This is a genomic window from Pseudarthrobacter sp. NS4 (assembly GCF_024758005.1).
GTDB lineage: Bacteria > Actinomycetota > Actinomycetes > Actinomycetales > Micrococcaceae > Arthrobacter.
The window spans coordinates 2909783-2965503 of sequence record NZ_CP103288.1; the positions used below are offsets into that span (position 1 = coordinate 2909783).

At 63.8% G+C, this 55721-nt stretch carries 58 protein-coding genes (2 of these 58 running past the window's edge); 21 read left to right on the forward strand and 37 right to left on the reverse strand.

Going from position 1 to position 55721, the window contains the following annotated elements; genetic code table 11:
• From NXY83_RS13665 to NXY83_RS13680, 4 genes are all read left to right on the forward strand, one after another.
• Window positions 1–25: the 3' end of an amino acid ABC transporter ATP-binding protein gene (locus NXY83_RS13665; protein ID WP_258802750.1), read on the forward strand. It extends 731 nt beyond the left edge of the window; the window shows 25 of its 756 coding nt (coding positions 732–756); the start codon falls outside the window, past its left edge; it ends in the stop codon at window positions 23–25.
• Between the two features lie 70 nt (window positions 26–95).
• Window positions 96–983 carry a glutamate ABC transporter substrate-binding protein gene (locus tag NXY83_RS13670; protein WP_258802751.1) on the forward strand — a complete coding sequence of 296 codons (888 nt, stop codon included), beginning with the start codon at window positions 96–98 and terminating at the stop codon, window positions 981–983.
• 79 nt (window positions 984–1062) lie between these two features.
• Window positions 1063–1713 (forward strand): amino acid ABC transporter permease, encoded by a 651-nt coding sequence (locus NXY83_RS13675; protein ID WP_258802752.1) that lies wholly within the window; start codon window positions 1063–1065, stop codon window positions 1711–1713.
• Window positions 1710–2549, forward strand: coding sequence for an amino acid ABC transporter permease (locus NXY83_RS13680; protein ID WP_258802753.1), 840 nt, complete (start codon window positions 1710–1712; stop codon window positions 2547–2549). Before NXY83_RS13675 ends, NXY83_RS13680 begins: the two co-directional genes overlap by 4 nt.
• Window positions 2550–2622: 73 nt before the next feature.
• On the opposite strand, the gene dapE is transcribed toward NXY83_RS13680, so the two are convergent.
• Window positions 2623–3798, reverse strand: a complete 1176-nt coding sequence (gene dapE / locus NXY83_RS13685) for a succinyl-diaminopimelate desuccinylase (RefSeq protein WP_397427253.1) — start codon at window positions 3796–3798, stop codon at window positions 2623–2625.
• Between the two features lie 51 nt (window positions 3799–3849).
• Between dapE and dapD the strand changes: the two genes are divergently transcribed.
• Together dapD and NXY83_RS13695 are read left to right on the forward strand one after the other, a co-directional pair.
• Window positions 3850–4890, forward strand: coding sequence for a 2,3,4,5-tetrahydropyridine-2,6-dicarboxylate N-succinyltransferase (gene dapD, locus NXY83_RS13690; RefSeq protein WP_258802754.1), 1041 nt, complete (start codon window positions 3850–3852; stop codon window positions 4888–4890).
• 4 nt (window positions 4891–4894) lie between these two features.
• On the forward strand, window positions 4895–5746 hold the full coding sequence (locus NXY83_RS13695; protein WP_258802755.1) for a hypothetical protein: 852 nt from the start codon (window positions 4895–4897) through the stop codon (window positions 5744–5746).
• A 2-nt stretch (window positions 5747–5748) separates the two neighbouring features.
• On the opposite strand, the gene NXY83_RS13700 is transcribed toward NXY83_RS13695, so the two are convergent.
• Both NXY83_RS13700 and NXY83_RS13705 read right to left on the reverse strand, forming a co-directional pair.
• Window positions 5749–6360: a hypothetical protein gene (locus NXY83_RS13700; protein ID WP_258802756.1), complete on the reverse strand. Its 612-nt coding sequence runs from the start codon at window positions 6358–6360 to the stop codon at window positions 5749–5751.
• A 98-nt stretch (window positions 6361–6458) separates the two neighbouring features.
• Window positions 6459–7067, reverse strand: coding sequence for a TetR/AcrR family transcriptional regulator (locus NXY83_RS13705; protein ID WP_258802757.1), 609 nt, complete (start codon window positions 7065–7067; stop codon window positions 6459–6461).
• 107 nt (window positions 7068–7174) lie between these two features.
• Between NXY83_RS13705 and galE the strand changes: the two genes are divergently transcribed.
• Window positions 7175–8188, forward strand: coding sequence for a UDP-glucose 4-epimerase GalE (gene galE, locus NXY83_RS13710; RefSeq protein ID WP_258802758.1), 1014 nt, complete (start codon window positions 7175–7177; stop codon window positions 8186–8188).
• 173 nt (window positions 8189–8361) lie between these two features.
• Here galE and NXY83_RS13715 read toward each other — a convergent pair whose 3' ends face one another.
• From NXY83_RS13715 to fdxA, 3 genes are all read right to left on the reverse strand, one after another.
• Entirely contained in the window at window positions 8362–9648 is a 1287-nt protein-coding gene (locus NXY83_RS13715) for a citrate synthase (protein ID WP_258802759.1), read from the reverse strand.
• Window positions 9649–9890: 242 nt separating this feature from the next.
• Window positions 9891–11039: a succinyldiaminopimelate transaminase gene (gene dapC, locus NXY83_RS13720; protein WP_309484080.1), complete on the reverse strand. Its 1149-nt coding sequence runs from the start codon at window positions 11037–11039 to the stop codon at window positions 9891–9893.
• Between the two features lie 14 nt (window positions 11040–11053).
• On the reverse strand, window positions 11054–11380 hold the full coding sequence (fdxA, locus tag NXY83_RS13725; protein WP_009356972.1) for a ferredoxin: 327 nt from the start codon (window positions 11378–11380) through the stop codon (window positions 11054–11056).
• Window positions 11381–11515: 135 nt separating this feature from the next.
• Here fdxA and NXY83_RS13730 point away from each other — a divergent pair, with 135 nt between their 5' ends.
• Window positions 11516–11752: a hypothetical protein gene (locus tag NXY83_RS13730; protein ID WP_258802760.1), complete on the forward strand. Its 237-nt coding sequence runs from the start codon at window positions 11516–11518 to the stop codon at window positions 11750–11752.
• A gap of 113 nt (window positions 11753–11865) precedes the next feature.
• Here the strand turns inward: NXY83_RS13730 and typA are convergent, their stop codons facing one another.
• On the reverse strand, window positions 11866–13794 hold the full coding sequence (gene typA / locus NXY83_RS13735) for a translational GTPase TypA (RefSeq protein WP_258802761.1): 1929 nt from the start codon (window positions 13792–13794) through the stop codon (window positions 11866–11868).
• Window positions 13795–13908: 114 nt separating this feature from the next.
• On the opposite strand from typA, the gene NXY83_RS13740 reads away from it, so the two are divergent.
• Window positions 13909–15000: an SGNH/GDSL hydrolase family protein gene (locus tag NXY83_RS13740; protein ID WP_258802762.1), complete on the forward strand. Its 1092-nt coding sequence runs from the start codon at window positions 13909–13911 to the stop codon at window positions 14998–15000.
• A 47-nt stretch (window positions 15001–15047) separates the two neighbouring features.
• Here NXY83_RS13740 and NXY83_RS13745 read toward each other — a convergent pair whose 3' ends face one another.
• From NXY83_RS13745 to NXY83_RS13765, 5 genes are all read right to left on the reverse strand, one after another.
• Window positions 15048–16754: a dipeptide ABC transporter ATP-binding protein gene (locus NXY83_RS13745; protein WP_258802763.1), complete on the reverse strand. Its 1707-nt coding sequence runs from the start codon at window positions 16752–16754 to the stop codon at window positions 15048–15050.
• A gap of 11 nt (window positions 16755–16765) precedes the next feature.
• Window positions 16766–17713 carry an ABC transporter permease gene (locus tag NXY83_RS13750; RefSeq protein ID WP_258802764.1) on the reverse strand — a complete coding sequence of 316 codons (948 nt, stop codon included), beginning with the start codon at window positions 17711–17713 and terminating at the stop codon, window positions 16766–16768.
• Window positions 17703–18632: an ABC transporter permease gene (locus NXY83_RS13755; protein WP_258802765.1), complete on the reverse strand. Its 930-nt coding sequence runs from the start codon at window positions 18630–18632 to the stop codon at window positions 17703–17705. Before NXY83_RS13755 ends, NXY83_RS13750 begins: the two co-directional genes overlap by 11 nt.
• 121 nt (window positions 18633–18753) lie before the next feature.
• The gene (locus tag NXY83_RS13760; protein WP_258802766.1) at window positions 18754–20439 is read right to left on the reverse strand and encodes a peptide ABC transporter substrate-binding protein; all 1686 of its coding nucleotides are present in this window, start codon (window positions 20437–20439) and stop codon (window positions 18754–18756) included.
• A gap of 287 nt (window positions 20440–20726) precedes the next feature.
• Window positions 20727–22487 carry an ABC transporter family substrate-binding protein gene (locus NXY83_RS13765; protein ID WP_258802767.1) on the reverse strand — a complete coding sequence of 587 codons (1761 nt, stop codon included), beginning with the start codon at window positions 22485–22487 and terminating at the stop codon, window positions 20727–20729.
• Between the two features lie 251 nt (window positions 22488–22738).
• Between NXY83_RS13765 and NXY83_RS13770 the strand changes: the two genes are divergently transcribed.
• Window positions 22739–22975, forward strand: a complete 237-nt coding sequence (locus NXY83_RS13770) for a helix-turn-helix domain-containing protein (protein WP_258802768.1) — start codon at window positions 22739–22741, stop codon at window positions 22973–22975.
• A gap of 127 nt (window positions 22976–23102) precedes the next feature.
• Here the strand turns inward: NXY83_RS13770 and NXY83_RS13775 are convergent, their stop codons facing one another.
• The 12 genes from NXY83_RS13775 to NXY83_RS13830 form a co-directional block, all read right to left on the reverse strand.
• Window positions 23103–24758 carry a WD40/YVTN/BNR-like repeat-containing protein gene (locus tag NXY83_RS13775; RefSeq protein WP_258802769.1) on the reverse strand — a complete coding sequence of 552 codons (1656 nt, stop codon included), beginning with the start codon at window positions 24756–24758 and terminating at the stop codon, window positions 23103–23105.
• Window positions 24759–24810: 52 nt separating this feature from the next.
• The gene (locus NXY83_RS13780) at window positions 24811–26607 is read right to left on the reverse strand and encodes a phage tail protein (RefSeq protein WP_258802770.1); all 1797 of its coding nucleotides are present in this window, start codon (window positions 26605–26607) and stop codon (window positions 24811–24813) included.
• A 2-nt stretch (window positions 26608–26609) separates the two neighbouring features.
• Window positions 26610–26903 carry a hypothetical protein gene (locus NXY83_RS13785; protein ID WP_258802771.1) on the reverse strand — a complete coding sequence of 98 codons (294 nt, stop codon included), beginning with the start codon at window positions 26901–26903 and terminating at the stop codon, window positions 26610–26612.
• 555 nt (window positions 26904–27458) lie between these two features.
• On the reverse strand, window positions 27459–27671 hold the full coding sequence (locus NXY83_RS13790) for a hypothetical protein (RefSeq protein ID WP_258802772.1): 213 nt from the start codon (window positions 27669–27671) through the stop codon (window positions 27459–27461).
• Between the two features lie 16 nt (window positions 27672–27687).
• On the reverse strand, window positions 27688–27999 hold the full coding sequence (locus tag NXY83_RS13795; RefSeq protein ID WP_258802773.1) for a P27 family phage terminase small subunit: 312 nt from the start codon (window positions 27997–27999) through the stop codon (window positions 27688–27690).
• 206 nt (window positions 28000–28205) lie between these two features.
• A complete protein-coding gene (locus NXY83_RS13800) occupies window positions 28206–29075 on the reverse strand; it encodes a hypothetical protein (protein ID WP_258802774.1) in 870 nt (289 codons plus the stop codon).
• Window positions 29076–29077: 2 nt separating this feature from the next.
• Entirely contained in the window at window positions 29078–29227 is a 150-nt protein-coding gene (locus NXY83_RS13805) for a hypothetical protein (RefSeq protein ID WP_258802775.1), read from the reverse strand.
• Between the two features lie 11 nt (window positions 29228–29238).
• Window positions 29239–29445, reverse strand: a complete 207-nt coding sequence (locus tag NXY83_RS13810; RefSeq protein WP_258802776.1) for a hypothetical protein — start codon at window positions 29443–29445, stop codon at window positions 29239–29241.
• A gap of 3 nt (window positions 29446–29448) precedes the next feature.
• Window positions 29449–29619 carry a hypothetical protein gene (locus tag NXY83_RS13815; protein WP_258802777.1) on the reverse strand — a complete coding sequence of 57 codons (171 nt, stop codon included), beginning with the start codon at window positions 29617–29619 and terminating at the stop codon, window positions 29449–29451.
• A 614-nt stretch (window positions 29620–30233) separates the two neighbouring features.
• Window positions 30234–30590, reverse strand: a complete 357-nt coding sequence (locus NXY83_RS13820) for a hypothetical protein (RefSeq protein WP_258802778.1) — start codon at window positions 30588–30590, stop codon at window positions 30234–30236.
• A gap of 10 nt (window positions 30591–30600) precedes the next feature.
• Window positions 30601–30843, reverse strand: a complete 243-nt coding sequence (locus tag NXY83_RS13825) for a hypothetical protein (RefSeq protein ID WP_258802779.1) — start codon at window positions 30841–30843, stop codon at window positions 30601–30603.
• Window positions 30843–31034 (reverse strand): helix-turn-helix transcriptional regulator, encoded by a 192-nt coding sequence (locus NXY83_RS13830; RefSeq protein ID WP_258802780.1) that lies wholly within the window; start codon window positions 31032–31034, stop codon window positions 30843–30845. Before NXY83_RS13830 ends, NXY83_RS13825 begins: the two co-directional genes overlap by 1 nt.
• A 104-nt stretch (window positions 31035–31138) precedes the next feature.
• Here NXY83_RS13830 and NXY83_RS13835 point away from each other — a divergent pair, with 104 nt between their 5' ends.
• On the forward strand, window positions 31139–31648 hold the full coding sequence (locus NXY83_RS13835) for a helix-turn-helix transcriptional regulator (protein WP_258802781.1): 510 nt from the start codon (window positions 31139–31141) through the stop codon (window positions 31646–31648).
• On the forward strand, window positions 31623–32723 hold the full coding sequence (locus NXY83_RS13840) for a tyrosine-type recombinase/integrase (protein WP_258802782.1): 1101 nt from the start codon (window positions 31623–31625) through the stop codon (window positions 32721–32723). The genes NXY83_RS13835 and NXY83_RS13840 overlap by 26 nt, the downstream gene beginning before the upstream one ends.
• A 37-nt stretch (window positions 32724–32760) precedes the next feature.
• Here NXY83_RS13840 and ychF read toward each other — a convergent pair whose 3' ends face one another.
• Window positions 32761–33846, reverse strand: coding sequence for a redox-regulated ATPase YchF (gene ychF, locus NXY83_RS13845; RefSeq protein ID WP_258802783.1), 1086 nt, complete (start codon window positions 33844–33846; stop codon window positions 32761–32763).
• 90 nt (window positions 33847–33936) lie between these two features.
• Between ychF and NXY83_RS13850 the strand changes: the two genes are divergently transcribed.
• Window positions 33937–35163: a DNA recombination protein RmuC gene (locus NXY83_RS13850; RefSeq protein ID WP_258802784.1), complete on the forward strand. Its 1227-nt coding sequence runs from the start codon at window positions 33937–33939 to the stop codon at window positions 35161–35163.
• 31 nt (window positions 35164–35194) lie between these two features.
• On the opposite strand, the gene NXY83_RS13855 is transcribed toward NXY83_RS13850, so the two are convergent.
• Together NXY83_RS13855 and NXY83_RS13860 are read right to left on the reverse strand one after the other, a co-directional pair.
• The gene (locus tag NXY83_RS13855; protein WP_258802785.1) at window positions 35195–36274 is read right to left on the reverse strand and encodes a 4-hydroxy-3-methylbut-2-enyl diphosphate reductase; all 1080 of its coding nucleotides are present in this window, start codon (window positions 36272–36274) and stop codon (window positions 35195–35197) included.
• 9 nt (window positions 36275–36283) lie between these two features.
• Window positions 36284–37135 carry a hypothetical protein gene (locus NXY83_RS13860; protein ID WP_258802786.1) on the reverse strand — a complete coding sequence of 284 codons (852 nt, stop codon included), beginning with the start codon at window positions 37133–37135 and terminating at the stop codon, window positions 36284–36286.
• Between the two features lie 162 nt (window positions 37136–37297).
• On the opposite strand from NXY83_RS13860, the gene xseA reads away from it, so the two are divergent.
• Together xseA and NXY83_RS13870 are read left to right on the forward strand one after the other, a co-directional pair.
• On the forward strand, window positions 37298–38638 hold the full coding sequence (gene xseA / locus NXY83_RS13865) for an exodeoxyribonuclease VII large subunit (RefSeq protein ID WP_258802788.1): 1341 nt from the start codon (window positions 37298–37300) through the stop codon (window positions 38636–38638).
• Window positions 38631–38849, forward strand: coding sequence for an exodeoxyribonuclease VII small subunit (locus NXY83_RS13870; protein WP_258802790.1), 219 nt, complete (start codon window positions 38631–38633; stop codon window positions 38847–38849). Before xseA ends, NXY83_RS13870 begins: the two co-directional genes overlap by 8 nt.
• 9 nt (window positions 38850–38858) lie before the next feature.
• On the opposite strand, the gene NXY83_RS13875 is transcribed toward NXY83_RS13870, so the two are convergent.
• From NXY83_RS13875 to NXY83_RS13900, 6 genes are all read right to left on the reverse strand, one after another.
• On the reverse strand, window positions 38859–39713 hold the full coding sequence (locus NXY83_RS13875; protein ID WP_258802791.1) for a polyphosphate kinase 2 family protein: 855 nt from the start codon (window positions 39711–39713) through the stop codon (window positions 38859–38861).
• A 52-nt stretch (window positions 39714–39765) separates the two neighbouring features.
• Window positions 39766–40986, reverse strand: coding sequence for a pyridoxal phosphate-dependent aminotransferase (locus NXY83_RS13880; RefSeq protein ID WP_258802792.1), 1221 nt, complete (start codon window positions 40984–40986; stop codon window positions 39766–39768).
• Between the two features lie 138 nt (window positions 40987–41124).
• Window positions 41125–42087, reverse strand: a complete 963-nt coding sequence (locus NXY83_RS13885; protein WP_258802793.1) for an ABC transporter substrate-binding protein — start codon at window positions 42085–42087, stop codon at window positions 41125–41127.
• Window positions 42084–42830, reverse strand: coding sequence for an ABC transporter permease (locus NXY83_RS13890; RefSeq protein ID WP_258802794.1), 747 nt, complete (start codon window positions 42828–42830; stop codon window positions 42084–42086). Before NXY83_RS13890 ends, NXY83_RS13885 begins: the two co-directional genes overlap by 4 nt.
• Entirely contained in the window at window positions 42827–43558 is a 732-nt protein-coding gene (locus tag NXY83_RS13895; RefSeq protein WP_258802795.1) for an ABC transporter permease, read from the reverse strand. The genes NXY83_RS13890 and NXY83_RS13895 overlap by 4 nt, the downstream gene beginning before the upstream one ends.
• Complete coding sequence (locus NXY83_RS13900; RefSeq protein WP_309484081.1) at window positions 43558–44658, reverse strand: ABC transporter ATP-binding protein; 1101 nt, start codon at window positions 44656–44658, stop codon at window positions 43558–43560. The genes NXY83_RS13895 and NXY83_RS13900 overlap by 1 nt, the downstream gene beginning before the upstream one ends.
• Window positions 44659–44910: 252 nt before the next feature.
• Between NXY83_RS13900 and NXY83_RS13905 the strand changes: the two genes are divergently transcribed.
• Window positions 44911–45927, forward strand: a complete 1017-nt coding sequence (locus NXY83_RS13905; RefSeq protein ID WP_258802797.1) for a pirin family protein — start codon at window positions 44911–44913, stop codon at window positions 45925–45927.
• Between the two features lie 18 nt (window positions 45928–45945).
• Here the strand turns inward: NXY83_RS13905 and NXY83_RS13910 are convergent, their stop codons facing one another.
• Window positions 45946–46896, reverse strand: coding sequence for an N-acetylglucosamine kinase (locus NXY83_RS13910; protein ID WP_258802799.1), 951 nt, complete (start codon window positions 46894–46896; stop codon window positions 45946–45948).
• Window positions 46897–46978: 82 nt separating this feature from the next.
• Entirely contained in the window at window positions 46979–47953 is a 975-nt protein-coding gene (locus tag NXY83_RS13915) for a LysR family transcriptional regulator (RefSeq protein ID WP_258802800.1), read from the reverse strand.
• Window positions 47954–48049: 96 nt separating this feature from the next.
• Here NXY83_RS13915 and NXY83_RS13920 point away from each other — a divergent pair, with 96 nt between their 5' ends.
• On the forward strand, window positions 48050–49291 hold the full coding sequence (locus NXY83_RS13920) for an MFS transporter (protein WP_258802801.1): 1242 nt from the start codon (window positions 48050–48052) through the stop codon (window positions 49289–49291).
• A gap of 128 nt (window positions 49292–49419) precedes the next feature.
• Window positions 49420–49953, forward strand: a complete 534-nt coding sequence (locus tag NXY83_RS13925) for an Lrp/AsnC family transcriptional regulator (protein ID WP_397427270.1) — start codon at window positions 49420–49422, stop codon at window positions 49951–49953.
• Window positions 49954–49972: 19 nt separating this feature from the next.
• Here NXY83_RS13925 and NXY83_RS13930 read toward each other — a convergent pair whose 3' ends face one another.
• Window positions 49973–51220 (reverse strand): MFS transporter, encoded by a 1248-nt coding sequence (locus NXY83_RS13930; RefSeq protein ID WP_258802803.1) that lies wholly within the window; start codon window positions 51218–51220, stop codon window positions 49973–49975.
• A 170-nt stretch (window positions 51221–51390) separates the two neighbouring features.
• Between NXY83_RS13930 and NXY83_RS13935 the strand changes: the two genes are divergently transcribed.
• Together NXY83_RS13935 and corA are read left to right on the forward strand one after the other, a co-directional pair.
• On the forward strand, window positions 51391–51870 hold the full coding sequence (locus tag NXY83_RS13935; protein WP_397427273.1) for an Lrp/AsnC family transcriptional regulator: 480 nt from the start codon (window positions 51391–51393) through the stop codon (window positions 51868–51870).
• A gap of 122 nt (window positions 51871–51992) precedes the next feature.
• On the forward strand, window positions 51993–52988 hold the full coding sequence (gene corA / locus NXY83_RS13940) for a magnesium/cobalt transporter CorA (protein WP_258802805.1): 996 nt from the start codon (window positions 51993–51995) through the stop codon (window positions 52986–52988).
• 30 nt (window positions 52989–53018) lie between these two features.
• Here corA and NXY83_RS13945 read toward each other — a convergent pair whose 3' ends face one another.
• Window positions 53019–53768 carry an HNH endonuclease family protein gene (locus NXY83_RS13945; RefSeq protein WP_258802806.1) on the reverse strand — a complete coding sequence of 250 codons (750 nt, stop codon included), beginning with the start codon at window positions 53766–53768 and terminating at the stop codon, window positions 53019–53021.
• 969 nt (window positions 53769–54737) lie between these two features.
• On the opposite strand from NXY83_RS13945, the gene NXY83_RS13955 reads away from it, so the two are divergent.
• On the forward strand, window positions 54738–55721 hold the 5' portion of the coding sequence (locus tag NXY83_RS13955) for an IS110 family transposase (RefSeq protein ID WP_258802807.1). 285 nt of this gene lie beyond the right edge of the window; the window shows 984 of its 1269 coding nt (coding positions 1–984); its start codon is at window positions 54738–54740; its stop codon lies beyond the right edge, outside the window.

Genomic DNA, 55721 nt, shown 5'->3' on the forward strand with positions numbered 1-55721 from the left:
CCTCTCCAAGCTCCTCACCCACTGAGTTATCCCGAACAAACACACTCCAGTTCGCACCCAGGCCGTGACCCGCGGCCATCAATGAAAGGAATGTCATGAAGGCATTTATGACCCGGCGGAAGTCATTCTTCGTGGCGGCTACCGCTGCCCTCGCCCTGTCCCTGAGCGCCTGCGGCGGCGGCGGAACCGACGCCGGCAGCGATCCCACGGTTGCTGCCGAGCCCACGTTCGCCGCCGGCACCACCATGGAACAGCTCGCCTCGGCCGGCACCATCAGGATCGGCACGAAGTTTGACCAGCCGCTGTTCGGCCAGGTGGGCCTTGACGGCAAGCCCGTTGGCTTCGACGTGGAGATCGGCAAGCTTATTGCTGCTGAGCTGGGCATCCCTGCTGACAAGATCGAATGGTCCGAAACGGTCTCCGCCAACCGCGAACCGTTCATCGAACAGGGCAAGGTTGACCTGGTCATCGCCACGTACACCATTAACGACAAGCGCAAGCAGGTTGTTGATTTTGCTGGCCCTTACTACGAGGCCGGCCAGGCGCTGATGGTCAACAAGGACAATGACACCATCAAGGGCCCGGAGGACGTCAGGGGCAAGAAGGTGTGCTCGGTCACCGGTTCAACTCCTGCCGCCACCATCGTGGAAGAGTACGGAGCGGAGCTCGTTCCTGCGGCAACCTACTCGGCATGCCTGGAGCCGCTGCGCAACAAGCAGGTCGAAGCCGTTACCACTGACAACGTGATCCTCGCCGGCTTTGTGGACAAGGAGCCGGATGCCTTCAAGCTCGCTTCCGACGAAACCTTCACGAAGGAGCCGTACGGCATCGGCCTGAAGAAGGGTGACACCGAGTTCCGCAACTGGATCAACGACCAGCTGGAGAAGTTCGAAGAGAACGGGTCCTACGAGAAGGCCTGGGAAGCTACTGCAGGTTCAGTCATCAAGACTGCACCTGAGCTGCCCGAGCTTGACCGTTACTAAGTAAACAGAGTTGCCGGGGCCGGTCCGCCGGCCCCGGCATATTCTGTCTTCACAGCCGCGCCCACATCCAAAGGATCCTATGGACGTCATTCTTGAGAACCTCCCACTTTATTGGGATGGCTTTCTCCGCACACTTTTCCTCTCCGTCGTTTCCGGGATCATCGCCCTCGTTCTGGGCACCCTGCTTGCGGCAGCCAGGGTTTCCCCGGTCGCAGCCCTTCGGGGCTTCAGCATGGTCTACGTGGAAATTCTCCGGAACACTCCGCTCACCATTGCCTTCTTCTTCGCCGCAATTGTCCTCCCCCGGCTCGGCGTAACATTCGAGCAGTTTGAGGTCGCGGCAATTATCGCCCTCAGTACTTACACCGCAGCGTTCATCGCAGAAGCTGTCCGCTCAGGTGTCAACAGCGTCCCGGTGGGCCAGGCCGAAGCCGCCCGCAGTATCGGCATGAACTTCGGGCAGGTCCTGAACCTCATCATCCTGCCCCAGGCCCTGCGGACGGTGGTTCCGCCACTGATCAACATCCTGATCGCACTGGTGAAGAACTCGTCTGTTGCCGGTGCCTTCTTTGTCCTCGAACTGTTCGGCCACGGCCGTCAGCTGGCCAATGCCAACGGTGACGCCGTCATGGCTGTCCTGCTGGGCGTTGCGTTCTTCTATCTGCTCCTCACCGTTCCGCTGGGCATCCTGGCCAGCACGGTGGAACGAAAGGTGGCGATTGCCCGATGACTTCAGTCCTTTACGACGTTCCCGGCCCAAAGGCCCGCCGCATCTCCTTGATAGGTTCGATTGCAGGTTCCCTGCTGATCCTGGGCCTGCTCGCCTGGATCGTCATGACACTCGCCCAGCAGGGCATATTCGAAGGCCGCCGCTGGCAGATCTTCACCCGCGCCGACGTGTGGACCCTCCTGGGCAACGGACTGGGCGCAACGCTCAGCGCCGCCGCACTGGCTGCTGTCATCGCATTCCCGCTGGGACTGTTGCTTTCTCTGCTGCGCATTTCGGATGTTGCGTTCATTCGGGTCCCCACCCGGGTGTTGCTGGAATTCCTTCGCGGCATGCCCGTGGTCCTGATGATGCTGTTCATCCTCCTGGGCTTCGGCACCTCGCCGTTCATCGCCGTCGTCACCGGCCTGGTGCTCTATAACTCAGCGGTGTTCGCGGAGATCATCCGCGCAGGCATCCAGTCGCTTCCGAAGGGCCAGCGTGAAGCTGGCCTGGCCATCGGCCTGACCAGCTTCAAGTCGCGCATGCTCATCGAACTTCCCCAGGCAGTCCGCCGCATGATGCCATCCCTGGTGGCCCAGATGGTGGTGCTCCTCAAGGACACCTCGCTCGGCTACATCGTGGCGTACGGCGAGCTGCTGCGTGCGGTCCAGGTGATGGCAGACTTCCTGGGTACCCAGTTCCTGTTCCCCATCTTCTTCGTTGCCGCCGCAATCTACATCGCCATCAACATTCTGGTTTCCAGGCTTGCGGTGTGGATCGAGCGCCGCGGATCCAAAAAGGCTGCCGGAGGGGTGGCCAAGGCCGAACCCGAAAAAGCCGAAGCCCCGGTTCCCTAACAGTTCCAAACGCTATGGCCCGGACCATCAGGTCCGGGCCATTGCCGTTTAACCAGGAGGTTTCTTGCTTGGCTCAGCCCGCCAGCCAATTCTGCAGCGCGGCCAGGCACTTTCTGATGGCATCGGCGTGAACGTGCTCATTGTCCTTGTGCGCCAGCAGGGCATCACCCGGTCCGAAATTAACTGCCGGAATCCCCAACTCGCTGAAACGCGCGACGTCGGTCCAACCGTATTTGGGCTTCGGCTCTGCTCCCACGGCAGCAACGAAGGAGGCGGCGGCCGGGTGTTGGAGTCCGGGGCGTGCACCGGCGGCAGCATCGGTGCGGACGACATGGAAACCTTCAAGGAGTTCCCGCACCACGGCTTCGGCCTGGTCCGGGCTCTTGTCCGGGGCAAAGCGGTAGTTGATCTCCACTACGCAGCGGTCCGGGATGACATTCCCGGCGGTCCCGCCGTTGATCTTCACAGCGTTCAGGCTTTCGCGGTATTCCAGGCCGTCCACCGTGACGGTGCGTGGCTCATAGGCTGCCAGCCTTGCCAGGATGGGGGCCGCTGCGTGAATTGCGTTGCTGCCCATCCATGCCCGTGCCGAGTGCGCGGCCTCACCCACAGTTGTTGCCTCAAACCGGCTGGTGCCGTTGCACCCGCCCTCCACGGTGCCGTCCGTCGGTTCCAGCAGGATGGCGAAATCACCGTGCAGGAGGTGGCCATGGTTGCGGACCAGGCGGCCCAGGCCGCTTTTTACCGCTTCCACTTCCTCGTGGTCATAAAAAACGAAGGTGACGTCCCGCTTGGGCTGCATGCCGCCGTCGAACAACGTCGCCGCCATCGCAAGCTGCACGGCCACGCCACTCTTCATGTCCGTGGCCCCGCGCCCGTACAGAACACCCTGCCCCGGAATGCCGGACTCCCAGCTGGAAGGCACGGTTCCCTTGGAGCCCTCGGTCAGCGGCAACGGGACAGTGTCCAGGTGCCCTGCCAGGATGACGCGTTCACGCCGCCCCAGTTCTGTGCGGGCAATGATGGAATCGCCGTCGCGGACCACGCTCAGCTGCGGGATCGCCAGCAGCGCCGTTTCCACGGCGTCCGCGAGTTCCTTTTCGTTGCCCGAGACGCTGTTGATATCCATCAGCGCCGCCGTCAGCAGCGCAACATCCTGCCGCAGGTCCAGGCGCACGGGGGCGGATTCCTGGCTGGACTCTTGGCTGGACAGGAGGGAAGCGGGATCCGGAGCGGTTTCGGCAGTCACGAAGCCAGTCTAGTTCGAACCCGACGCCCGGCCCTCGATAGACTGAAGCACATGACTGAGACCGCTTCTTCGGCCGTGCCCGAAACCTTGAACGCAACCACTGACGAACGCTCCGCCTACGGCTTCGGCGTGGCCACCATCGCCACGTCCGCCGGCAAGGAAACAGGCGAGGCCACCGTCCTGGACGTCTGGTTCCCCGCACCGTCCCTCGGTGTTGCCGCCGAGAACCTGCGTGCCGTGGAACACGCTGACGATTCCCTGACGCAGATCGCGGAAAATGGAGCCGATGAGGACCGCGGCACCGAGCAGAAGGTGGTGTTCGTCCAGATCAACCTGGACGAGGCCCCGGCTGACACCGCCGACGCCTACCTCCGGCTTCACCTGCTCTCGCACCGCCTGGTCAAGCCCAACAGCATCAACCTGGACGGCATCTTCGGGAAACTGCCCAACGTCGTCTGGACCAACTTCGGTCCCGCCGCCGTGGAGGGCTTCGAACTTACCCGCGCCAAGCTCCGCCGCCGCGGCGCCGTCACCGTGTACGGCATCGACAAGTTCCCGCGGATGGTGGACTACGTTGTACCCAGCGGCGTCCGGATTGCCGACGCCGACCGTGTGCGCCTCGGCGCACACCTCGCCGAAGGCACCACGGTCATGCACGAGGGCTTCGTCAACTTCAACGCAGGAACACTGGGCACCTCCATGGTTGAAGGCCGCATCTCTGCAGGCGTTGTGGCCGGTGACGGCAGCGACGTGGGCGGCGGCGCCTCGATCATGGGCACCCTCTCCGGCGGCGGCAAGGAAAAAATCACCATCGGAGAGCGTGTCCTGCTGGGCGCCAACTCAGGCGTAGGCATCAGCATCGGCGACGACTCCGTGGTGGAAGCGGGCCTGTACGTCACGGCCGGAACCCGCGTGCGGGTACCGGGACCCAAGGACGAGGTGGGCGAGGACACCACCAAGATCGTCAAGGCCGCGGAACTTTCCGGCGTCCCCAACCTGCTGTTCCGCCGCAACTCCACCACGGGCGTGGTGGAGGTCCTCCCCCGCGCGGGCCAGTCCGTGGAACTGAACGACGCCCTGCACGCCAACTGATTCCGTGGCGCGAAGACGCGGCCTGCGCCGCTTTCTGGTGCTGCTGCTCGCCCTCGCGCTGGTAGCGGGCGGAATCTACTCGGCCGTGTTTTTCGTGCAGCGTTCCGAGACCCTCGTTTCGGAACGCTGCACCGCTGTTGTCGGCGGCCGGACAGCCGAGCTGGCACCCGACCAGGCGGTGTTCGCCTCACTGATCACCGCCGTCGCGGTTCAGCGCGGACTGCCCCCGAGGGCCGCGAGCATCGCGCTGTCCACTGCCATGCAGGAGTCCAAGCTGCGGAACATCGCACACGGTGACCAGGCCGGCCCCGACTCGCGGGGGCTGTTCCAGCAACGGCCCTCGCAAGGCTGGGGAACCGAGGAGCAGGTCATGGACCCGTACTACGCCGCCAACGCCTTTTATGACGCGCTGGTGAAAGTTCCGGGCTATGAATCCCTTGAAATCACCGACGCCGCCCAGCGGGTCCAGCGGTCCGCTTTTCCCAGTGCCTATGCGCGGCACGAGGACATGGGTCGGTCCTTTGCCTCCGGGTTGTCCGGCCAGACGCCGGAGGCGGTGCAGTGCACACTTCGCTCCTCAGGCTCCGCCGGGGACGCCGGCGCCGTTTCAGCCGCCCTCGGCAGGGCCTATGGCCCCCTGGGGTCCGTGGTGGAGGGGCAGACCCTGGTGGTGGAAGCGAGCGGCAGCCAGGCCTGGTCCGTGGCGCAATGGGCGGTTGCCAACGCCAAAGATCTCAAGGTCACCAAGGTAGACGTGGCGGGGCGCAGCTGGGACCGCGCGGAACGGAACGGCTGGCGGGAATCGGCAGGTTTGGAAGGCCAGGTGCGGATCACGGTAGCGCCCGCCGGCACCTAGGCTTAAACGAGGATTTCCACCACGGGCTGCACGTAGCTGCGGAACAGCTCCGGCTGGCCCATCAGCTGGTGGCTCATGATGATCTTGTCCGGCTCCAGGTACCAGGCCCGCTGCTCATTCAGGGGCAGTTCGATGATGGTCAGCCTGAAGTCGCGGGAATCGCGCCCCACTTCCATCAGCCGGTCGTCCACCATCTCCTCCAGCAGCTGGTCCGTGCCGCTGGCGGCCCGTTCCGCTTCCAGCTCGGCGTACTCGCTCCGGCGCTCCCGCGCCCATGTAAGGGCAGAGCCGAAGTGGGCCTGCAGGACGCGCTGAAGGGCGGGTGAGTTGCCAAAAGCCGCGAATTCCGGTGGCGCCAGTTCCGGCGACGTTTGGGGGTGCGCTTTGAGCAGTTGTTCCCACCAGGCTTCCCACTCGGTCTTGAGCGCGCTCAGGCCACCGACGTCGGCCGTCAGGTGCGTGTGGTCCACAGGACGGATCTTGGGAATGGTGTGTGAGAGCGACGGGTGGCCTACGCCGTTCAGTCCGGCCGTATCGCGGACATAGAGTGCAATCATCATGGGTCCGGACGTGTCCGTGGTGATCTGCCACCTTGAACCGCTTGCCTGATGCATCCGAAATCCTTCCCTGGCGTGCTCCTGCCGGGTCTGCTGATCCGCTTTGGCGCCCCGGTTATCAGTCTATTCCCGCTCCCTGCCCACGGTAACGCCCATCACCGACTCAACCCGTCAAGATGCCGTTCCAGCACGTCAGTGCACATTTGCGCCGTCATCCATCCGGGTTGCAGCAAGGCGTGCATGCACAGCCCGTCCACCGTGGCCAGGAGGCGTTCCGCTTCCAGCACGAGGCTCTCCTGCGGTTCGTCCGGTGGCATCAGGGCGGCCACCACCTGACCGGCAACTGCTGCGACCTCCCGGTGGCTGCGGTCCGCAACGGCTGCCAGGAAGGGCCGGATCCTCGCCGAATTTTTGAACGCCAACCAGGCGCAGGCTTCAACTGCACGCGTCTCATCAAGCGGCAGCAGGCCACCCAGGAGGGTTAACACCGCCGCGCGCTGCTCGGGGCTGCGGGATCCGGCGGCCGTTACACCTGGCAACGAATCATTGAGCCGGCTGACAATCCGGTCCACCACGGTGGCAAAGGAATACTGGAGGAGTTCGTCGCTGCCGGCGAAGTAGTGGCGGACGGATCCGACGGCGAGGCCGGCCTCGTCCGCGACCTCACGGAGGGACGCCCGTTCCAACCCGTCAACGGCGATGATCCGAAGGACCGCTTCCACAACGTCCTGGCGGCGGGCTTGCGGATTCACGATTTTGGGCACTGCTCTTTTTAGCACAGTTGTGCTGCCACCATAGCTGTGGCCCGCCGTCCTGCCCGGTATCCGGAACGTGGCGACGCCAGCAGGCCTCCGTGGGATAGCGTTGAGGCATGAAAATCTTGGTTACAGGGGGCACCGGCTACATCGGTTCCCACACTGTTCTTTCCCTGCAGGAAGCCGGCCATGACGTGGTGGTCATCGATAACCTCGTCAACTCCAGCGAGGAATCGCTGCGGCGGGTAGCCGAACTCAGCGGCAAGACCGCAGAGTTCCACAAGGTGGACCTGGTGGACGAAGCCGCCGTCGAGGCGGTCTTCGCCGGCGGCGCGATCGACGCCGTCATCCACTTCGCCGGCCTGAAGGCAGTGGGCGAATCAGTGCAGGAACCGCTGAAGTACTACTACAACAACCTTGTGGGCACACTGAACCTTATCCGCGTGATGGACCGGTACAACGTCCGGTCCTTCGTGTTCAGCTCCTCGGCAACGGTTTATGGCGAGCACAACCCCATCCCCTACGTTGAAAAGATGGAAATCGGCGCCAACAACCCGTATGGCCGTACCAAGGAGCAGATCGAGGACATCCTCTCCGACCTCGGTGCAGCGGATCCCCGCTGGCATATAGCCCTGCTGCGCTATTTCAACCCGGTAGGCGCCCACCCCTCCGGCCGCATCGGCGAGGACCCGCAGGGCATCCCGAACAACCTCGTCCCGTTCATCGCCCAGGTGGCCGTGGGCCGGCGCGAAAAGCTGATGGTGTTCGGCGGCGACTACGACACTCCGGACGGCACCTGCCTGCGTGACTACATCCACGTGGTGGACCTCGCCGAAGGCCACGTGGCAGCCCTGGACCACGTCGCAGACCGTACCGGCGTGTTCCGCTGGAACCTCGGTTCAGGCAAGGGCTCCTCCGTACTGGAGGTCCTGCGCTCCTTTGAGAAGGCAGTGGGCAAACCGATCCCCTACGAGATCACCGGCCGCCGGGCAGGTGACCTGCCGGCTTTCTGGGCGGACGCCACCTCGGCGCTTGCAGACCTGAGCTGGTCCACCACCAAGACCGTGGACCAGATGTGCGAGGACCACTGGCGGTGGCAGAAAAACAACCCGCAGGGCTACGCCAGCTGATCTCGATGGGCCCACGCCCGCCGGGTTCCCTGGCCGAGCTTGGGAGGCAAGGGAGCGGGTGGGAGGCTCAATCAGCAGGCAACTGAAGCTCAATCACCGGATACGCAACGGCCGCCCACCTGGGAAGGTGGGCGGCCGTCGTCGTAGTGGCTCGAACAGGGAGCCGGAGGGGCCTAGCGGGCCGGGTAATCCCTGGCGGGCTCGCCAATGTACAGCTGGCGGGGGCGGCCGATCTTGGTGTTCGGGTCACTGATCATTTCACGCCACTGGGCGATCCAGCCGGGGAGGCGGCCGATGGCGAACAGGACTGTGAACATTTTCTCCGGGAAGCCCATGGCCTTGTAAATCAGGCCGGTGTAGAAGTCCACGTTCGGGTAGAGCTTGCGCTCGATGAAGTAGTCATCGTTGAGCGCCTTCTCTTCCAGGCGCAGGGCGATGTCCAGCAGTTCGTCGTTGCCGCCGAGCTTGGTAAGGATCTCGTGGGCAGTGGCCTTGACGATCTTGGCCCGCGGATCGTAGTTCTTGTAGACGCGGTGTCCGAAGCCCATGAGCCGGACGCCGTCCTCCTTGTTCTTGACCTTCTCCATGTAGTCCTCGGGCTTGGTGCCCTCGGCCTGGATCTGGCGCAGCATCTTCAGCACAGCTTCGTTGGCACCGCCGTGAGCGGGGCCAAAGAGCGCGTTGATGCCCGCGGAGACGGACGCGAACAGGTTGGCATTCGAGGAACCCACCAGGCGCACAGTGGAGGTGGAGCAGTTCTGCTCATGGTCCGCGTGCAGGATGAGGAGCAGGTCCAGTGCTTTGGCGACGATGGGGTCAACCTCGTACTGCTCGGCCGGCAGGCCAAAGCTAAGGCGCAGGAAGTTCTCCACAAGGTTGTGGGAGTTGTCCGGGTACAGCATGGGCTGGCCGATGGACTTCTTGTGCGCGTAGGCGGCAATGACCGGCAGCTTGGCCATAAGGCGGATGGTGGAGACTTCCACCTGTTCGGCGTTGAAGGGGTCCAGCGAGTCCTGGTAGAAGGTGGACAGCGCGGATACGGCCGAGGACAGGACGGGCATCGGGTGCGCGTCACGGGGGAAGCCGCCGAAGAAGCCCTTCAGCTCCTCGTGCAGCAGCGTGTGGCGCCGGATCTTCTGGTCAAACTCGTCCAGCTCGGTGGGCGAGGGCAGGTTGCCGTAGATCAGCAGGTAGGACACCTCGAGGAAGCTGGAGTGCTGCGCCAACTGCTCGATGGGGTATCCGCGGTAGCGCAGGATGCCGGCATCGCCGTCGATGTAGGTGATAGCGGAGGTGGTTGCTGCGGTGTTCATGAAGCCGGGGTCAAAGGTGACTGCGCCCGTCTGCTTGAGCAGCTTGGAAACGTCGTAGCCTTCGTTTCCTTCAATAACCTGGATGCGCGGGAGCTTGAGCTCGCCTCCTGCGTGAAGCAGGGTGGCCGCGTTGTTGGTCTCAGTCATGGAGTCCCCTTCATGAGGCTTCTGGGCCTCTGTCGAAAGCTTGATCCAACATCAGGTGAGCCGCGCACTGACCCTGAGAACACAGGTTCCAACACCCGGGCTGCCTTCTTGTAGAAAGCCACCATTGATAGTCACTTAAAAACTACCGCTCCTTGGCGGGTGTCACTAATCCGCGACGGCTCCAAGCCCCCTAAAATGCGGGCGGTGTGGCACGAGTCACACGATTGTTACGCGGTCTCTTGCTACCGGGTTTCCTGCAGCCGCGCCACCGCGGCGTCGATCCGCTCATCGGTTCCCGTCAGGGCTACCCGGACATAGCCGTTGCCGGCCTCACCGTAAAAGACCCCGGGCCCCACCACAATGCCCCGCTCAGCCAGTCGCGCCACCGTATCCCAGGTGCTCTCCCCCGCCGTGGACCACAGGTACAGGCCGGCGTCGGAATCCTTGATTTCCAGTCCGAAGTCCAGCAGCGCCGGCATTAGCCGTTCCCGCCGGCCCCGGTACAGGTCCTTCTGGTCCTCGACGTGGGCATCATCGCCAAGCGCCACGCGCATGGCCTCCTGCACGGGAAAGGGAACGATCATGCCGGCGTGCTTGCGGCTGTTGACCAGGTTGGGCATCAGGTCCGGGTCCCCGGCCACGAAGGCCGCCCGGTAGCCCGCCAGGTTTGACTGCTTGCTCAATGAGTAGACGGCCAGCAGTCCCTGGTGCGATCCACCGGCCACCCGCGGGTCCAGGATGCTGGGCACCGCCTGGCCGCCGCGCTGGATGTCCCAGGTTCCCCAGCCAAGTTCTGCATAGCATTCGTCTGAGGCCACCACTGCCCCCAGCTCCCGGGCCTGCTCCACGAGCGTCCTCAGGGAGTCGGTGTCGCGGACACTGCCGGTGGGATTGCCTGGTGAGTTGACCCAGATGAGCCGGACCCGTGAGCGGGTGGCGTCGTCGAGCTCGTCAAGGTTATCTGTGGCCACCGAGGTGACCCCGGCGAGGGTGGCGCCGATATCGTACGTGGGGTAGGCGACCTTGGGGCGTACGACGACGTCGCCGGGCTTTAGTCCGAGCAGCAGCGGCAGCCACGCCACGAGTTCCTTGGAACCCACGGTGGGCATGATGTTGCGGGGATCCAGCCCAGCAACTCCGCGGCGGCGCTCGAACCAGCCGGCGATGGCTTCCCGCAGCGCGGGCGTCCCATGGACGGTGGGGTACCCCGGAGCGTCGGCAGCAGCCTTCAACGCATCCTGTATCAGCGCCGGGGTGGGGTCCACCGGCGTCCCGATGGACAGGTTGACGGCTCCGTCGGGATGCTCCGTAGCCTTCGTGAGATACGGCGCCATGGCCTCCCACGGATAATCGGGCAGGTCAAGGCCGAACGAATTCACTGCTGCGGTCACCTTTTCTGAATGCGTCAGTGGTCTTGGTTCTGCGGCGGCAGTGCAGCGATCATCGGGTGGTCCTTGCCGGTATTACCGATCTTGGCGGCACCACCGGGCGAACCGAGGTCGTCGAAGAACTCCACGTTGGCCTTGTAGTAGTCGGCCCATTCGTCGGGAGTGTCGTCCTCGTAGTAAATCGCCTCGACCGGGCAGACCGGCTCGCAGGCACCGCAGTCGACACATTCGTCCGGATGGATGTACAGCGAACGCTCACCCTCATAGATGCAGTCGACGGGGCACTCCTCAATACATGCCTTGTCCTTGACATCTACACACGGCTGCGCGATTACGTACGTCACGTCCCTGGCCTCTCCACGTTGGTTCCGGCGACCGCCGGTTCTTGCATCCGGCAACTCTGGCCGGACCCTGACATCTGAGCCTATTATCTCCCAGCCCGTTCCCGCGAACCTAGCCGGGCCGCCTAGTATGAACTGGTGAGTCAGCCTCCCACGCCCGCCGCGTTTCTTTCCGCCGCCGCGCCCGGTACCCGTGTAGTGGTGCGCTACCGGCTCGAGGATGGACTGACGGATGCGCTTGGTCACCTGGTTTCGTGCGACGCCGGTGCCTGCACGGTCCGCACGCGGCAGGCCGACGTCGTCATTCCCCTTGAGCGCGTTGTGGCTGCCAAGCAGGTGCCGCCGGCGCCGGAGCGCCGCCGCCCTGCACACTAAGGGTTGCCCTCAACGAGGCCCGTGCCCACCCGGGGGCAAAGAAAAAGCCGGGACGACGGCGGAAAATCCCGCCTGCCGTCCCGGCAGTTCCACTGACCCGAAGGCCGTTGTTGCTAGACCTTTGCGCGGGCCCGGTTGGCCTTGGCGCGCTCGTTGGTGTCCAGGATGACCTTGCGGATGCGGATGGCTTCCGGGGTCACCTCGACGCACTCGTCCTCACGGGCGAATTCCAGGGACTCTTCGAGGGTCAAGTCGCGCGGCGGCGTCAGGTTCTCGAAGGTGTCGGAGGAGGCTGCACGCATGTTGGTGAGCTTCTTTTCCTTGGTGATGTTGACGTCCATGTCGTCGGCGCGGGAATTTTCGCCCACGATCATGCCCTCGTAAACCTCGGACGTGGGCTTGACGAAGAACGAGCCGCGTTCCTGCAGGTTGATCATGGCGAACGGGGTCACCACACCGGCGCGGTCAGCGATCATCGAGCCGTTGGTCCGGTACTCGATGGGGCCGGCCCACGGCTCGTAGCCTTCGGAAATGGAAGCTGCAATGCCTGCACCGCGGGTATCCGTGAGGAACTTGGTGCGGAAACCGATCAGGCCACGGGCCGGAACGATGAACTCCATGCGGCACCAGCCGGTGCCGTGGTTGGCCATGTTGGTCATCCGGCCCTTACGCGCGGCCATGAGCTGCGTGACAGAACCGAGGTACTCCTCGGGGACGTCGATGGTCATGTGTTCCATCGGCTCGTGGATCTTGCCGTCGATGGTCCTGGTGACAACCTGCGGCTTGCCGACGGTCAGCTCGAAGCCTTCGCGGCGCATCTGCTCAACCAGGATGGCCAGCGCGAGCTCGCCACGGCCCTGGACTTCCCAGGCGTCGGGGCGCTCCGTGGGGAGGACTTTGATGGAGACGTTACCGATCAGTTCCTTGTCCAGGCGGTCCTTCACCTGGCGCGCGGTGACCTTGGCACCCTTGACCTTGCCGGCCAGCGGAGACGTGTTGATACCGATGGTCATGGAGATCGCGGGATCGTCCACGGTGATCAGCGGCAGCGGCTGCGGGTTCTCGGCGTCAGTCAGGGTCTCACCGATGGTGATGTCCTCGATACCGGCAACAGCCACGATCTCACCGGGGCCGGCGGACTCGGCAGGCACGCGGTCCAGTGCCTTGGTGGCCAGGAGTTCGGTGATCTTGACGTTCTTGAGCTCACCGTTGGCGCGCGCCCAGGCAACGGTCTGGCCCTTGCGCAGGGTGCCGTTGTAGATACGCAGCAGGGCGAGGCGGCCCAGGAACGGGGAAGCATCCAGGTTGGTGACGTGTGCCTGCAGGACGCCGTTCGGGTTGTACGTGGGCGCGGGGATGTGCTCGATGATGGTCTGGAACAGCGGTTCCAGGTTCTCGTTCTCCGGGGCGCTTCCGTCAGCAGGCTGCTCCAGGGAGGCGCGGCCTACCTTGGCTGCGGCGTAGACGACGGGAACATTGAGGATCTTGTCCAGGTCCAGGTCGGGGACCTCGTCCGCAAGGTCCGAGGCGAGGCCGAGGAGGAGGTCCATGGATTCGTGGACAACTTCTTCAATGCGGGCGTCAGGGCGGTCGGTTTTGTTGACCAGCAGGATGACGGGCAGGTGCGCGGCCAGGGCCTTGCGCAGCACAAAACGGGTCTGCGGCAGCGGGCCCTCGGAAGCGTCAACCAGCAGCACAACGCCGTCCACCATGGACAGGCCGCGCTCCACTTCGCCACCGAAGTCGGCGTGGCCGGGGGTGTCGATGACGTTGATGGTAATGGTCTCGCCGTTTGAGGACGGTCCGTTGTAGGCCACCGTGGTGTTCTTGGCAAGGATGGTGATGCCCTTTTCGCGCTCCAGGTCACCCGAGTCCATCACGCGGTCTTCGAGGTGGTTGTGCTCGGCAAAGGAGTTGGTCTGCTTGAGCATGGCGTCGACCAGGGTGGTCTTGCCGTGGTCAACGTGGGCCACGATCGCGACGTTGCGGAGGTCACTGCGTGATGCAGTGGCTACCGCGGTGTTGGTGGTGGTTTCAGACATGCGTAAAGGCTCGATTCAGTGGTGAAAGTCAGCTGTTGTATCGCGACATTTCCAACTGGAACGCACGACGGATCAGGCCCTTAGCACAGGGCACCTTCCCCCAGTCTACCGGCAGTGGCATTTATTGGCCTAAAAAAGCTCAACCAAGTTTGCGGTACCAATGCGGGCGGGCAGCCCCTGGCACGTCGCTGCCGTCACACTCGCTGGATAAATGCCGGGCAATGCCCCATGATTGCTGTTGATGAGCAGCGAGAAACCCGAGATATCAGCATGCGTCCTGCACCTGCTCTGATACGGATTGCGGCTTTGGGGGTCGCGGCCGGAATGGTCCTTGCCACTCCAGGCCAACCGCTGCAGGTAAACCCGCCGGATACCGGCACCCATGCCCCCATAATCCTTGCCGGCGAAGTCGATGGTCCGCCCAAACTGCTCAGGTCGGTCCGGGCTGGAGGTCAACCCGCAGCTGCACGGTATTCGTCACATCTGGACTTGGCTCAGGTCGTCGGGGGGATGGCCATCCCACTACCGGGATCTGTCTACCGGAATCCGATCTCCGGCCGCAACGAAGTGGTTGTACCCAACGTCAGCAGGACTGCCGTCCTGATTGGTGACTCGCAGTCAGAGCCCGCAAACGGATGGCCAAGGCAGGCGCTTGCAGCCTTGGGGTATAACGTTCATTTTGCCGGCCTGGGGGGTACGGGTTTCGTCAGAGCGAACGGCAGGGTGGGCAACTACATCGATGCCCTGGAGCTCGGCCACTGGCTGCTTCCAGTGGGCACTCCCGGCTTGGTGGTGGTGCAGGGCGGCGGGAACGACGCCGGCAGCGGTGCCACGGATGCCCAAATCACTGCAAATGCAAACCGGCTTCTTCAGGAGTTGAAATCGAGGTATCCCACCACCCGAATCGTCATGGTTGGGACACTCGGGCGCGGCGCAGGAAACGGTGGCGGCCGGCGGAGCCAAGTGGATGCGCTGCTGGCGACCATTGCAGCGAAGCAGGGCATCACCTTCATCAGCGTCGGCGACTGGTTGACCAAGCACAACCTGACCCACCGCCTCGCGGATACCGTTCATATGGATGCCGACGGGCGCAAAGCCCTGGGCATCCTGCTGGAGCGTCGCCTCCGCGAAATTAACGTTCCTGATCTTAAGGCCAGCACCGCCAGTTCCTTGGCCCGAACCGGGGAGGACAAGACGATGGACTGAAGCCAACGCTCTCCAGGAGCGGCGGCCCCAGCCCATCACCTGTTCAACTACGCCACTTCGGGCGGAAGCATCAGCTTGGCCCCGGGGATGGCGTTGAGCAGTGCCTTCGTGTACTCCTGCTGCGGCGATTCGAAGACCTGGTCGGTGGAACCGGTCTCCACCAGCCGCCCCTTCTCCATGACACACACGTGGTCCGCAATCTGCCGGACGACGGCAAGGTCGTGGGTGATGAACAGGTAGGTCAGTCCGAGGTTGGCCTGCAGGTCTGCCAGCAGGTTCAGGACCTGCGCCTGCACCAGCACGTCCAGCGCGGACACCGCTTCATCACAGATGATGACCTCGGGGTCCAGGGCCAGCGCACGGGCAATGGCAACCCGCTGGCGCTGCCCCCCGGAGAGCTCGTTCGGGTACCGCTGCACGGCGGACTGTGGCAACGCCACCTGGTCCAGCAACTCCCGGACCTTCTTCTCCCGGCTGGCCTGGTCGCCGATCTTGTGCACCCGCAACGGCTCTTCAATGGTGCGGAAGATGTTGTACATCGGGTCCAGGGAGCCATACGGGTCCTGGAAAATCGGCTGCACGCGGCGCCGGAACTTGAACAGCTCCCGGGTTTTGAGCAGGGAGGTGTCCAAGCCGTCGAACAATATTTTGCCGTCGGTTGGCTTTTCCAGCTGGAGCATCATCCTGGCCACCGTGGACTTGCCCGAACCTGACTCCCCGACGATCGCCGTCGTGGTTCCCCGCTGGACGTCGAAGCTCACGCCGTCCACCGCTGCGAAGTCCGTTGCCTTCCCCAGGCCCTGGCGGAGCTTGTACACCTTCCGCAGGTCCTGGATCTGCAGGACGTTGTCCGCGGCGGCCGTCGCGGCAGCGGGGGCCAGCAGGTCCGTCGTCTCCACACCCTGTTCCCTGGCTGCCTGGATGCGGCGGCTGGCCAGGGACGGGGCAGACTCAACGAGCCTCTTTGTGTACGGGTGCTGCGGGTTGCGGAGCAGTTCCAGCGAGGGTCCTGCCTCCACCACCCGGCCCTGGTACATCACGACAACCTTGTCGGCCCGTTCTGCCGCCAACCCCAGGTCGTGGGTGATGAGGAGTACGGACGTGCCCAGTTCGGTGGTCATGGTGTCCAGGTGGTCCAGGATCTGCCGCTGCACCGTCACGTCCAGGGCCGACGTCGGCTCATCGGCGATGAGCAGCCGAGGCTGGCATGAGAGCCCGATGGCGATCAGGGCACGCTGGCGCATACCGCCCGAAAACTCGTGCGGGTACTGGTTGGCACGCCGTTTGGCGTCCGGCAGGCCAGCCTCGGACAGCACCTTGGCGATGTCATCCGGCCCGCTGGGCCGCCCGTTGGCGCGGAGGGTTTCCCGTACCTGGTAACCGATCTTCCAGACCGGGTTCAGGTTGGACATGGGGTCCTGCGGGACCATGCCGATGGTGTTGCCGCGCAGCTCGATCATGCGCTGCTCGCTGGCGTGGGCAATGTCCTCTCCGTCGAGCAGGATCTGGCCGCCGGAAACCCGGCCGTTGTTGGGAAGCAGGCCGATGGCGGCCAGCGCGGTGGTGGATTTGCCGGAACCCGACTCGCCCACGATAGCGACGGTTTCACCGGGCATGATGGTCAGGTGCGCATCGCGGACTGCATGGACTTCGCCGCCACTGCTCTTGAACGTGATGGCGAGGTCCCGGATTTCCAGCAACGGCGTGGTGCCCTTGGTGCCTGCTTCATCGATGCGGACGTCTGGAGTTGTCATCTCTTTATCTCTCATCGCTGGCGGCTCTTCGGATCTAGGGCGTCACGGACGGCGTCACCCAGCATGATGAAGCTCAGCACCGTGATGGACAGTGCAGCAGCCGGATACAGAAGAATTTCCGGCTTGGTCCGCACAGAAGACTGGGCCGCAGCCCCAATGTCATTGCCCCAGGACATGATGCTCTGCGGCAGTCCGATTCCCAGGAAGGACAGGGTTGCCTCGGCCACGATGAAGACACCCAGTTCCAGGGTGGCCAGCACGATGATCGGGGCGAGGGCGTTCGGCAGGACGTGGCGCAGCAGCGCCCCGAATTTGGAGACTCCCAGCGCACGGGCGGCCGTGACGAAGTCCGCGTTGCGCACTTCGATGACGGCGCCGCGGGTAATGCGCGCCATCTGCGGCCAGGCCAGGAGCGAGATGACGAACACCACGGTCCATACGCTCCTGTTCTCGCGGAACAGGGGCAGCTGCGTGATCACCAGCGCACCGAGGATCAGCGGCAGCGCGAAGAAGATGTCGCCCAGGCGGGCGAGTACTGCATCGATCCAGCCGCCGTAGTACCCGGCGAGGGCGCCAACGGTCACGCCAATGACCAGCACGCACAGCACAGAGAGCAGGCCCACGGACAGCGATGCCTGCGTGCCGTGGATGACCCTCGAGTAAATGTCGCAGCCCTGGAACGTGAAGCCGAACGGGTGTCCGGCGGTGGGTCCGCCTTCCGAGTTGGCCAGTTCGCAGCCTGCGTTGGGGGGCACCGAGGTAAAGAGGCCCGGGAACAGCGCCACTACGGTCAGGGCAAGGATGAGAAGCGCCGAGATGATGAACAGCGGACGACGGCGGAGCTTTCGCCAGGCGTCTGCCCAGAGGCTGAGCGGTGCCTGGTCAGTCTTGACGGCGTCCGTTGCCAGCAGCGGGGTTTCGTCGATGGGCGCCACGAAGTGGCTGTTGTTACTGGTCATAGCGGATCCTCGGGTCAAGCCAGGCGTACAGGAGATCGACGAGCAGGTTGGCCACCACGAACACCAGCACCAGCACGCTGACGATGGAGACAATGGTGGGTCCTTCGCTGCGGAGGACTGCCTGGTAAAGCTTGTTGCCGACGCCCGGAACGTTGAAGATGCCTTCGGTGACGATTGCGCCGCCCATAAGACCGCCAAGGTTGGCGCCCAGGTAGGTCACTACAGGGATCAGGGAATTGCGCAGGATGTGGGCCACGACTACCCGCGGCCGGGACAGGCCCTTGGCAGTTGCGGTCCGGACGTAGTCGGCGTTCATGTTCTCGCTGACTGAGGCGCGCGTCAGTCGAAGGACGTACGCGAAGGACACCAGCCCCAGGACCACCGCGGGCAGCAGCAGGCTGCCCCAGTCGGCGTTGGCGCCCACGGTGGGTTTGGCCCATCCGAGTTGTACCCCGAAGACCAGCTGGAACACGAAGCCCAACACGAAGGTAGGAACTGCGATGACCACCAGGGAGGCCACCAGGACCGTGGAGTCGAACCAGCCACCGCGGCGCAGGCCGGCGAAAACGCCGAAGGCCACACCGAAGATTGCCTGGATGGCCAGGGCTTCGATGGCCAGCATGGCGGTCACCGGGAAGACCCGGGCAAGGCTAGCCGCGATGGGCTGGCCGGTGAAGTCGTTGCCGAGGTTGAAGGTGAAGAGGTTTTTCAGGAAGAGGCCGTACTGGACCCAGAAAGGCTCATCCAGGTGGTACTGGTTGCGCAGGGTGTCAATGATGGCCTGCGGGGGCTGCCGGTCGCCGAAGAGCGCCGCGATGGGGTCGCCGGGAAGGGCGAACACCATGTAATAGACCAAAAGCGTGGTGCCAATGAAGACGGGGATCACTTGCAGGAGTCGGCGCAAAATAAAGCGGACCACCGGATCACCAGCCTTCCGGGTGGAAATCAAACAGGTTCATGGGTGCCTTCCTGCCGCAAGCCAATGGGGGCCCGGCCTTGACCGGACCCCCATGTGCTTGTCGACAAGTTAGATCTGGGGACTACTTTGCCGTGATGTCGAAGTAGCGGACGCCGCCGTTCCAGCCGGTTTCGGCCTTCACAACGTTATTGCTCCACACGATCGGACGGGCCTGATCCCAGAGCGGCAGACCGGGAAGGTCCTCGAAGAGGATCTCCTGTGCCTGGTTGAACTTCTCGTTGGCTTCTTCGCTGGTATTGGCGGCAAGGCCTTCCTGGAGGAGCTTGTCGAACTCGGGGTTCGAGTACTTCTCGTAATTGGAGGAGGCGTTGGTAGCCCAGACCGGTCCCAGGAAGTTGTACAGCGACGGGTAGTCACCCTGCCAGCCGGCGCGGGTAAGACCCGGGAGCTCCTGGGATTTGCGCAGGTTCAGGACTTCAGCGAACTTGGCAAAGGGCTGGATTTCCGCCTGGATGCCGAGGTTGTTCTTGAAGCCGTTGGCTACGGCGTCGATCCATTCCTTGTTGCCGCCATCGGTGTTGGAGGCAATCTGGAGCGGCTTGGAGTCGTCGTACGGCTGGATCTTTTCAGCCTGTGCCCACAGGTCCTTGGCCTTGTCGGCGTCAAACGTGAGGATTTCGCTGCCCTCGATGCCTTCCTCGAAACCCTCGATGACCGGCGGAACGAATGCCTTGGCGGGGGTGCGGGTGCCGTTGAAGATGACCTTGGCGATTTCCTCGCGGTTGATGGCGTAGGAGAGGGCCTGGCGGCGGAGCTTGCCGGCTTCACCCTGGAAGTTCGGGTTGTACGGCGGGATGTTCAGCGTGGAGTTGGTGGCGACCGGCTTGGTGGCGTTGCGGTCCGGGAAGTCGGAGACGTAGGTCTTCAATGCGTTGGACGGAAGAACGTCGGTGACATCCAGGTTGTCGGACTGCAGGTCGGTGTAGGCCGGGCCCGGATCGGTGTAGAACTTGAAGGTCACGCCGCCGTTCTTAGCCTCGCGGGGACCCGTGTAGTCGGGGTTCTTGACCAGCGAGATGGACTGGTCGTGGATCCAGGCGCCTTCTTTTTCGAGCTTGTACGGGCCGTTGCCCACAGGGTTTTCGCCAAATGCCTTCGGGTCTGCCAAGGCAGCGGAAGGAAGCGGGAAGAAGGCGGAGTACCCAAGGCGGAGCGACCAGTCAGCCTCAGGCTGGGCAAGCTTCACCGTGATGGTGGAATCATCTGTTGCTGCCAGGCCGGACATGGTTTCGGCCGTGGGTGCAGGGGTGGTGGTGGTCTTGCCGTCGGCAGCCTTCTCGGTGGTTACCGCAGAGACCTCTTCATACCCGGCGATTGACTCGAAGAAGAATCCGTTGTTCTGCAGGTTCTTGGAGTTGGCTGCGTAATTCCAGGAATCCACAAACGTCTTGGCGGTGATTTCCTCGCCGTTGGTGAACTTCTGGCCCTGCTTGACCTTGATGGTCCAGTTCTGCGCATCCGCAGATTCGATCGATTCAGCCAGTGCGTTGACCGGCTTACCCTGCGCGTCGTACGTCCGCAGGCCTTCAAAGAGGAGTTCTACAACGCGGCCGCCGTAAACTTCGTTGGTGTTGGCCGGCAGCAACGGGTTCTGTGGTTCGTTGCTGTAGGCGGTGATGACCTTGTTCGGATCGCCGGCTGAGTCGCTGGCCCCATCAGTGGTGCCGCCTCCAGCGCCGCACCCGGTCAGGGCAAGTGCAGCGATTGCCACGATGCCCAGTGCTTTGGAAGTGCGCGTGAAACGCATTCCGCCTCCTATGAGTTGTGGGAGATAACGAGGGGAAATTGTGCTTCCCCGCAGGCCGGACGCAGCTCTCGGCTGTGACGCAACCTACATATAACGATTAGCCTAACTGCACGAAGTCCAGATACTGGTACTCCGTTGCCAAACCGTGACCGCGTCACGTCGACGTGATAGCCGGTAAACGGAAGTTGTGCAAGTCACATGCTACTCGCCAGTAGCCTCTGAGGGCGAACCGGCCGTGAACGTTCCCGGCAGGAGCTGGTGGAGCCCCTGCAGGCAGGCCAGGACGGCTAGGCCAGGCGCCAATCCCATACGTTCCACCAAACCCCGAGTGGCCCGGAACTCGATTTCACTCCCGCGATCCGGGGCCCGAAGGCTGTGGTCCCGAGGGTCTGGTACAGCGGAAGCCCGTAGGCGTTCTCCCAAATCTGTTTGTCGATTTCGGCGAGAAGCTCGTCCTGTTTGCCGAGGTCGGTGGTTCCCGCCAGTTGTTCCATGGCCTTGTCCGCGTCGCCGTCGGAGAAACCGTTGAAGTTGCTGCCGGCACCGGTACGGAAGATCTGGGGAACCCTGCTGACTCCGGCGCCTGTCCCGATCCAGCCCAGCAGCGCAGCGTCATGGCCTTCCCCGCCCAGGGACTTTGCCCAGTCCGCACTGCCCTGCCCGCCGTCGACTACGCGGAACCCCGCCAGCGCCGCCGAGTCCCGGATCAATGCGAAGGCTGTGGCACGGTTGGGGTTGTCCCTGTTGTAGAGAATCCGGACCGCGGGAGTGTCACCGTTCAGGAGCGCCTTGGCTCCCTCAATGTCCACTTCAGCGAAATCCGCAGACCCGTTGTTTTTCGCCGTGTCCGCATACCTGGGCTGCGCCGGCAGGAAGACGTGGGAATCCAGCGGTTTGGCGTCCGGAAGCAGATCCCCCACGACGGCGTCGACAATGGCCTGGCGTGGAACCGTCTTGAGGAAGGCCTCACGGACGTCTTCCTCCGCAAAAGGCCCGGCAAAATTAAGGTCAAGGTGATCGTAGCCGGACTGGTTGTACCGCTCGATAGTGTTGCCCTGCTCAGCCAGGCCTGCGAAAACATCCTCGGTGCCGGCGGAGGGTTGGGGCGAGATGATGTCCGCCTGCCCGCTCCGCAGCGCGTCAACCGCTGCGGGCAGTGCCCCGGTGAAGCGGATGTTGATCTCATCGAGCCACGGCTCCGCTCCCCAGACATAGTCACGGTTCCGCACGAGCCTCATGGAAACCTCCGGAACGATGTCCCGCACGATGTAGGGGCCGCTGGAGAGGTACAGCGCGGGATCATCGGGAAGGGTTTTGGTGTCAAAGCCGGAGTTCCAGAAATCAGCGACCCTCTTCAGCTCCGCGTTGGCCACGGGCTTCGCGGGGTCACCGCGGGGTGAGTCCTGGATCAGGTCAACCAGGTCTTCTTCGTCGTTCAAGCCGCTCTTTGCTGCAATAACGTGCGCCGGCAGGCCGACGTCGAACGCAACTTCCCAGTCGGCGTAGGGTGTGGCGTACTCGAGGGTGATCGAACGTCCGTCGCTTCCGACCTCCGGGAGGTTGGTCCCTGCCAGGCCGCTGGTGTCCGAGGCCACGGAGAAGTACTTGGTCCCTGTTCCGGCAAGGGGGTCGGCGTCGTCGAAGTATCCTGACCCGGCAGCCCAGCTCAAGAGGAGGTCTCCTGCGTCGATTGCTTCGCCGTCGGACCATTTGACGCCTTCGTTGACGGTGTACTTCACCTTCAACGGTTCGTCGGAAACTTTCTCGAACCGCCCAAAGTTGTCATTGCGCAGGACGGCGGCGTTGTCATCCAGGTAGTAGAACCCGGAATGGGTGATGTAACCGACTTTGGAATTGATGTCGGTGTTGCCGTCGGCGCTGTAGGGGTTGAAGGAGGAGAACGCGTTAACCTCGGCGACGGTGGCAATGCCGCCCCGTTTGGTTTCCCCCACCACCACGGGCGCACTGCCGCCGCCGGAGCAGCCTGAAAGAACCAGCGCAGCCGCCACCGCCGCGGTAATGTACTGCATCAGACGCCTGACCGGCATGCCGCCTCCTTGGGTATTCCCTCACCGGGAGGGGGACCTGGAGTCGCCAGGATCACGCCCTACGTAGTCAGGATAAGGTCTGTGGCCGCTTAGACGTTGAAGCGGAACGTACCCTAGATACCCGCACAAGGTCGGCCGCCGTTGGTTTCATTGAATTTTAGCGGTTCTGGCAGTGGGCCAGTGTCGGACCGTTTCGCCTTGTTGCGGACCTCTTGCGGACTTTCTGCGGACTGGAAGGCAAACTGGGCCGCATGACTGAATGGATAGACTACCCGCACGCAAACTGCTGCCCGTGCCACACGACACGAAAGATTGCCTACAGCATCGAGGAAGCCGCAGCCAGAGTCGGAGTCAGTAGCCGTACGCTACGGGAACAGATAGCCGACAGCTACCTCATAGCACGGTACGTGGGGACGAAAGCCCTCATAGCGCACGAGGACCTGGTTACGTGGCTGAACAGCCTTCCGTCAGAGCCCAAGAGGAAATAGCACGATTGTGCTGTTTCACGAAAGGTGCCCCGCCAGAATCCTCGCTGGCGGGGCACCTTCATAGTTTAACAGGAAGCCCCGCCCTCCGAAGAGAGCGGGGCAACTTAGTTGGGGAACTTAACCGGTCTTACGGTCCCCAGCCGTAGGTGACGAACGCGGTTCCTTCGGCAGGGTTAGCGCCTGACTGGTTGTAGATGACGAACTCCACGCCTTCATCTGAGTTGAGCGTGACCTTGGCCAGGTACGGTTCCGTCTCAGCGAACAGGCTTTGCCGCTGCCTCTTATTGAAGGTGTCCACAGAGGCAATGGTGGTGCCGTCTTCGCGCCGGATCTTCACGCCGAGCGTTCCAGTGCCAGCCTTTTTCAGGACGCCGTAGTCGAAGATGTAGAGCGTCCGGTTGGTGGATGATCCGCGGGTGTGCCCGAACAGTTTGTTCTCGGTGACTCCGAGGACGTGATAGCCACTGTTCTGCGTCTCCCAGGCGTAAGGCATGGCCCTGCGCTTCGTGACCGGCATGGGCGCGGTCCCGCGTGCGATCCGGCACTTGTAGTAGGCGTAGTCAAAGTTCGTGCTGATGCCGAACGTTGTGAGCCAGAACGTATCACCGTGGATCTCAGCCTGACCCACGGGTGCTAGGGCGGCGTTGATGGTGGCCTCGGTAGGGTAGGCGGCGATCTCGTAGATGGTCGCACCCTGATCTTCCACGGCGTATAGGTGGACTGCCTTGTCGAGGTTCACGCCGGCTGTCGGCTCCTGAGAGGCCGAGCAGACCCAGCGTGTGCCGTCGCTGCTGGCCTTCGCCGTGAACCAGCCGGTCGAGTTGAACCTGTAGACCCGCTCCACAACCGGGGCCGCAATGCCGATCTGGTTACGGTGCATCCTCATCAGGTACGGGTTGGATGATGCGTCACCGGTCCAGGCGATGTAGTCCGGGAACCACATCATGCCGATGGAGCGGGCCGCGTCCGGCGAGCCGGTCTGCGCTTCCACCTGCTCATTCAGCACTACAGGTTCCACGCCTGTCTTGGCGGCGTTGGTCCGGTAAATGCCAGCTTTCGGGCGGGTGTCCCCCAGCATGAAGTACACGCGCTGGGAAACGCTGTCGTACTGGCAGGAGTGCATGTGGTCGATCCGGTTGGGATCGGTCGTGCCGCCGCCCGGGAAGGTCGCGAACGTCGCCCATGTCAGCCCGTCGTCCGTGGAGCGGTAGATCATCACGTCCACGCTGTTGGCGGGGCTAATGTACTCCACGTAGTACAGGTGCCCGTTCGCCGCGTCCTGGCACCACGACTGGACGCCCATGAGCCGGGTTGCGGCGCGGAGGGTGTGAACAACCGTCCACGTCAGGCCGTCGTCAGTGGAGCGCACAATCTTGGTAGGGCTCTCCAAGGAGTGCGTCAGCAGTGTGCCAGCGGTGGTCTTCAGGAACGCTCCCGATGAGCCACCAAGGCCCGCGGCGTGCCGTCCAAGCCGCGTCCACGTCATGCCGCCGTCCGTGCTCTTACGGAACGTGTTGTCAAAGCCCACAGCGTAGAGCGTCTGCCCGTTCGCTTCGGTCCAGAGGATACGGAAGTCAGCTGTTGGGTTGGGCAGCGAGTCGAGCACCGTGAGCGTCGGAACACGAACGGGCTTGAGGAACTGCCCGCCGTTGTCCAGTTTCTTCACGCCGGCATAAGTGGCAGTAAGTGCCTTTGCCGTCTCGCTCTCGGGGTCTTTGATTTTGGTGGTGGTCAGGGCGTCAAGCAGGTGCGGCAAAACAGGCTTCGGATCAAGAAATCCCATGATTGTTCTTCTCTTTCAGTAGGGTGCTGATTTCGTTATTGAGCATTTGGGGTTAGGTGCCCAGCGCCGCGAGTCGGCGCGTTACGGCGTGCGCTGTTGAAATGGGGTCGTCAACCTGGATGCTGAAGTTGTTCACCATCCCGGATCCCCCAGCCGCACCAATCGCGCCTACAGGGGTGAATGAGCCGGTACTGAACGCCGGCACCGAGGGGACAGAAACCAGCCCAGTAACCGAATCGGCTACCTTCGCGTGCATCCCGTCAATACCGAGAATCAAACCCTGACCAATGTTCACGCCATACTCACGGAACACACGGGACGGGGAACGGATGCCTAGCAGGTCCTCAAACGGGCCACGGATCGCCTCGGGAACAATATTCAGGACCGCACGGCCAATGGAACCCATCATGGAGCCGATACCGTTGATGAGCCCTTGGATGATGTTCACGCCCACGCTGAACAGTGCGGATCCGGCGTTACCAATCGCCCCGGTGATGCGCCCGATCAGGCCAGAGAAGAACCCAACAACGTTACCGATCATGGAGGACACGCCATTGACCACGTTGTTCCACGTATCAGCGAAAAACCGGCCAATATTGCCAAGAATCGAACCGACAAAGCCGGCCGCGTTGGAGAGTCCCGCACGAATCACAGTTCCCACGACGCCGATGACACCTGACACGATGGCCTGAATGTTATTCCAGATGCCGCCGAAAATGTTTTGGATGCCGCTCCAGACCTGCGACCAGTTCCCGGAAATGGCGCCCGTCGCAACCTGAATCACGCCCTGGATGACCTGCATCACTCCGGCAACCAAACTGCCAATGGTATTGAACACGATGTCAACCACCGGCAAGAGGTTCTGCACCGTGGGAGTCAATACCGAGATGAGCTGATCAATAAACGGCCCCACCGCGGCCACAAGGCCATGGAACGCCTCCCCCACCCTTGCAGCCACCGGCTGGAACGCGGCAAAAGCACCACCAAGCCCGCCGCCGCCGATCCCAGACGTGAGCGACGAAACCCACGGCAGGACGTTGGTATTGATGAACGATGAAACCTCAGTGATGATCGGCAGGAACGCCGTACCAAGCTGGGTTTGAATGTTCTCCCACGTCGCCGCCATGCGCTGCTGCTGACCGGCGAGCGTCCCAGACTCCTTAGCGAAATTGCCGTGAGCGTCCGCCGTCTGATCCATGATCAGCGCCATAGTTGCCGCCTGGTTAGCCTCAGCCGACAGTGCCCCGCCTACCTTGGAAAAACCGAGCTCAGCAGCCTTGGCATCAATCGCAGCCTGATTCAGGGATACGCCGTAAGCCTCCAGAGGGTCCCGCTCACCCTTCAGCGCCGACGATAGTGCCTCGACAGCCTGCGAGGTATCCCCGCCGAACATAGACGCAAGATCGGCGCCCAGGGTGACCATCTCGTTAGTCTTCCCCGCGAGCTCATCCATCGGCACGCCGGCATTCTTGAGCTGGGAACCAAGGACAGTGCCAAGCTTGTTGTACTCATCCTGGGTTAGGCCAACGGTCGTTGCCGCCGTCTTGGAAAAACCGAGCATGTCCGCGGCCGCGGTCTTGAATACAGAGCCGATGGCTCCGCTGCTCTGCTCAAGCTCCCCAGCCTTACCGATCGCGTCTTTGAGGACATCCCCAGTCTTGAGAGCGATGCCCGCGATTGCAGCCGGCCCAACCATCTTCCCCAGACCGGCAAGGAAAGTCCCGCCAACCTGCTTCCCGGCGTCCGAGCCGACCCCGCCAACATCCCCGAAAGCCTCTTTGATCTTTCCGCTAATCTTCGAGGTTTCGGGAATGATCGAGATGTACGCGGCCCCTAATTCAGTTGCCATGTCTAGCCCTTCCTTTCATTGCCTGGCTGATCCGTCGTCCAGCGCGCCGGATCCATATCCAGATCGTGCAAATTCATCCGCAGCTCGGCATTCCATGTCTGCGGGTAAGCAGACTTGAAAGCGCTAGCTGCTGCCCCGGTCAGAGCCACAATGACGCTCGCGGGCAGCTTCTTGTTCCGGCTACGGCCAATCTCGTCATCGATGCGCCGAAACTCGGCCATGTCATCCTCGGCCATCGCCAGGATCATGCGCAGCGCATACGCTGCTGCGACCTCCTGTGTTGTTTTTCCTGCCATGTCTTTGCTCCTTTTCGTTGATGTGTTCACCATTTGCGGCTAGTCCTTAGCGGCCCCGGATCCGGCTTAGGTCTGGGGTTCTTACTCCCGTCGCCCTTCGCTGAGTTACAGCCGCGATGCATGCCCTGAAGACCTGCCAGGCCCGGCGCCATCCTGCCGCCAAGGTTCACGGCCTCGATATGATCGGCGGTGAAGCTCCGGGCGTCCTTCCAAAAATCCGGGTACCGCTTCCGGTCCTCCATGTCCCACAAAAAAGGGCCACCGCATGCCACGCACGCTAGGCCCTGTGCCTGATACCTCCGCTTCAGCGCCTCCCGCTGGGCCACATAGCGCCTGTCATTCCTGTACGTCTTCACAGCGGCCCCACCGCCCGATAGAACGCTTCCCGCGTCTCCCTGAAGAACGCCGCGAATCCGACCTGCCCCGCGGGCCAGGAATGCTGACGTGCCCACTCGAACCGAGCCAGCTTCCACCGCACAGGATCCGGACCTGCCTGATCCAGCCAAAGATGCCGGGGCAACTCCAGCGCCACGCCCTGCCGCTTCCGCCTCACCATCAGATTTCCACCTCATCCCACGGCTGATCCGGGGGCAGGTTCGCTCCCAAGTCAGACGGCAAATCCTCCACCCCGTCCGGCAGGTTCGCCTCAGCCCACGCACACCGCGCCTCATCCCACGCCGCCCACCGCTGATAATCCGAACCGCCCGGCCAATCAGCAAGAATGAACGTCAGAACGCTCTCCGGGATCTTCGCGCCGTTGACAATCACCTCGCGCTGACGGCGCCTAACCACGAGCCCGCCCATATACACCACGCACGCCACGCGCCAGCGGCAAATCATCATCCAAACCGGGAATCTGCAACGACGCCAACAACCGCGCCAGCGTGAGCCGCTGCTGCCGGGCCTCACCAACCGCCGGATGCAACCTCAAGCCCTGCGAACTGGTGATCATCAGCCCATCAACCTTCACAGCGGAGTCAAGCTCCACGATCCGGTCCCGAACACGGCACGCTTCCTCCAACAGGGCAAGCTCATGCTCAGCCCATTCAAACTCTGCCGTGGCAACTTCCCACAGCTTCTTGCCAGCGGCCTTCAAACCTCTGGGACTAGCCATAATCAACCTTTCAAGGGCCTAACGTTTCGGGTTCAGGGAGAGAAACTGTGCCAATGCCGGAGGAGGCACAGGATCGGGGGTGGCCGGGGGGTGTGCCCACCCACCGGCAGGCAGAGGGGCCGGGCGGGGCGGTGATGACCCGCTGCCCTGCTCCCCTGCCTGCCGTGGTTGTCATTTGCTCTGTGCCCTCAGATACCTACGTAGTCGCCCACGAAGGGCTTGGTGCGTGCGGTGTTCATTGATGGCGCGAGCTGGTCGGCGGTGGCGCCGCCGCGGTGGTGCTGGTCTTCCGGGTCTATCTCAACGGGGCGGTGCATGCCGCGTCCTACCTGTTCGTACCGGGTTTCGATGGGTGCGGGTCGGCGGTAGTGCTTGTACTCGTCGAGGTCTGAAGCTTCGATGGTGGCGCCGAGGGTGATGAGTGCGCCCCACTTTCCTGCCCGGCCGGTGGCGTTCTCCCATGCTTCCCAGACGCGGCGGCGGTGGAGGGCGCCGGGGTTGACGGTGAGCGGGAGGGTGCCGTCTGCGCCTTGGATGGTGAGGCCGGCGAGGCGTGCGGCTTCGGTGAGGTTGGGGACCTGGCTGGTCAGGGCCGCGGCGAGGGCGGGCGCGTGCGCCCATGCGCTGCGCTGTTCGTCGGTCCCTGACATGAGGTGTTCGGGTGCGGTTTCGATGTCCACTGCCTGCATGGCTTCGGTGAGGGTTTGCGCGGTGGTGTTGAACTTGGCGGCGAGTGCCTCATAGTTCGCCGCGGCGGTCTTGGCGTATTCGTTCCGCAGTGCCGGGTACACCTCATCGGCAACAGCGTTCATGACGGTTGCCCGGTCTACGTGGTTGGCAAGTTCCGCGAGGGTCAGCGCGTTCAGTTCCGCGATACGCTCCGGGGTTTCTTTTCCGAGGATGGCGGCGGTGAGTTGCTGCTGTGCGGTGCTGGCCTGGTTGGCGTAGTCGTTCCAGCGGGTGAGGATCCGGTCGTATTCCTTGGTGGTTTTCCCGCCCGCGTTGGTGACGGTGGCGATGCTTGCGGTGAGCGTGTGCAGGGATTCGATGATGGTCATTTTCAGTTCTCCAAAGCGTTGTAGATGAGTGCGGTGAGTGAGTTGTCGTCATTGAGGGCTAGGGGCGCGTCTTGTTCGTCGGCCTGGTATTCGGTGGGTTGAGCGTCGGGGAGGCCGAGTGCGGCTCTCAGGGAGGATTCGAGGTCTGACATGGTGCGCTCCTTTAGGCGGTGGGGATGGTGAAGGTGTAACCGGCGATTCGTTCGTCGCCGGTGCGTTGGAGTCCGCAGCCGGGGGCGCGGTGGAATGTAGTGCCGGGGTTACTGGGGACGGCTCCGTTTTCGTGCCGGTGCACGCCGTTGCAGTAGGGGCAGCGGACTTTGATGTATTTGCCGTTGACTTGCAGGACGCCGGCTGTTGGGGTGGTCATGGTCTATTCCTGTTCGTTGGTTGGTTCGTCGCCTGGCTCGTAGATGGCGAGGCGGCTTTCTGCTTCTATGGCTCGTGCTTGCCAGTGCCTAAACAGGTCGTGCTCTTCTAGAGCTTTGGCTTTGTAGATTTCGCAGAGGTCTATGAGGTCTTGGCGTGAGAGCGAAGCGCTCATGATGCCGCCTGCCCGCTCAACCACGCGCAGTCATCACAGCAATCTCGGCCTGCGTCCAGTGCTCGCTGATTCAACCTCCCGTTGCAGCCAGGAGTTGAGCAATCAGGGAAAGAACGAAGAGGCCTTGAAGAATGGCTGGGCGCGGGGCGAATTTCTTCTGAAGCTTTTCTTTCTTGAGGAACTGCTTTAGTACTTAGCCTTTCCTCTGCCTCTGCCTCTTCCTCTTCCTTTCCTTCAACCGTCACGTGACTGTCACGTGACGGTTGGTTATCTACGGGCTTGTCCTGCTCGCGCTTCCTGCGCTGACGGGTTCGGTCGGCCTCTCTGCGGTTCTCCAAGGCTGCTTCCAACTTCGCCGCGGAGGTCTGGATCTTGAGGAAGTCGCTTATCACCCATCCGTCAGGGGCGGGCGCCCAGAGGCCTTGCTGCACCAACATGTCTGGCCCTGACTCATCTGCAAAGGGAATGAGGTAGAGGTCTTCTCGGGTCACGGCCCCGTCTGTCATGTTGGAGACGGCCCACGCGTTAGCCAGGACAAAGAGCCGGAAATGCTCTGGCGGCAGCCTAAGCACCCGCCTGTCGTTCAGGTAGTAAGTGGGAAACCGTGAATCCATTTAGACCTCCGGGGCCTCGTGGGCAGCAACGGCTTGCACTGCCGCGGTTAGGTCGGCGGCGAACCGGAGCGCTTCGGCCGGCGACAGCACTGCGTAGTCCGGCGCCTCGTGCTCAGCCATCCACACTTCGATGGAGTGCTTTTGAGTCCTGTAGTCCCAGGTCGGCGTGATGATGTAACCGCGGGCAATCGTCTCGGTTCCGATCCAACGGCTTTCCGACTTGGGGGCCAGAGTGTAGCCGGCGGGTGGCATTGGGATGGGGCCGAGGACCTCCAGCAGCCTCGGCAGCGTCATACCCAACTCGATGGCCGTTTCCGCGAACTCTCGAAACGTGGCCGGGTACTTGGTAGTGTTCATGATGAATCTCCTAGGAATTGGTGGGTTCTGAGACCGTGACGGACTTTGGCGAGGCGTCGCGGTCTTTCTCTGTCTTCAGGGCGACCTTGCAGGCCTTAGCCGGTGTCGTTCCCCGTGCCTCGTCCGTGGGCTGCCGATATGGGTTCTTAGCGTCTACTACTGCGCTGTTCAGCGGTCCCTCGTGGCTGGTGCCGTTCCAGTAGCCGGATTCCCAGGCTGCGGCGAGGTCGGCTTCTGAGTAGGTGCGGCCCATCAGGACGCTTCCTCGAACGCGGCGTTTATGTAGTCCTCAACATCGGAGGCCCTGAACATCCGGCGCCCGCCGATCTTGGCCGACTTTGGCGCGGTTCCTGCGTGGATCATCCAGCGGAGCTGTGCCTCAGACTTGCGCAGCCGTTCGGCAGTTTCCGCCAGCGTGAGCAGCGTTGCGATTGCTAGTGCCATGACGTTCCTATTCTCTCAGGGACTTCTGCTGTAGTCCGGACATGAATAGCATGGCTGGTGATTGGGGGTGGTGTCAAGCTCTTGGGGAATGTAGTCTTATTCGCATGGAGAATAAAGAGCTCAGTGTCGGCGACGTGGCCAGACGCACCTTTGGTGAATCAGTGAGAAAGTACCGCTTGGCAAACGAGTGGACGCAGGACACCCTTGCGCGGAACGTCACGAAAAATGGCGTCAATGCTACTCAGACAATGATTGCGAAGATTGAGCGGGGCGACCGGCCCACTTCCATCAGTGAGGCAGCCGTGATCGCCGCTACTTTTGGCATCCCCGTGCAGGCTCTCTTGCCGCTCGATAGAGAATCTGCCACTCAGTCCCAGCTAGGCGTCCTTCTATCGAACTTCAATAGCCAACTTGCGCGGCTTGCGATGTTCAGGGCCCAGGCGCTGAACATGGAGGATGCTCTGGAGGACACCCTCAATGAGTGGGATGAATACGTAAGGGACTTGACGCCATCAGAGCGGGATCATCTTGCGGCGGTAGATATTGATGCCCGCCCCAGCTCCGAGAACGGAATGAGGGATAAGCTTCGTGGCGAGCATTCAAAAGCGAGATAACGGCTCTTGGCGCGCACGGTACCGCGACGACGCGGGCAAGGAGCACGCCAGGCACTTCCCCCGGAAGATAGACGCTCAGCGGTGGCTTGATGAGGTCACAACTTCTGTCGTTACCGGCTCTTATGTGGATCCGAAGTCTGGCAAGGTAACGCTCAACTCATTCTTTGCGGACTGGTCACAGCGACAGATCTGGGCAGCCGGCACGGCTAAGGCCATGAGCTTGGCCGTGCGCTCGTGCACGTTCGGTGACGTGGAGTTCCGCAACCTCAAGCGCTCCCACGTTGAGGCGTGGGTAAAAAAGATGACCGTTGACGGCTTGGCGCCAGGAACGGTGAAGACCCGATACAACAACGTCCGCTCAGTGCTGCGCGGAGCCAGGAATGACAGGATGCTTGCCACGGATCCGGCGGACGGCGTTGCGCTGCCCCGCGGCCGGAAGGCTGAGCACGCAATGGCTATCCCTTCCCCAGAGGACGTGGGCAAGCTGTTGGCCGCTGCTGAGGTTCAGTTTCGCCCGTTCGTGGCTATGTGCGCTTTCGCTGGGCTGCGGCTCGGTGAGGCTGCGGCGGTGCAACTCACTGACATTGACTTCCTGCGACGCACTCTGAAGGTTCAGCGGCAGATACAGCGGGCAGGCAAGGGGGAAGTTGCCATCACTCCCCCGAAGTACGGTTCAGAGAGGCTTGTGCACATCCCTGACGGGCTGGTGCAGATCCTCGCCCAACACGTCGAGCACATAGGCGTGCATAGCGTCCATCAATGGCTGTTCATCGGTGATGGCGGGCTGCCTCCGCACCAGAACACGACGGGCTACTGGTGGCGGAAGACAGTGAAGGCTGCGGGGCTCTCAGACGTGCGCTTGCATGACCTCCGGCACTTCTACGCCTCGGGGCTAATTGCGGCCGGCTGTGACGTTGTGACGGTCCAGAGAGCGCTAGGTCATGCCAAGGCAACCACGACGCTGAACACGTATTCGCACTTGTGGCCGACAGCAGAAGACCGCACAAGGTCAGCAGCCGGAGCCATGATGGAAGAAGCTCTCCGGATTCCTGCGGACTCTGTGCGGACTGGCTGAACCTAAACCCACTGTTTACGGGGGAAAAAGGGCCTAACTAGACGTTGAAGCGGAACTCCACCACGTCGCCGTCCGCCATGACGTATTCCTTACCCTCAATCCGAACTTTACCGCGGGACTTGGCTTCAGCCATGGAACCGGCATCGACGAGATCGTCAAATGACACCACCTCGGCCTTGATGAAGCCGCGCTGGAAGTCCGAGTGGATGACTCCGGCGGCCTGGGGAGCTGTGTCACCCCGGTGGATGGTCCACGCGCGGGCTTCCTTGGGCCCTGCGGTGAGGTATGTCTGCAGGCCGAGGGTGTGGAAGCCCACGCGGGCCAGCTGGTCCAGCCCGGACTCGTCCTGTCCGTTCATCTCCAGCATCTCGCGGGCTTCTTCCTCGTCCAGTTCCACGAGGTCGGATTCGAGCTTGGCGTCGAGGAAGATGCAGTCCGCCGGGGCAACCATGGCCCGCAGTTCTTCCTGCTTTTCTGGGCTGCCCAGGATTGCTTCGTCCGCGTTGAACACGTAGATGAAGGGCTTGGCCGTGAGCAGGCTGAGCTCCTTGAGGTGCTCCATCTCCAGCTTGTCGCCCTTGATGGAGGAGTAGATGGTGTCACCGCGTTCCAGCACCGCCTGGGCAGCCTTGATGGCTGCAAGCTCGGCGGCCTCCCGCTTCTTGATCTTGACCTCTTTTTCGATCCGGGGAATGGCCTTTTCGATGGTCTGCAGGTCGGCGAGGATCAGCTCGGTGTTGATGGTTTCCATGTCCGAGCGGGGGTCGACCTTGCCGTCAACGTGGATGACGTCGGGGTCATCGAACACGCGCACCACTTCGGCGATGGCTTCGGCTTCCCGGATATTGGCCAGGAACTGGTTGCCCAGCCCTTCCCCTTCCGATGCGCCCTTGACGATGCCGGCGATGTCCACGAAGGAGACAGCGGCCGGCAGCACCCGCTGCGACCCGAAGATTCCGGCCAGCTTGTCCAGCCGGGGGTCGGGCAGGTTCACGACGCCGACGTTCGGTTCGATGGTGGCGAACGGATAGTTCGCTGCCAGGACCTGGTTGCGGGTGAGCGCGTTGAAGAGAGTTGATTTGCCGACGTTGGGCAGTCCGACGATGCCAATAGTAAGAGCCACGAGCATTGATTCTACCCGCAGGGCGTCCCCGCCCAGTAACGGCCGATGTCATTGCCTCCGATTGTCAGAGCCCCGTGCAACAGTGAGGGCATGGATGTTTTTGCGTTGATTCTGGCCTTGTTCATGCTGCTGCTTGGTGCCCTCGCAGGTGCTGCCGCCACCTATTTTGCGTTGCGGAAGAACTCGCATGCCCTGGAATCGGATTTCGACGCGGTCTCGTCCCGGCTTTCGGAGGTCAGCGCACAGTTCGCGGCAGCCGACGCCGAGCGGCGGCTTCTGACGGCACAGAACCGGGAGTTGGGCGAGGCCCGGACGCAGGACGGCAGCGTGCTCCGTGCACTGGCACCAGTGGCGGAGAAGCTCACGGCCGTCCAGCAGCAGGTGGCGCTGCTGGAGCGCGACCGGGTGGAACAGTACGGCCAGCTCGCGCAGCAGCTTCAGGAAGCCAGGCTCTCGGATGAACAGCTGATCCGGTCCACGCACGCATTGGAATCGGCCCTGCGGTCCAACAGTGCTCGTGGCCAGTGGGGCGAAGTACAGCTGCGGCGGGTGGTGGAGGCCTCCGGGATGCTGCGCCACGTCGATTTTGTGGAGCAGGTGCACAGTGCCGGCGGTGAATCTGCAGTCCGTCCCGACCTTGTGGTGCAGCTGCCCGGCGAAAAGCAGCTGGTGGTGGATGCCAAGGTTCCGTTGTCGTCCTACCTGGAAGCCCAGGAACTGGGAGCGGAAGATCCCCGGCGCGCGCAGCAGGGGATCTTGACAGCAACTGACCGCCGCACCCAGCAGTCCCTGTTGGCTGCGCACGCCAAGGCCCTCCGTGCGCATGTGGACTCGCTCAGCAATAAGAAGTACTGGGACATCCCCGGCAATTCCCCGGAACTGGTGATCTGCTTCATCCCGGCCGAGTCCATCCTTGCCGCCGCGCTGACGGCCGATGCGGAGCTCCTGGACCACGCCTTGTCCAGGAACGTGGTCCTGGCATCCCCCAGCACGTTGTTGGCCGTACTGAAGTCGGTCGCCTTTACCTGGCGGCAGGATGTGCTGACGGACAGCGCGCGGGAACTGTTCGATCTGGCGAGGCAGCTCTATGACCGGATGGGAACGCTGGGGGAAAACGTCAGCAAGCTGGGGTCCTCGCTGAAGTCCTCGGTGGACCGTTACAACTCCATGGTGGGCACGCTGGAAGCCCGGGTCCTGCCCACGGCCCGCAAGCTCAACAGTCTGGATGAGTCAGGTTTGGTCGCTCCGCCGGCAGTGGAGGTCACGCCGCGCGCCCTGGCCGCTCCGGAACTCCAGCAGGATGAGGCTGCCGCCTAGGACGGACGCCGCTGCCGGGAACGGAACGATGTCAGCTGCGCGGCCTGCGCCCGCCCAGCGCGCGGCTGACATCGCCGGCCTGCTTCAGGGTTGCGCGGAGCTCCTTGGGCAGCGAGAAGAGGAGGTCTTCCTCAGCCGTGACCACTTCCTCCACCGTGCCGTAGCCGTAGTCGGCGAGCAGGCGCAGCACGTCCTGCACCAGCACCTCAGGCACTGATGCCCCGGAGGTCACGCCCACGGTGGCCACGCCTTCAAACCAGGCCTCGTCCACCTCGTTGGCGAAGTCCACCCGGTAGGAGGCTTTCGCGCCGTATTCCAAGGCCACTTCCACCAGCCTGACCGAGTTGGAGGAGTTGGCCGAGCCAACCACGATCACCAGGTCTGCCTGGGGTGAAATCTTCTTGATGGCTACCTGCCGGTTGGTGGTGGCGTAGCAGATGTCATCACTGGGCGGATCCTGGAGGGTGGGGAACCGCTCCTTGAGCAGCCGCACCGTCTCCATGGTCTCGTCCACGCTCAGGGTGGTCTGCGAAAGCCAGATCACCTTCTCGGGATCACGGACGGTGACTTTATCCACCTCGTGGGGGCCGTTGATGATCTGGATATGCTCCGGCGCTTCGCCGGCAGTCCCTTCGACTTCCTCGTGCCCGTCATGGCCGATGAGGAGGATGTCGAAATCGTCCTTGGCAAACCGGACGGCTTCCTTATGGACCTTGGTGACCAGGGGGCAGGTGGCATCGATGGTGCGCAGTCCGCGCTCCTCGGCTGACTCGACGACAGCCGGTGAAACCCCGTGCGCGGAAAAGATGACCAGGGCACCCTCAGGCACCTCATCGGTTTCGTCCACAAAGATGGCGCCCTTTTCCTCCAGGGAAGTCACCACGTGGACGTTGTGCACAATCTGCTTCCGCACGTAGACGGGAGGCCCGTAATGTTCCAGGGCCTTCTCAACGGCGATCACTGCGCGGTCGACACCGGCGCAGTATCCGCGCGGTGCGGCCAGCAACACTTTCTTGGTCCCCGCGACGGGGGCGGCAGCTGCTACTTCCTCCGGGGAGCGGCGCCTACGCGGGATGGTTGGCATCGAAAGGGAAACAGCGGAGGAGGTCATTTCTCCATGCTACCGGGTTGCCCGCCAACGCTTTCGCGATGCGATTCCCGCCACAGTGCCCAGGAGCAGCAGCACCCCGCCGGTGATGGCTGTGGCCGCAGTCCAACCCAGGAAGTCCGCATTGGCCGATGCGACGAATCCGTCACGGAACATGTTGGCAACCTCGTTTCCGGTGTCCGTTGCCAGTGCCCGGGCCGAACCCAGCTGTGCGCCCAGCGCCAGGAGACCGGCAAGCAGCAGCCCTCCAAGACCGGCGCCCACCAGCACGGTCCACCGGCGGCGGGCCGCTACCAAGGCAAGGAGGAAGGCGATCGCGGCACCTGCAGCAAACACGTATCCCAACGGGGCATAGGTGGCCAACCGTTCTGCCCACTCCCTGTGTTCGGGCTGGCCTACATTGATCAGAGTCTCTGCCGGCGGGTCCAGTGGAAGCCGCGTGGCACGGGAAATCTCCTCCGCACCCAGCGCTACCAAGGGTGCAACATCAAGGGTCAGGGAGGTCACCCCGCCGGACGCCCCGGGCTCTTCCGGGCCGTCCGGAACGCTGAGGCGATGGCTTTTACGCAGCGTTTCCTCCCAGGCAGCCGGGTAGCCGGGAAGCCCTGTCAGAGATCTCGCGGCGTCCTCAAGCACTGGCTGGACCAGGTCGGCGAGGAACCCCGGAACAGCGCTGGTGTCGATGGTCCCCACAGCAGCCACAGCCAACTGTTGCTGGAATTCGGTGTTCTTCCCCAGCGGGGCTGCCAAACCCACGAAGCCGTCCTCCTGGACGATGTTGCGGTCCAGCCAGATGGCCGGAACCGCCACGGCCGCAAGCAGGACACCCAACACGGTGGCGACGGCAGAAACGATAGTGCGCACAGCAGGTCCTTCAGGTTGATGGCGGTAGACCCATCCTAGATAAGGAACCTGGCCGGATTCTGTCAGCCCCGCATGCTACAGCTTATGGATAAGGTTGAATAACCGCCGCACAACAGACGAAGGACCCCATGCCCGCAGCTCAAGCCCCGCAAGGGTGTTCACATGTCTGAACAGGCTTCCCTTCCCGGCACCGCGCCCTCCACGCTGCCGGCCACGGCTGCAGAAACAACCCCGGACAACCCGTGGCCGCTTCAGTTGCTCTCGCAAAAGCTCAAGGCCCACATCGACAGGACGCCCTCGGCGTGGGTGGAGGGCCAGGTCATCGAACTGAACCGGCGGGGCAGCAACGCCTACCTGACGCTGAGGGATGTTGACGCGGAGGTTTCACTGCCCGCGTCGGTCTGGACCAAAGTACTGGAGCGCCAGAACCTGCCCCTTGAACGCGGATCCCGCGTGGTGGCCCTGCTGAAGCCCGAGTTCTGGATCAAGACAGGTCGGTTGAACATGCTGGTCCGGGACATCCGGCCGGTGGGCCTGGGTGATCTGCTCGCCCGGATTGAGAGGCTGCGGCAGGCACTCTCGGCTGAGGGTCTGTTTGCGGACTCCCGCAAGAAGCCCCTTCCCCTCCTGCCCCACCGCATCGGCTTAATTACCGGCAGGGAATCCGACGCCAAGAAGGACATCCTGCGGAACGCTGCGTTGCGCTGGCCGGCGGTCGAGTTCGAAATCCGTGAGGTGGCCGTCCAGGGAAACACGGCCGTGTCCCAGGTTGTCCGCGCCCTCCGGGAACTCGATGCCCATCCTGTGGTGGACGTCATCGTCATCGCCCGCGGCGGAGGGGCGTTGGAAGACCTGCTGCCTTTCAACAGCGAGGAACTGGTCCGTGCCGTAGCGGCAGCGGCCACACCGGTGGTGAGCGCCATCGGGCACGAGGCCGACCGGCCGCTGCTGGATGATGTTGCCGATCTGCGGGCGTCCACCCCCACGGATGCCGCAAAGCGGATCGTGCCGGAGGTTTCCGAGGAACTGGCAGGCGTCCGGCAGGCGCGCGAACAGCTGAGGCGCTGTATGGAGCGCCTGGTTGACCGGGAGACGGACCGGTTGGCTTCGCTCCACTCCCGGCCGGTACTGGCCTCACCGGAGGGGCTGGTCACAGTCAGGGGCGAAGAAATTGAACGGCTGCTGAGAAGGTCGTCCGCAGCCGTAAACTCCACGGTGGTGCGCGCTGCCGACCAGCTCGAACACCTAAGGGCCCAGGTGCGTGCGCTGTCGCCGCAGAAGACGCTGGACCGGGGGTACGCCGTCGTCGAACTCGCCGGGCAACCCGCGGGACCGGCAGCCATCGCCGGCCATGCCGTGGTCCGGCGCCCGGCTGATGCCCCGGCCGGGTCGCCGCTTTCCATAAGGGTGGCGGAAGGCCGTTTCGGTGCAACCTCCACCGGAGCACGCGAATCGAATATTTCTGATCAGGACAATCCGGAAACGGGAGAACCGCATGAGTGAGCAAAAGCCCGACGCCGGGATCGCAGCCATGAGTTACGAGGAGGCCCGCGAGCAGCTCATCGCAGTGGTGGGCAGGCTCGAAGCGGGGGGCGCCAGCCTCGAGGAGTCCCTGGCGCTCTGGGAACGGGGCGAGGCTTTGGCGGCGCGCTGCGAGGAGTGGTTGGAAGGGGCAAGGAAGCGGCTGGCCGCTGCCCGCGACCAGCCACTGTAAGCACCAGTCTCAGGACCCGAGGATCAGCTCCCGCTCGGTGGCGACGTCGAACTCGGCTTTGGGCCACTCAAGATTCAGTTCTTCAAGTGCCCCCAGGAGCAGCTGTTGCACGGCGATCCGGGCGTACCACTTCTTATTTGCCGGAACCACGTGCCAGGGCGCGTCCCGGGTGCTCGTTTCATCGATGGCCGCCTGGTAAGCATCCATGTAGTCCTCCCAGAACGCCCGCTCATCGAGGTCGCCCCGGTTGTACTTCCAGTGCTTGGCCGGGTTGTCCAGCCGGGCCAGCAGCCGTGCCTTCTGCTCCTCCCCGCTGATGTGGAGCATCACCTTGACGACTTTTGTCCCCGACTCCGTCAGGCGTCCCTCGAACTCATTGATTGCCACGTAACGGCGCTTGATTTCATCCGGGCTGGCCCAGCCGTGGACACGGTGGATCAGCACGTCCTCATAATGGGACCGGTCGAAAACACCCATCATGCCGGCAGCAGGGACTTCCTTCTGGATCCGCCACAGGAAGTCGTAGGACTTCTCCTCATCCGTCGGAGCCTTGAAAGCCTTGAACTGGATGCCCTGTGGGTCGGTGGCGGCCATGACGTGGTTCACGATTCCGCCCTTGCCCGCCGTATCCATCGCCTGCAGGATCAGCAGGATCCGCTTCCGTCCGCCGAAGCGTGACTCTGCGAACAGCTTCTCCTGCAACTCGCCCAGCTCGTCGTCCAGGTCCGCCAGGAGAGCCTTTCCGTCCTCCTTGCTGCCGCTGTACCCGGGCGTGGAGTCCGGGTCCACGTCGGCCAGTGAGAATCCTTCCCCCGCCCGCAGGGTTTCAGACGGGTGCTGATCGAAGCCTGTGACGCTGGCCATGGGAAGTCCTCTCTGCGAAGTGCCACGGGACTCAAGCGCCCGTGAGCACAGGCTAGTTCCCCTGGTACCTGCTTAGGAAGTCCCCCATCCGACCAACAGCCTCTTCGATGTCCTTGACGTTGGGCAGCGTGACCATGCGGAAGTGGTCGGGGCGCACCCAGTTGAAGGCGCGGCCATGGGAGACCAGGATCTTCTGCTCCCGGAGAAGGTCCAGGACGAACTTTTCGTCGTCACGGATGTGGTAAACCTCAGGGTCGAGCCGGGGGAAGAGATAGAGGGCACCGCGTGCCTGCTGGGTGCTGACGCCGGGGATGGCGTTAAGCATGTCGTAGGCCTTGTTGCGTTGTTCCAGGAGGCGGCCGCCGGGCAGGATCAGGTCATTGATGCTCTGGTATCCGCCAAGGGCCGTCTGGATCGCATGCTGGGCGGGAACGTTGGCGCACAACCGCATGTTGGCCAGCAGGCTGATCCCTTCCAGGTAGTCTGCGGCATCCTTCTTGGGGCCGGAGATGGCCATCCACCCCGCACGGTATCCGCACACCCGGTACGCCTTGGACAGCCCGCTGAAGGTCAGGCAGAGGACGTGGTCGCCGGTCAGCGCGGCAAGGTTTACGTGGACAGCGTCCTCGTACAAAATCTTTTCGTAGATCTCGTCCGCGAAGAGCACCAGGCCGTGCTTTTCGGCAAGGGCAACAATCCGCTTCAGGGTCTCCTCGGGGTATACCGCTCCCGTGGGGTTGTTCGGGTTGATTACCACGATGCCCTTGGTACGCGGCGTGATCTTGGCTTCGAGGTCGTCCAGGTCGGGCTGCCAGCCGGCGTCCTCATCGCAGAGGTAGTGCACAGGTTTTCCGCTGGCCAGCGCTACGGACGCCGTCCACAGCGGGTAGTCCGGAGTGGGAATCAGGACTTCATCGCCGTCGTCCAGCAGGGCCATCAGGGACATGGTGATGAGTTCGCTGACGCCGTTGCCCAGGTAGATGTCGTCCACGTGGATGTTCTGGATCCCGCGCGTCTGGTAGTACTGCGACACTGCAGTGCGGGCCGAAAAGATGCCGCGGGAGTCACTGTAGCCCTGGGCATGGGGCAGGTGGCGGATCATGTCCACCAGGATGGCGTCCGGCGCTTCGAATCCAAACGGCGCGGGGTTTCCGATGTTCAGTTTGAGGATCCGGTGCCCCTCTGCCTCCATTTGCTGGGCGGCTTGAAGAATCGGTCCACGGATGTCGTAAAGGACGTTATTGAGCTTTGTGGACTGCCTGAATTCTGCCATCCCTCAAATATGCCACAGGAAGGATGTGCCGCCGTTGAGACCTCACCCACACGGACGACGGCGGCTGCCGGACTTTACAAGTCCGGCAGCCGCCGTCGTCATCGCCGGGCATGCCGTGGCGTACAGCGAAGGTGAACCTTATTTAACGATGCCCTTTTCCTTCAGCCAGGCGTCGGCTGCTTCCTTCGCGCCCTGCTTCTGGTCGCCGCTGACCGCGCGGTTGAGATTGATCAGGTCCTCGGTGGTGAGGATCCTGGAAACGGAGTTCAGTGCTTCCTTGGCCGTGTCCGTCACCTTGGCCTCGTTGTACAGCGGGATAACCTGCTGGGCGATGAAGTTGTTTTTCGGATCCTCCAGGACCACCAGGTCGTTATCCGCGATGGACGGGGTGGTGGTGTAGATGTCGGCCACCTGCACCTGGTCCTCCAGCAGCGCCTTGAGGGTCAGCGGGCCGCCGCCGTCGCTGAAGGGCTCCAGCTTCTTGGGCTCGCAGTTGTAGTTCTCCTTCAGGCCGGGCAGTCCGTAGGCACGTTCCGCAAACGTCGCCGGAGCCCCCACCACAATCTCGCTGCAGACCTTGGCCAGGTCCTCGATGGACTTCAGCTGGTATTTCTCCGCCGTGGCCTTGGTGACCACCATGGCGTCCTTGTTCTCAGCCTTGGCTGGTTCCAGCACGGCCAGGCCGTCCGGCAGCTTGTCCGGAAGGGCGCCGGCGACGTCCTCTGCCGATTCCTCGGATGCTTCCTTGTCCACGTGCAGCAGCAGGTTTCCCGTGTAGTCGGGAACTACGTCCACCGAACCGTCCTGGACGGCTTTGAAGTACACCTCGCGGGACCCGATGTTCGGCTTGGTGGTGGCTGTGACTCCCGCTGCGTTCAGCGCCCCGGCGTAAAGCTCTGCAACGATCTGGCTTTCCGGGAAGTCGGCTGAGCCAACCACCAGGGACGTCGCCTCTCCGGTGGTCCCGCCAGTGGTGGCGGGGGCATCGCTGAGCGGATCGGACGAGCCGCCGCAGGCGGACAGCGCCATTGCCAGGCCGAGCCCGGCGGCCAGTCCGCTGAAGGCCCGCCTGCCGAGGCGGGGGGGACGGCTTTCTTTCATGACTTACCTCCTTGTACAACAGTCTCCGTGAGGACGGGGTCTGTGGGATCGACCGCAGCCTGCTGGCTGCGGCGTGACTGGCTTGAGGGTCCTGACATCAGGAACAGCCTCTGGAACAGGGACAGGAAGAGGTCGACGGCGATGGCCAGCGCTGCAATGAGAAGGGAGCCTCCGAGCATCTGCGGGAAGTCGCTGAGGACAAGGCCGTCGAAGAGGTACCGGCCAAGGCCGCCCAGGTTGATGTAGGCCACCACCGAGACCGTGGCTATCACCTGCAGGACACCGGTGCGGAATCCGCCGAACATCACGGTCAGCGCGTTGGGCAGCTCTGCCCGGAACAGGACCTGCAGTTCGGTCATGCCCATGGCACGGGCGGCGTCGACCACGTTCCGGTCAACGCTCGAAATCCCCGCATAGGTGCCCGCGAGGAGCGGCGGCACTGTGAGGATGACGAGCGCCCAGACCGGGGGCATCAGTCCGATCCCGGCGAGCAGCACGAAGAGCGTCAGCAGTCCCAGGGTTGGCAGGGCGCGGAGGGCACCAGCCAGTGCCACGATGGCCACTCTCCCCCTGCCGGTGTGGCCCACGTACAGGCCGACGGGCACGGCGATCGCGATGGCTATCAGCATCACCAGGCCGGTGTACTGGAGGTGCTCCCCCAGCCGGGCGGGAATGCCGGCGCTGCCTGCCCAGTGCTCCGGGTCCGCAAGCCAGGCGAAGGTGTCGGTGAAGACGTTGCTCATGCGTTTCCGCCTCCAGCCTTCGGCACGGACATCCGCAGGGCTCCGTCCATTACCTCTTCCTGGATGTGGGCATCTTGCCTGCGGCTCTCCCGTTTCCCGGCCCGCTCCCACGGTGTGAGGATCCGCTCCAGCAGGACCAGGAGGGCATCCATCAGCAGCGCGAGGACCAGGATGGCGATAATTCCCACCATCACTTCGGTGACGAAGTCCCGCTGGAGGCCGGAGGTAAAGAGCATGCCCAGGTTGCCGATGCCCAGGAGGGCAGCCACGCTGACCAGGGAGATGTTGCTGACTGACACCACGCGCAGGCCGGCGAACAGGACCGGAAGGGACAGCGGCAGGTCCACCTGCAGGAACCGTGCCAGCGGCTTGTATCCCATGGCGACGGCGGCCTGGCTCACGCCCTCGTCAACGGAGTCGAAGGCATCCAGGGCCGCGCGGACCAGCAGGGCCACGGCGTAGATGGTCAGTGCCACCACCACGTTGACCGGATCCAGGATCCGGGTGCCGAGGATGGTGGGCAGGATGATGAACAGAGCCAACGAAGGGATGGTGTACAGGAGCGAGGAGGCCGTCAGTACCACCGAGCGGAGTGGGCGGCTCCGCCTGGCCAGCTGGGCCAGTGGGATGGAGATCAGCAGCCCCAGGATCATGGGGACAATGGCAAGCAGCATGTGCTGGCCCGCGCGTTCGAGGACCATGCCGCTGTTCGCGAGGAACCACTCCATCAGAGCGCAGCCTGCCGCACCTGGCGTGCTTCTTCAATCAGGGCCAGGACTTCGCCGCCCCGGATGACACCGCGGACCCTGCCCTCGGAATCCACGGCCACGCCCAGGCCCGACGGCGACGACAGCGCCGCGTCCAGCGCCCGGCGGAGGCTCTCACCCGGGCGGAACAGCGAGCCGCCGGGAATGAGGCCGGTATCGGTGCCCGGGGTCGCCCACCCGAGCGGGCGCATGTCCGCGTCCACCACCAGCTGCCATTCGCCCGCAGCAGCGGGGTCGGAGACGTGGCCGGAGGGACCGCGGACGATCGTCGGGACCGGGTGGAGCGTGACGCCGTCGGACGGGGTGAAGCCAAGGTGGCGGAAGCCCCGGTCACGCCCAACAAAGGAGGCCACGAAGTCGTTTGCCGGAGCCCGCAGGATCTCCTCCGGCGTGGCGTACTGGGCGAGCCGCCCGCCTACTGCGAAGACAGCAACCCTGTCCCCCAGCACGGTGGCCTCATCAATGTCGTGGGTCACGAAAACGATGGTCTTTGCCAGGTCCTTCTGGAGCCGCAGCAGTTCCTGCTGGAGTTCGTCGCGGACAACGGGGTCCACTGCACTAAAGGGCTCATCCATGAGCAAAACGGGAGGATCTGCAGCGAGGGCGCGCGCTACGCCGACGCGCTGCTGCTGCCCGCCGGAAAGCTGTGAGGGGTACCGCTTGCCCAGGGGCCGGGCCAGTCCCACGACGTCCAGGAGTTCCCCGGCCCGCTTGCGGGCCTCGGACTTGGACACCCCGTTCAGCCTCGGAACCGTGGCGATATTGTCCAGCACCGAGCGGTGCGGCAACAGTCCGGCGGACTGCATCACGTAGCCCATGGAGCGGCGCAACTCCGCGGCCGGAACCGAGGTGACGTCCTTTCCGCCCACGGTGATGGTGCCGGAGGTCGGTTCCACCATGCGGTTGATCATCCGCAGCGAGGTTGTCTTACCGCAGCCGGAGGGCCCGACGAAGACGGTGATGGAGCCCTTCCCAATGGATAGGGAAAGGTTATCCACGGCCGGCTGCCCGCCCTGGTACTGCTTGGTCACGCTCTGAAATTCGATCATCGCCTGGTCCATGGTCCGGACTTACCTGTTCTGCTCGGACGGCATCTGAATGCACCGCGCCATTGTCATCAGCACGCTGGTAGTTACGGTAACCCAATCCGGAGCCGGCATCACCAGCAGTGGCACCAAATCCGGGCAAAGGAATCCCTACTGTGACCATTCGGACCCGCGGGGCTGCCTGGATGGGGTGCGCTTTCGGCCTTTGCTGGCCAAGCGGAAACCGACACGCTGACCGACCGGCGCCCACAGGCCTAAAGTGGGAAAGTGACCAACTTGGAGATAGCACCCCAGCAGGAAGTTTGTCCGCCGGCGGCCGCCGGGGGAAGCCCGGGCCCCTGCCTGCAGCTGTGGCCGGAGCGTGAAGTGCCACTGGGTGGCGTGCGTGCCATGAACGTCCAGCGGACCCTGCCCCAGCGGGGCCTTCCCACCATCGGAGCGTGGTGCTTCCTGGACAGTTTCGGGCCGGACAGGACGGCCATGTCCGTCCTGCCGCACCCCCACATCGGCCTGCAGACCGTGACGTGGCCCCTGGCCGGGCACATCCGCCACCGCGACAGCGTGGGCAGCGACGTGGTGGTCCGCCCGGGGGAACTGAACATCATGACGGCCGGGCACGGCGTCTCCCACTCTGAGTTCGCGGTGCTTCCGGCTGCAGGGGAGGAACTGCCGCTGCAGCGCGGCCTGCAATTGTGGGTGGCGCTTCCGGACGGGGAACGGCACCGGCAGCCGGCCTTCGAGCAGCACCGTGAACTGCCGCAGGTGAGCGGGGCGGGCTTCACCGCCACTGTCATCGTGGGCGAGCTTGCGGGGGCCGCCTCCCCCGCCACCATGTACTCCCCGATCGTGGGAGCGGACGTTTCCTGTGAAGGAGCTGCGCTGCTGCCGCTGAACCAGGATTTTGAACACGGCATCCTGGTGCTCGACGGCGGCCTGGCGGTGGACGGGCAGGAGCTGCCGCCCGGGCCCCTCGGCTACCTGGGCACCGGCCGGACGGAACTCCAGGTCCAGGCCCTGCCCGGAACCCGCTTCCTGCTTATAGGCGGGGAGCCGTTCCAGGAGGAACTGCTGATGTGGTGGAACTTTGTGGGCCGCACCCACGAGGAAGTGGAACAGGCACGTGATGCCTGGGAAGCCCAGGACGGCCTGCCGGATGCAGAGATGGCTGCCGCCCGGTACGGGCTGGTACCGGGCCACGGCCCTGACTCCGGTGCCGAGGCGGGCCGCATCCCCGCTCCCCCGCTCCCCGCGGTGCGGCTGACTCCCCGCAAACGCGCCGTCTGAAGCCGACGGGGCGGACCGTCAGGCCGGTTCCGCCACCAGCTGGAGCACGCCGAGCACCGGTTCCTGGTCCAGCACGCGCACGTCGGACACGCCGGCCCTTCCCAGGTGCCGGCGGAAGGATTCCTGAAGGGGTGCCACGTTCATTCCCAGGCCACCGCCCAGGATGACAGGACCTGTGATGCCCAGCTGGCTGAGCACCTGCAGCGCCAAGTCTGCAAGATCCTGGCCGGCCTGGTCCAGGAGGGCCTGGCTCTCCGGGTGCCCGCCGGCTGCCGCCTCCACCACGTGCCGCGCCTGCTGGGCCCAAAAGCGCCGGCCCGTGTCCGGGGAATGGAACAGGGCAATGAGCCGGTTGGGATCATCCACACCGCAGGATTCCAGCAGGGCCTTGGTGAGCTCGTCCGCAGGCCTGCCCTGGTTCATCTTCCGGAGGCTGTGCCGCACAGCTTCGCGTCCCAGCCAGTATCCGCTGCCCTCATCCCCGAGCAGATAACCCCAGCCGCCCGCCCGGGCCTCGCCGCCGTCGGCGTTCCTGCCCCAGGCGGCCGAGCCCGTCCCCGCGATCACCGCTACGCCCGTGCTCGCACGGCCCGCAGCGAGCAGCAGTCGGGAATCGTGGACCACGGTCACCCGGGCGCCGGGAACGTGCGGCTGGATCAGCGACGCAAGGGCTGCAGCGTCCTCGTCCGTGTCGATCCCGCCGGATCCCGCATACACCTGGGACACCGCTCCGCCTCCGATCCGGGAGAAGAGGTCGGCGATGTTGCGTGCGGCCTCGTCGCGGCTGACGTTCTGCACGTTGGAGCTGCCCGCGGACTCATCAGCAACGGGAATCCCGTCCTCGAACCGGATCCCGTGGGTCTTGGTGCCGCCGATGTCCAGACCGATAATGACGTCGGCCAGCGGGCTGGATGCGGATGCCACAGGTTGTTCTGCGGGGCTTGCGGAGGGGTTCTCGGTGTTGGTCACGTCACAAGGGTACTGGTCTGCGGCGCAGGAGCTTTGACGCCTGACTATCGCGATGATGCAGGTCCAGCCCGGGTGCCGCCGGTCAGCCGGTCCGTTGCCTGGCCAGCCCGGCCAGCAGTTGCGGCCCTTCGGCCACCACCAGCTCCCGGAAGAGCCTGACGGCAACCGGTTCGGCGTCCGGCTTCCTGCGGCGCCAGGTCAGGCCCACCTCCCGGAAGGCCAGGGCTGAATCCAGGGGAACTTCCACCCAGCCCAGGTTCGCCGTCTCGGGGCTGACCGTCCGGCCCGGGGTGTCTCCGCCGGGCGGCAGGATGCTGACACCCAGTCCGGCGGACACCAGCCCGCGGACGGTATGGGAATCCTGGCTTTCGAAGGCGATGCGCGGACGGTAACCTGCTTCGCGGAAAAGTGCGTCGGTCAGCGAGCGCAGGCCGTACCCCGGCCCGAGCGCCACAAAAGGCTCAGTCCTGATATCGGCCAGCCCCGCCGTCGCCCGGCCTGCGAGTGGGTGGCTGTGGTGGACCACCAGGCGCAGCGGCTCCCGGTACAGCGGTGCGGACTGCAGGATCCTGCCGGCCGCAGCCACAGGGGCGGTAAGCGCCAGGTCAGCTTCGCCGGAGGCCAGTTCCTCAAGGCAGGCATTGCGGGCGCCCTGGCTCAGGGCGAAGGCTGCGCCCGGGTGCCGGCTTCGGAAGGCACTGATCAGCAGTGGCAAGGTGGCCTCGCCAAAGGTGTGCTGGAACGCTACCGAAATCCTGCCCCTGGCTACCTCGGATTCGTGGCGTACCAGGTCCAGCCCGGCCTGGAACTCCGCCAGGGCTTGCTCGATGTAGGGCAGCAGGGTGCGGGCGGCGGGGGTCAGCCGGACGCCCCTGCCGTCCCTCACCAGGAGTTCGGTACCGACGACGGCGCTGGCCCGGGCGAGCACCCTGCTCACCGTGGACTGGGGTACTCCCAGGAGTTCCGCCGTTTCCGTCACATGTTCCGTGCGCCCCAGCTCGGCCAGCACCGGAAGAAGCGGAAGCAGCTGCACCAGCTGCTTGTGGTCTGCTTCCACTGACGGGCCTCCTTTTGCAGACTTATCCTTTTCTGCTATCAGTTTGGCATGAAGTATGCATTGGAGGCATCTATCCCGTAGAGCTACGCTTGCGGAATGCCACACAACGCCAGCTTCGCCGGCAGCGGAACGCCGCCGCGCTGGGATGGACATGCCAAGGGGTCACGGACATACGGCCGGATCCTCGCCGGGCTGTCCTTTGCCGGAGTGGCGACCTTCGCCCAGCTGTACTCCACCCAGGCTGTCCTGCCACTCCTGGCCGCAGACCTGAGCATTACCGCGGCAGAAGCCGCCCTCACCATCTCGCTTGCCACCGTGGGCCTCGCCGTGACGGTGATCCCCTGGTCCTTTCTTGCCGACCGGATAGGCCGCGTCAAGGCAATGGCCTGGGCCATCTCCATCGCCACGGTGCTTGGCCTGCTGGTGCCGCTGTCCAGCAGTTTCGGGATGCTGCTGGCCCTGCGGCTCCTGGAAGGCATGGCCCTGGGCGGGATCCCGGCCATCGCCATCGCCTACCTCAACGAAGAAGTCACCAAGGCCCACGCAGCATTGGCCGCCGGAAGCTACGTTGCGGGCACAACCCTCGGTGGCCTCACCGGCCGGCTGGTGGCCGGTCCCGCAGGTGAATTGTGGGGATGGCGTGCCGCCACCTTCGGGGTGTCGGTCATGGCGACCCTTGCCGCCGTCGCCTTCCTGGTCCTGGTGCCGCGGGCCCGGGGCTTTGTCTCCGCGCGGGCATCCGGGTTGGGCGGCGCACTGCGCACCCTCAGCCGACACCTGCGGAACATCCGGTTGCTGGCACTGTACGTCCAGGCCTTCCTGATGATGGGCGGTTTCGTTGCTGTCTATAACTATCTGGGCTTCCGTTTGTCCGGCGACCCCTTCGGCCTCCCCACCACGCTGATCAGCCTCATCTTCCTGGCCTACTTGTCAGGCACCGTCTCCTCGCGCTGGGCTGCCGGGCTCACCATGCGCTTCGGCCGCCGGAACATCCTGCTTGCCGGCCTGGCCCTGTCGACGGCGGGACTTGCGTTGACGCTGGCGCCCTCCCTCGGCCTGATCCTGGCCGGCCTGGTGGTGTTCACCGGCGGGTTTTTTGCCGCACACAGCATCGGGGCAGGCTGGACGGGCGCCATCGCCAGCACCGGACGGGCCCAGGCAGCCTCGCTGTACAACCTTGCCTACTACCTGGGGTCCAGCGTCATCGGCTGGGCCGGCGGGCTGGTCTTCCAGTCCTATGGCTGGACGGCCCTGGCGGTGACCGTCATGGTCCTTGCCTGCCTCACCGCCGCCGCTGTCGCCGTCGTCCATCCCCCGGCTGAACGCGCGCCCGCCTGATCAGCCCCGGCCGCCTCCGCCGCACATTTCAGCGGCGAATTAACTGCTCCCAAAGGAAAGCTGCAGAGGCGTATATTCGGCGGGACGCGCAGGAAGCGGACGTGAAAGCGCAGAATCGGCGGTCTAGGATGAACGCAGGACCGTTGGAAGGAACAGCAGTGACTACAAATGCCAGGAACACGAGGCCCGGAGCGCACCTGGAGCCGCTGGACGCCATCGACGAGCGCCTCCTGGCTGCCCTCGTGGCCGACGCGAGGATCTCCAACAAACAGCTGGCCGAGCTCGTGGGCATAGCCCCTTCCACAGCCCTGATGCGTACCCGCGCCCTGTCCGAGCGCGGCATCGTCCAGGGCTATGCGGCCAAGCTCAGCCTCTCGGCAATCGGCAGGTCGGTTCAGGCTTTGGTTGCGGTGCGGCTTCGCGCCCACGACCGTGACCAGATTGACCGTTTCACCGCCCGGGTCCCGCACCTGCCTGCCGTGCTGTCCACCTTCCACACGTCCGGCTCGGTGGACTACCTGCTGCACATCGCCGTCGGGAGCACCGAAGACCTTCGGGATTGGGTGCTGGACAACCTCGCAACGGACCCGGTGGTGGGCCACACCGAAACCACCCTCGTGTTCGAGCACATCCAGGGCAACCACGGGCCGCTCCCGGAATGACGGAACGGGCGCCGTCCGCCTAGCCGTTTTCCCGCCGTCGCACCGCCCGGGCCAGGGTCAGGGCGGACAGCACAAGCGAGGCGGTGCCGCATACCAGGACGAACCCGCCCACGGCAGCAGCCTGGCCAAACACTCCTGTCGCCCAGCCAAGGCCCAGGACCGGAGCTGCACTGCCGAGGTAAGTGATGACGTACACCGTACTGACAATCTGGGCGTGGCGGGCGGGCTCCACCCGGGCAGCCACCTCATTGAATACGGTCCGGAAAGCCAATCCCTGGCCCACCCCGGCCGCGGCAGCAGCGAGTACCAGCAGCAGCGGGCTGTGCCAGGCGCCGGCAGCTCCCAGCAGGAAGACTGATCCACCGAGGACGGCCAGTCCGGCCGGAACCACGTAGCGGCCACGCACGGCGAGCAACTGGCTGAGTGCGGAAGCACCCAGGGGCAGGCCTGCAAGCAGGCCGATGAGCGGCCGGGACTCAGTCTCCAGGACCTGGGCGAAGTAGCCGGGAGCCAGCGACAGGGAGAAGCCGAAGACGGCAAAGCTGAGGAAACCGACGGCGGATGCCAGCCAGAATGCACCCCTCGCGTTCTGCGACACGGACGGGCGCCGCGGTGCAAGGACGTGCAGGGGCCTGGACCGGGACGGCAGCATGATTGCCGGCCTTGCCCGGATCAGGTACAGCGGCACCAGCAGAGAGGCCAGGACCACCGAGTACACGGCGTAGGGGGCAGTGGTGGCTCCCGGCAGCAACGACAGCAGCCCTCCGATGACCGGCCCCGCAGCCACTCCGCCAGCCGAAGCCAGCAGGGTGAACCGGGACGCCCACTCCGGACGGGACGGCAGCAGCTCGCGCAAGGCTGCCGCGCTGGCACCCGTGGCCAGCGCAACCGCTATCCCCTGCAGGGCACGCCCCGCACACAACGCCGCCAGCGTTGCCGCCTCTGCGAAGACCCAGCCTCCCGCCAGGCCGGTGACCACGGCAAGGAGCAGTGCAGCGCGGCGGCCGATGTGGTCCGACCAGTGCCCGGCGAGCATCAGCGTGGCCACCAGGGCAAGGACGTAGCTGGCAAAGGCGGCTGTCACGTCCAGCGCGGACAGCCCGAGTTGGGCCTGCAGGAGCGGATAGAGCGGCGTGGCCAGATTGGCACCCACCAGAAGAACAAAGATGACCGCGCCTGCCATCACCAGCCGTGCCATGGTGGAGGCATCCCACCCGGTTGCTGCAGCCGGAGCTGGGCGCATACGGAGTTCGCTGAAGACCGTCATGGTGCCGCCTTTGGTTCTCCCGCGGACGGTTGTCCTTGTGGGAGCCGGCCTCGGGTGTGGATACGTGATGGCTCCAGGTTGAGGCATTGTTGCTCTTTTGACTCGGTTTATATGGGAAAATTGAGCAAGATCATCAAAACTTCCGAACGCGGATGATGGAGAGTGACCATTTGAACAATCTTGACCCTACTGACCTGAAGATCCTCCTGGCCCTTATCCGCGATCCCCGGATCCAGATCGGTGAGCTGAGCGACTCGGTGGGAGTTGCCCGCAATACAGCACAGTCCAGGGTCCGCCGGCTGATCCGTGCGGGAGTGCTGCGAACCGGCGGGCGGGAAGTGGACCTTGAGGCCGTGGGCTATGACGTGGTGGCCTTCGTGACCATCGAGGTCTCGCACCGCGAACTGGACGGGGTGGTCGCTGCGCTGCGGCTGATCCCCCAGGTCCTGGAGGTCCACGAGATTTCCGGACGCGGGGACGTGTGGTGCCGGGTTGTCGCCACGGACACCCACAACCTGCAGGCGTCCCTGCGGCAGGTCCTGCGGATCAAGGGCGTCATCCGGACGGAAACCGTCCTGGCACTGCACACCCATATTCCCTACCGGACCGAACCCCTGATCAGCGGCCTGGCCAAGGCGACCGCCGGCTGACCACGGCCTCCACGCCGGAGCCGTGCTTCCCCGGCCGACTGCGGCCCGGCGGCTAGGATTTCCAGAATGGATTGGCTCACTTGCGTTTCCCGGATCAACTGGCTTGCTGTAGGCGTCCGGCCATGACCATCATCGACAACGCCGTTTACGTGGATGGCATCCGCCATGCCGAACCGAAGGGCCTTGAACAGACGTTCGAGACCCTCGCGCACCACGGCGGAATGGCCTGGATCGGGCTCTACCGTCCCACCGCTGAGGAGATGGCGGCCGTCGCTGCCGAGTTCGGTCTGCATGCCCTCGCCGTCGAGGATGCCATTTCCGCGCACCAGCGGCCCAAGATGGAGCGTTACGAGGACAACCTGTTCACCGTCCTGCGTCCCGCGCGGTACCTGGACGAGAGCGAAACGGTGGAGTTTGGGGAACTCCACATTTTCACCGGCCGGAATTTCGTGGTCACCGTGCGGCATGCGGAGATGGCCGGCGTGGCACGGGTGCGTAAACGGCTGGAGGCCCGGCCGGATCTCCTCCGCCACGGCCCTGAGGCTGTGCTGTATGCCCTCCTGGACAGGGTGGTGGACGACTACGCTCCCGTGGTGTCCGGGCTGGAGAACGACATTGACGAGATAGAGGACCAGCTGTTCAGCGGCGATTCAACGGTGTCGCGGCGTATCTATGAGCTGGCCCGCGAAGTGATCCAGTTCCAGCGTGCCATCCACCCGTTGCCGGACATGATGCACCAGCTGAAGCGGGGATTCGCGAAGTACGGTGTGGAGACCGAGCTTCAGCACAGCCTGCGCGATGTGGAGGACCACGTTGAACGGGTGATCTCCCGGGCAGATTCCTTCCGGGACCTCCTGCAGAACGCCCTAACCCTGGATGGAACCCTGACGGCCAACCGGCAGAACGAGGCGAGTGCCGAGCAGAACGAGCAGGTGAAGAAGATTTCCTCGTGGGCTGCCATCCTGTTTGCGCCCTCGTTCGTGGCCGGCATTTACGGTATGAACTTTGACCACATGCCCGAGCTGCACTGGGATTACGGCTACCCGATGGCGATCGTCCTTATGCTGGCGATCGGAGCGGCCATGTACGCCATCTTCAAAAGGAAGGGCTGGCTGTAGTACGCCGGATCAGGCAGTACTCTGTCGGCGCTACCTGCAGGTGGCCAGGATCCCGGCAATGGCATCGTGCTCGGCCTGGGTCACCCAGAGCTGGTACTTCGCTTTCACGGAGGTCTGCCGGGCGACGTATTCGCACCGGAACGCCTTGTCTGGCGGAAGCCACGTCGCGGCGTCCTTGTCACCCTTGGCACTGTTGGTGGGCCCGTCCACGGCCATCAGGTTCAGGGGGTCATTGGCGAGCTGCTTGCGCTGTTCGGCACTGAGCTGTTGGGCGCCCTTCTGCCAGGCGTCCGACAGGGGAACAATGTGGTCGATCTGGACCGCCGCGCTGGTTTTGTCACCGCGGACAAAGTTGATGGTTGCGCCCGTGTACTTGTCGGCCAGCGTGCCGGCAGCGACGACGCAGTCCGAGGTGCCGGGCTTGAACGTTTCACCCTCCAGGTCCCGGGCGAGAATGTCGTTGCGGGTGTCGCAGCCATTGCGGTCCACGTCCGCCCAGGCGGGTCCGAATTCGTCGCGGGCATAGCCGGTCTTCGGCGCACGGCCTTTGACGGCGAGAGTCTCCAGCTGTGCCAAGGCGGCAGCGGCCTCAGCAGGATTGGAGGACGACGACGGCGCCTGGGCTCCCGGGCTCCCCACCGTGCTTCCGGGGGCGCGTTGGATGGCTTCCGCGACCGCGGTGCCTGCCTGTGCTGCAGCCTCGCAGCCGGCAAGAGAGCCTGCAAGGAGAATGCTGGTGAGAACTGTCAGGGACGTGGCGGCAAAGCGGTTGATCTTCATGTTCCTTCGGATGCGCGGCTTGCCCGGGTTCTGGAAACGGGCACCGTTCAGACTAGCTGCCGGAGATCCGGCCGCCAGTCAGGCACGCTGACGCTGCGCAAATAAGGGTAGCGGCCGGACTCGACTGCCGCCCGGCAGCCGGCAGCGCCTTAGACGTCCTAAGACGGCGGGGATAAGGGCGCCCGGGATTTTGTGGAGCTAAGGGGATTCGAACCCCTTACCTCTTCGATGCGAACGGTGGATAACGTGAGTTCACCCATGCTCACGAAAGAGTGCTCCGGCGCGGCACTAAGCGGATTCAGAGTCACGGAGCCTCACGTACGGTCACATCCGATTTACGCTCGTTCACGCTCAAAGTGTCATTCAAAGTGTTACTCCGCCGGTCCTGCGCAAAGTGGCCGCTCTCGGCCATCGAGGCGCATAGGACTCTCTGTGAACAAAGCAGACCTAGTAGCAACCGGCCCTTCGTGGATGCCGTCGGAATTGATGACACGGGATGAAGTGGCCGCATATTTGCGCCGGTCTCCCGGAACCCTGGCCAATTGGGCCGCCCAGCGGACGCGCGAGCCGCTTTCTCAACACCGACCATGGCCTCGCGCATCGCGTTGCTCGGCACTAGTCCCGTGGACCGAGTCATCGCCAGCTTCCGCGGCCCGCACAGCCACCCCTGCCCCACCCTGTTCTTCACATACGAAACTGAGGCTTTGAATTGGCTGAAACCGGGCAACTAGCCTTTGTGTCCCTTGCGGGACGCCCGTTCCGGGCTGAAAATGTCCTTGTGGTCGCCTGCCGACGCCGTGGTTCTATGGTTCATTCAGGCCGTCAGCTAGCCGGGCGCTGGGGATCACGCTGTGGGCCCTTCACTGTTTCGTTAGCCGAGAACGAGGACTAGATTCCGATTTTCCCGGTGATCCCACGGGCGGCCGCTTATCCATTCAGCGGGGCGTCGGGTGAGGAGATGAGTAGGCCATGCTGGCCGAATCCCAGGATGAGGAGCAGATCATTGCCAGGGTCGCGGCCCTGGATATAGGCAAAGCCGAACTCGTGTGTTGTGTCCGGGTCCCGGCGGTCGGGAACCCGCAGAAGCGGTTACAGGAGGTGTCCACGCATTCGACCATGAGCCGATCCCTGGGGGAACTGGCCAACCATCTGGTCGATCTCCGGATCGAGCGGGTGGTGATGGAGGCAACCTCCGATTACTGGAAGCCGGTGTTCTATCTCCTCGAGGCTCACGGGCTCGAACCGTGGCTGGTCAACGCGCGCGACGTTAGGCATCTGCCGGGACGTCCCAAAACCGACGTGCTCGACTCGGTCTGGCTGTGCAAAGTCGCCGAACGGCAGATGCTGCGGCCCAGTTTTGTCCCGCCCGCCCCGATCCGGCGGCTGCGGGACCTGACCCGGTACCGGATTGACCTCGTCGGGGCGCGGACGGCAGAAAAGAACCGGGTCGAAAAACTCCTTGAGGACGCGTGCATCAAACTCTCCGTCGTGGCTTCGGATATTTTCGGGGTGTCCGGCCGGGAGATGATGGCGGCGCTCATCGCCGGCGAACGGAATCCGAAAGTGCTCGCCCAGTTGGCGCGGGCAAGCATGCGGAAGAAGATCAGCGAACTCGAGGAGGCGTTCAGCGGCCACTTTGATGACCACCACCGCTTCCTGCTGGCACGGATGCTGGCCAGGATCGACGGGATCGATGCCGATATCACGGCGGTCGATGAACAGATCGAGGTGCAACTGGCCCCTTTCGCGGGGGCGGCGGAGCATCTGGATGAGATCCCGGGCATCGGCCCCGTCGCCGCCGCCATTATCCTGGCCGAAATCGGGGCCGACATGACCCGGTTCCCAACCGCGGGGCACCTCTGTTCCTGGTCGAAGTTCTCTCCAGGCATCAATTCCTCCGCCGGGAAGACTAAGGGCAACGGCTCGACCGGGCATGGCAACCGCTATCTCGCC

Bases quoted from the DNA above. Each gene is read 5' to 3' on its own strand.
- NXY83_RS13670 (WP_258802751.1), top strand. From the start codon at position 96: ATGAAGGCATTTATGACCCGGCGGAAGTCATTCTTCGTGGCGGCTACC.
- NXY83_RS13675 (WP_258802752.1), top strand. From the start codon at position 1,063: ATGGACGTCATTCTTGAGAACCTCCCACTTTATTGGGATGGCTTTCTC.
- NXY83_RS13680 (WP_258802753.1), top strand. From the start codon at position 1,710: ATGACTTCAGTCCTTTACGACGTTCCCGGCCCAAAGGCCCGCCGCATC.
- dapD (WP_258802754.1), top strand. From the start codon at position 3,850: ATGACTGAGACCGCTTCTTCGGCCGTGCCCGAAACCTTGAACGCAACC.
- NXY83_RS13700 (WP_258802756.1), bottom strand. From the start codon at position 6,360: ATGCATCAGGCAAGCGGTTCAAGGTGGCAGATCACCACGGACACGTCC.
- galE (WP_258802758.1), top strand. From the start codon at position 7,175: ATGAAAATCTTGGTTACAGGGGGCACCGGCTACATCGGTTCCCACACT.
- NXY83_RS13715 (WP_258802759.1), bottom strand. From the start codon at position 9,648: ATGACTGAGACCAACAACGCGGCCACCCTGCTTCACGCAGGAGGCGAG.
- typA (WP_258802761.1), bottom strand. From the start codon at position 13,794: ATGTCTGAAACCACCACCAACACCGCGGTAGCCACTGCATCACGCAGT.
- NXY83_RS13745 (WP_258802763.1), bottom strand. From the start codon at position 16,754: ATGACAACTCCAGACGTCCGCATCGATGAAGCAGGCACCAAGGGCACC.
- NXY83_RS13750 (WP_258802764.1), bottom strand. From the start codon at position 17,713: ATGACCAGTAACAACAGCCACTTCGTGGCGCCCATCGACGAAACCCCG.
- NXY83_RS13760 (WP_258802766.1), bottom strand. From the start codon at position 20,439: ATGCGTTTCACGCGCACTTCCAAAGCACTGGGCATCGTGGCAATCGCT.
- NXY83_RS13765 (WP_258802767.1), bottom strand. From the start codon at position 22,487: ATGCCGGTCAGGCGTCTGATGCAGTACATTACCGCGGCGGTGGCGGCT.
- NXY83_RS13770 (WP_258802768.1), top strand. From the start codon at position 22,739: ATGACTGAATGGATAGACTACCCGCACGCAAACTGCTGCCCGTGCCAC.
- NXY83_RS13775 (WP_258802769.1), bottom strand. From the start codon at position 24,758: ATGGGATTTCTTGATCCGAAGCCTGTTTTGCCGCACCTGCTTGACGCC.
- NXY83_RS13780 (WP_258802770.1), bottom strand. From the start codon at position 26,607: ATGGCAACTGAATTAGGGGCCGCGTACATCTCGATCATTCCCGAAACC.
- NXY83_RS13785 (WP_258802771.1), bottom strand. From the start codon at position 26,903: ATGGCAGGAAAAACAACACAGGAGGTCGCAGCAGCGTATGCGCTGCGC.
- NXY83_RS13800 (WP_258802774.1), bottom strand. From the start codon at position 29,075: ATGACCATCATCGAATCCCTGCACACGCTCACCGCAAGCATCGCCACC.
- NXY83_RS13805 (WP_258802775.1), bottom strand. From the start codon at position 29,227: ATGTCAGACCTCGAATCCTCCCTGAGAGCCGCACTCGGCCTCCCCGAC.
- NXY83_RS13810 (WP_258802776.1), bottom strand. From the start codon at position 29,445: ATGACCACCCCAACAGCCGGCGTCCTGCAAGTCAACGGCAAATACATC.
- NXY83_RS13815 (WP_258802777.1), bottom strand. From the start codon at position 29,619: ATGAGCGCTTCGCTCTCACGCCAAGACCTCATAGACCTCTGCGAAATC.
- NXY83_RS13820 (WP_258802778.1), bottom strand. From the start codon at position 30,590: ATGAACACTACCAAGTACCCGGCCACGTTTCGAGAGTTCGCGGAAACG.
- NXY83_RS13825 (WP_258802779.1), bottom strand. From the start codon at position 30,843: ATGGGCCGCACCTACTCAGAAGCCGACCTCGCCGCAGCCTGGGAATCC.
- NXY83_RS13830 (WP_258802780.1), bottom strand. From the start codon at position 31,034: ATGGCACTAGCAATCGCAACGCTGCTCACGCTGGCGGAAACTGCCGAA.
- NXY83_RS13835 (WP_258802781.1), top strand. From the start codon at position 31,139: ATGGAGAATAAAGAGCTCAGTGTCGGCGACGTGGCCAGACGCACCTTT.
- NXY83_RS13850 (WP_258802784.1), top strand. From the start codon at position 33,937: ATGGATGTTTTTGCGTTGATTCTGGCCTTGTTCATGCTGCTGCTTGGT.
- NXY83_RS13855 (WP_258802785.1), bottom strand. From the start codon at position 36,274: ATGACCTCCTCCGCTGTTTCCCTTTCGATGCCAACCATCCCGCGTAGG.
- xseA (WP_258802788.1), top strand. From the start codon at position 37,298: ATGTCTGAACAGGCTTCCCTTCCCGGCACCGCGCCCTCCACGCTGCCG.
- NXY83_RS13870 (WP_258802790.1), top strand. From the start codon at position 38,631: ATGAGTGAGCAAAAGCCCGACGCCGGGATCGCAGCCATGAGTTACGAG.
- NXY83_RS13875 (WP_258802791.1), bottom strand. From the start codon at position 39,713: ATGGCCAGCGTCACAGGCTTCGATCAGCACCCGTCTGAAACCCTGCGG.
- NXY83_RS13880 (WP_258802792.1), bottom strand. From the start codon at position 40,986: ATGGCAGAATTCAGGCAGTCCACAAAGCTCAATAACGTCCTTTACGAC.
- NXY83_RS13885 (WP_258802793.1), bottom strand. From the start codon at position 42,087: ATGAAAGAAAGCCGTCCCCCCCGCCTCGGCAGGCGGGCCTTCAGCGGA.
- NXY83_RS13890 (WP_258802794.1), bottom strand. From the start codon at position 42,830: ATGAGCAACGTCTTCACCGACACCTTCGCCTGGCTTGCGGACCCGGAG.
- NXY83_RS13895 (WP_258802795.1), bottom strand. From the start codon at position 43,558: ATGGAGTGGTTCCTCGCGAACAGCGGCATGGTCCTCGAACGCGCGGGC.
- NXY83_RS13900 (WP_309484081.1), bottom strand. From the start codon at position 44,658: ATGGACCAGGCGATGATCGAATTTCAGAGCGTGACCAAGCAGTACCAG.
- NXY83_RS13920 (WP_258802801.1), top strand. From the start codon at position 48,050: ATGCCACACAACGCCAGCTTCGCCGGCAGCGGAACGCCGCCGCGCTGG.
- NXY83_RS13925 (WP_397427270.1), top strand. From the start codon at position 49,420: ATGAACGCAGGACCGTTGGAAGGAACAGCAGTGACTACAAATGCCAGG.
- NXY83_RS13930 (WP_258802803.1), bottom strand. From the start codon at position 51,220: ATGACGGTCTTCAGCGAACTCCGTATGCGCCCAGCTCCGGCTGCAGCA.
- corA (WP_258802805.1), top strand. From the start codon at position 51,993: ATGACCATCATCGACAACGCCGTTTACGTGGATGGCATCCGCCATGCC.
- NXY83_RS13945 (WP_258802806.1), bottom strand. From the start codon at position 53,768: ATGAAGATCAACCGCTTTGCCGCCACGTCCCTGACAGTTCTCACCAGC.